The following is a 57,671-nucleotide window of genomic DNA, read 5'->3' on the forward strand; positions in this document are numbered from 1 at the left end:
ACCCGCGCCATGCAAGCGCGGCGACGCCGGGCAACTTCTATGGCATCAACGGCCATTGGGACGACCCCTATACCCCGGCTCAGATCGTCTCCATCTTGAAGGGTCTGGGTTGTTCGACCTTCCGCGTGGGCTGCAGCGATGATCCCACGCAACTTGCAGCAGTGACAAAACTGGCCGCGGCGTTCCAGGCCGCGGGCATGACGCTGTTCGTGCTGATCAACCAGGGCATGACCGACGCCTACGGCAATGTTTTCAGCAGCGAAAGTGCCGCCTATAGCCAAGGACATTGGATTGCTTCCACCGTGGCGGCCGCGCTCCAGCCGTATGGCGTGACCATGTACGAGTGCGGCAACGAATTGACGCGCCAGGTCTCCACCATCCTGGATTTCACGCAAGCGGGCACCAAGGCCGTCGACTTCAACAATACGAACTGGCCGGCCATGCGCGGTGTGATGCGCGGCATGATCGACGGTGTTAAATCGGTTCAGTCGAGCGCCAAGTGCGGCATCAACTTCTGCGTAGCGGACTATGGCGCAGCCGACGCGTTGTGGGAAGGCATGCAGCCCGACGGCACCCGTGGGTATCCGCTGGTACGCTGGGACATCACGACGTGGCACAACTACGAAGTGTATGGCGACATCTTCAATATCGGTTCCGACGGCGCAGGTCCTGGCTTCGATCTGCCCACGTACTGCAAGGCTCGCTACAACGTGCCTTTCATGATCACCGAGTGGAACACGGGTCCTGAGCAAACGGCGGCGTATCGCTCGAACTACATCACGACTCAACTGGGCAATTTCTATAACGCGAGAAAGACGCACAACATCCAGTCGGCGATGTATTACACGCTCGACAGCGGCAACGATACGTTCGGCCTGGTGATGAATGGCACACACTTGACTCCGTACTCCGCATTCGAGAGCTTCGCGGCATCGAACCCGGATACCTGAGCCGATTAGCGAATTAGCGCATTGTCCTGGCCGGGCACATTCATCATGTGTCCGGCCTTTTTTGGCGTCTCTTACAAGCAGGCGGTTATCATGGTTGAATTGCGTCGCTTAAACGAACCGTTGCATCATATGAGGAATACACGCAAGACCTTGATTATCACGGTGCTGCTCGCTGAGCTCGCCGTGGGCGCTTATCTCGTGTTCCACAAGGGCGACGAGGCGGGTCCCGAGACGCATGCCACGCAGGACGGCTCGCAGCAGGAAGAGGAGTCGGACCCCGCGTACAGCGACACGCATGTGACCGCCGGAAGCATTGCCGGAGCAGTGACGGCGGCTAGTGGCGCTGGCAGCATCGCCATCGCGCCCAGGCAGTCCGCCATCGATAATGCCGTGGCACCCGTACCGGCTCCGCCGTCAGTCGAAAACACCGTGCAAGCGCCGCAACCGGCTGTGAAGCCAGCCCCTGAACCCGCGCCAGCACAAGACGCGGCCATCACCCGCGACGATTCGACTTCGCCCAGGCGTGCTGCGCCGGTCGCGCGGAGCGATACAACCCATGAATTTGCACGTAGCCGCAATCCGAAATCTCCGGTTACATCGGCTATGACGGATCAGCTTGTCAGGGAATCAGCGCAGCTCGATCCGTCGTTACCTCCGCCGAACCCTGTAGTGACGGCGCCCGCGCCGGTCGTTCGCGCCGATCCGTCGCACCGCTCGAACCCCGTCGCCGCCGCAATGACGGACAGTCTGGTCAGGGACTCGGCACGGCTCGATCCTTCACTGCCGCCGCCGAAACCTCCTGGGACGCAGTAATCGTGTATCGAATCAGGTTCAGACTTTGAAGTAACTCGCCTTGTCGATATCGTCGATAAGGCCGGGTTGCGTCGGCTCCCAACCCAGCAGCTTGCGCGTCCGTTCGCTCGAAGCGGGAGCGTCCATGCCGGCGAACATCGCGAACCAGGTGAAATGGCTCGCAGCCTCCTCCAAAGTCTTGCTGAGGACAGGCAGGTCCAGACGCCGGCCGATCACGCCGGCAATATCCTTGAAGGGCACGCCTTCTTCGGCTACCGCGTGGTAACGCGTACCGGCCACACCATGCTCGAGCGCCAGCCGATAAACCCGCGCGGCATCCAGCCGATGCACCGCCGGCCAGCGATTCATCCCCTCGTTCACATAGACCGATGCGCCCTTCTCCCGGGCGATGCCCGCGAGTATCGGCACGAAACCGTGATCGCCATCGCCATGAACCGAGGGCGGAAGGCGCACGATCGACGCGCACACGCCGCGCGCCATGAGCGCGTCGGCGGCCGACTCCGACTTGCGCGGGAGCGGGTGCGCGGCGGAAAGCGTATCGTCCTCGGTTGCAACACGGCCCGGCGCAAGAAGGCCCAGCCCCGATGTAACGAGCAGCGGCCGTTTCGACCCTTCGAGCGCATCGCCGAGCGCTTCAATGGCGCGCCGGTCCAGCTCGCAGTTCTCCACGAACTTCGAGAAGTCGTGATTGAAAGCCGTGTGGATCACGCCATCTGCCGCCGCCGCGCCGCTGCGCAAGCTGTCAAGATCTTCGAGCGATCCGCGATGCGCTTGGGCGCCCGCCGCTTCGAGCGCCGCAACACCCGCATCCGATCGCGTCAAACCCAGCACCTGATGTCCTGCACCGATCAATTCCCGAACAACTGCGGAGCCGACAAAACCGGTCGCTCCAGTGACAAAGACTCGCATCGATACTTCTCCATTTGATTGAACGCCGAGGTCCCTTTCAGCGCGTCGTTCCGATCATAGGCGGGCAAACGAGAACGAGCTATGCTGTATCGTTCGTTTTATCTTCGCGTTCGTTCGGAAAAACCATGGACCCGCTCTCAGACGTACTCTCGCTGTTGAAGCTGCGCAATTACGTATCCGGTGGTTTCGAAGCGGGCGGTGACTGGTCGCTATCGTTCCGCAAGCATGAAGGCATCAAGTTTTATGCAGTCGTTTCCGGCGAGTGCTGGCTGTCGGTGGACGGCGTTCCCGAGCCCGTGTACCTGGCATCCGGCGACTGCTTCATGTTGCCAAGAGGACGCCCTTTTCGCCTTGCCAGCGATCTCAGGTTGATGTCGGTCGATTCAATGACGATTTTCGCCACCGCCAAAGCTGGCGGTATTACTCCGCTCAACGGCGGCGGGGATTTCCTGAGTGTCGGCGGCCATTTCGCGCTGACCGGCGATCACGCGGGCATCCTGTCGGGCGTGTTGCCACCCATCGTGCATATTCGCGACGAATCGGATAAAGCAGTGCTGCGCTGGTGCGTGGAACGGATGCGGCAGGAACTGCGTGAACCGCAGCCGGGCGGCTTTCTTGTGGCGCAGCAGCTCGCGACCATGATGCTCGTCCAGGGCTTGCGCCTGCATCTGACAGAAGCTGCGAAGGATGCGAAGGCAGGTGTCGGCTGGTTGTTTGCACTGGCCGACAAACGCATGGCGGCCGCGATCACGGCCATGCACGACGACCCTTCCCGCCGATGGACATTGCAGTCGCTCGCCGAGCGCGCCGGCATGTCACGCACGGTCTTCACACTCAAGTTCAAGAAGACAGTCGGCGTCTCGCCGATGGACTATCTGACGCGCTGGCGGATGCTGCTCGCCGGCGACCGGCTGACGAACTCGGGCGCGCCGGTTTCATCGATTGCGCAATCGCTTGGGTACGAATCCGAAAGCGCGTTCAGTACCGCGTTCAAACGCGTGATGGGTTGTTCACCCCGGCAGTACAGCCGTGGACACGGCGCGGTGGCAGCCTCGTATGGCGACCGCGAAACCACCGTCACTGCGTAGGGACTCACGTCTGCGTCACGCGCTTACTGATGCAAAGGCATCTCGGCACTTCCGAACTGCAACGCGGCAAGCTGCGCATAAAGCGGCGAGCTCAGAAGCAGGTCGGCGTGACGGCCCTGCGCAACAATGTGCCCGTGTTCCATCACGACGATACGATCCGCCTGTTGCACCGTTGCAAGCCGATGCGCGATGACGAGCGTTGTCCGGTTCTGTGCAGCGTTATCCAGTGCCTGTTGCACGAGGCGTTCGCTGGCTGCGTCGAGCGCGCTGGTTGCTTCGTCGAGCAACAGGATGGGCGGGTTCTTCAGGATCGCCCGCGCAATCGCAATGCGCTGCCGCTGTCCGCCGGACAAGCGCACGCCGCGCTCTCCGAGAAACGTCTCGTAGCCTTGCGGCAACGCTTCTATAAACCCCGCCGCCGCAGCCATGCCGGCCGCGCGCTGCACTTGTTCGAGCGTGGCGTCAGGCGCGCCGTAGCGGATGTTGTCGAGCACGCTGCCCGAAAAGATCACCGATTCCTGCAGTACGACGCCGATCTCCTTGCGCAGATCGGCGAGGGGCACATCGCGCGTTGGCACGCCGTTGATCAGGATGGCGCCGGTCTGCGGATCGTAGAAGCGCAGCAGCAACTGGAACAACGTGGTCTTGCCGGCGCCCGAAGGCCCGACCAGCGCAACATGTTCACCCGAGCGCACGTTCAGCGTGATACCCGAAAGCGCCGCTATGCCGGGACGCGACGGATACGAGAAACTCACGTTATCGAAGCGGATGCCCTCGCCTTGCGCGGGCAGCGGGATGGTCGTGCCGGCCTGCGTGACCGGCGAGCGCGATGACAGCAATTGCAAAAGCCGTTCGGTGGCGCCGGCGGCCCGTTGCAGATCGCCCCACACTTCGGCGAGCGCGCCGACGGCGCCGGCCGTGAACACCGCATAAAGGATGAACTGGGAAAGCTGGCCTGCAGTCATGCGCCCGGCCAGCACCGCTTGCGCGCCAAGCCACAGTACGAACACGATCGCGGTAAACACGAGCACGATCACGACCGCCGTCAACCACGCGCGCGCCCGAATCCGCGTGAGTGCCGTTTCAAAAGCAAGTTCCACCGCGCCGCCAAACCGCCGCGCCTCGAACGGCTCTTGCGCATACGACTGTACGGTCGGCATGGCGTTGAGCACCTCGCCCGCCAGCGCGCTTGCGTTCGCGATCTTCTCCTGGCTCGCACGCGAAAGGCGCCGCACACGCCGCCCGAAGATAAGGATCGGCGCTATCACTACGACCAGCGTGCCAATGATATAACCCGACAGCACGGGACTCGTCACCGCGAGCATCGCCACGCCGCCGGTCAGCAGGAAGAAGTTGCGCAGTCCCATGGAAAGGCTGGTTCCGACGACTGTCTGGATGAGCGTGGTGTCGGCCGTGAGCCGCGACAGGACCTCTCCGCTTTGCGTGGTTTCGAAGAACTGCGGACTCATGCCGAGCATGTGGTCGTAGACCGCGCGCCGAAGATCGGCGGTGACCCGCTCGCCCAGCCACGATACAAGATAAAAGCGCGCCGCCGTGGCGCCTGCCAGCACCAGCGACACCACAAACAGCGCGAGGAAATATCGATCGATATGCGCGCGGTCGCCCCCGGCGAAGCCCCGGTCGATCAGGTATTTGAACGCCACCGGCAACGCCAGCGTGGCGCCCGCCGAGGTGATCAGCGCGAGGAAAGAAAGCGCCCAACGTCCGGCGTAAGGACGCAGGAAGGGGAACAGCGCAAACAGCGGTTCGACGGCCCGCGAAGGCGGCGCAGACGTTGACGATGATGAAGGGACAGCGTGCGGCATGAGTTTTCCAAATGTTGCGATGTCCCTTGCATTGTGCCAGCGCAGCGTGACGACCCTACTCCGTCGCTGCCGGCATGCGGAAGTGTTCCGCGCGCAATGTGACGTGCGCGAACACGAAGGCGGTAATCGCCGACAGTGCAATGCAAACCACCATCGGCTTTGGCGCGCCGTTCGTGACCAGACCCGAGAGCGCCATCACGGCCGCGCCGACCACGAACTGCAACGCGCCCATCAATGCCGAAGCCGTCCCCGCGATCGCACCATGATGTTCGAGCGACAACACCGCGGAAGTGGGCATCACCAGCCCGAGGAACCCATAGCCGATAAACAGGAACAGCATCATCAGCGGCAGGTTATCGGCGCCGGCGAGGAACAGGACGGCGAGGATGCTCATGGAAAGCGCGAAGCCCGAGACCGAGACGCGAATCACGCGCGGCAGGCCGTACTTGGCGGTCAGCCGCGCGGTCAACTGGCTCACGCCGAAGAACGCCGCCGCATTGAGCGCGAAGCAAAGGCTGAACATGGTCGGCGTCAAACCATAGTGGTCGATGATCACGAACGACGCATTCGCCAGATAAACGAAAAACGACGACAGGCCGAACGCTCCGACCAGCGTCAGCCCCAGGAACGAAGGATCGGTCAGCAACTTTCGATAACCCGCAAACGCGCTGGCCCAGGAACTGTCGGCACGATGATGCGCCTCGCGCGTCTCTTCCAGTTGCGTGGCGGCGAGCACGAACGCAACACCGCCCGCGACCGTCAGCGCCCAGAACACGCCGCGCCACCCGAACGCCGCGATGATGATGCTGCCCGTCAACGGAGCGAGGATCGGCGATACGCTCACGACCAGCATCAGCAGCGACATCAGGCGCGTGGCGTCGTGTCCCGTATACAGATCACGTACGATGGCGCGCGGCACGACCATTCCCGCGCATGCACCGAGCGCCTGCAACACGCGAAAGCCCGTCAGCACGTGCACGTCCGGAGCGAACGCACAGCCCACGCTGCCCGCCGTGAAGATCGCGAGGCCCACGTAGATGGGCAACTTGCGGCCGAACATGTCGGCGAGCGGCCCGTAGACGAGCTGGCAGACCCCGAGCGTGACAAAGAACATCATCAGGCTCAACTGCACTTCGTTGGGGGTCGCGTGAAGCGCACCGCCTATTGAAGGAAGCGCGGGAAGATACATATCGATGGCGAACGGGCCAACGGCGGTGATGAGGCCCAGCACGATGGCAAGCTGCAGGAAACGTCGATTCATGGGTAACCGGATGCTCAATGGAAAATCCCGGGGCACTTGCGTGGCCCGGGGTTTAAAAATTCGAAGGTTTCGTGGCGCGAGCGTTGGCAGCTGGCTTCAATCTGCTTCAATCGCTCGCCCAAAGTTGCGACGTTACAGTGAAATTCGATTCCGCGCAGGACGTGCGGCGAAATCCACCAGGCTCCAACGTCACTGTTGCGCGTGTTTAGCTGCATCTTCTATAACAGCCGCGACCTGCTTCGGACGCGATTCGTAGACCGAGTGGCTCGCGCCCGGAATCACGGTCGTGTGGCTATGCGCACGTGCGTAATACCAGCGTTCGAGGTCCGGGTTGATGATCTTGTCCGCGCCCGCAACAATGCCCCAGCTCGGCTTCGTGGTCCATGCCGCGACTTTCATCGGCTCGGAGAATACCTTGGCGGCGGTCAGGATCTGCGAATGCGATTCGAATTCGGCTTGCTTGAGCGGCAGGTCGGCGGCGAAGTCCTTGGGGAAATCCGCGGGGTTCAGGTACGTGTAGCCGTCGTCGGTCTTCTTGATGGCGCCCGCCTGCTTCGATGTAAAACTCGGCATGCCCTTGCCCAGATCGCTTTCGTCCTCGCCGACTGCAGGCGCATGCGCTGCGACATACACCAGCCCCACCACCTTCGGATGCACGCCCGCTTCCGTGATGATCGAGCCGCCATAGCTGTGCGCCACGAGAATGGTCGGGCCGTTCTGCAAATCAAGCACGCGCTTGGTGGCGGCGACGTCATCGTCAAGCGAACTCAACGGTTCCTGCACCATGCTCACGTGATACCCGTCCTTCGTGAGAATGTCGTAGACAGGCTTCCAGCCGGAACCATCAACCCAGGCGCCATGAACAAGGACGATATTCCTGACCGGTGCATCCGTGGGTTTTGCATCTTGCGCAACGGCGCTTGTCGACATGAAGAGGCACGCGGATACCGACAACACCGAGGCAACGAAGGGCAACAGTTTCATTTGAGACTCCTTGAGAAATTAAAAGAAAGGGGGATACAGGCTCGGCTTACGTTAAATACTACTGATCAATACCGGTCAGGACATTACTAAAAAACGGTTGTATTACCCGGCTGCCACGCGGGCATTTGCAGCTTCGCGGCCAGCGTTTTTCCCCATCATCAGGACGCGCAGGCGTTCGCGTCCTCGCGATAGACGCGACATCACCGTGCCAACGGGAATATCCAGCGCAAACGCGGCATCTGTATAGCTCATTTCCTCGAGCCCGATCAACAGCACGACCTGACGCTGTTCAATGGAAAGCATTTGCAGCGCCGCATCGAGATCACGTACTTCAAGGCGATGAGTCTGATTCGCGGCAACCGCGAACTCGGTTTCCGGCACACCTTCGTCGTCGACACTCACATGGACCGCGTGCATGGATGCATGACGGCGCTGGTTCGCAAACAGGTTGTGCATGATCGTGAACAGCCAGGCGCGCAGGTCGGTATTGCGTTCGAACTGTTCAAGGCGCTGCAACGCGCGTTGCAATGTGTCCTGCACGAGGTCATCGGCGAGATCATGGTTTCTGATCAGAGCGCGTGCGTAGCGGCGCAACCTGGGTACGTGGTCCATGAGCTGGTTCCGTACGTCGATAGCAACGCCATCGTTCGCCGCGAATCTGATGTTCTGCATGATCGTGACCTCGGTCAGTGAGCTGAACGGCGCCGAAGAAAGGAAGCGGGTTGCGTTCAAGCGAGTGACCTCAATTTACGGCATGCCCTGCTACGCAACCAGCCCTACCAACGGATGCATCGATCACATGAACTGGTGGGCCTCTAACACCTTCGTATGATGCGAAGGTTTGGAATCGGAGGCGAAAGTTTTCGTTTGAACGGCCTTCCGGTAATAGAATGGCGACGGAGTAAAAAACCATGGGCATCCACCGTGGCAGGGACTTTTGCGGCGCCTCGCCGCTGTCAAGGAGGTGATCTTGGTACACGATCCGCGCACGCTCACCGGCACGGCTGAAGCACAATCGAATGCATCCGTGGTGTACGTGGTCGATGACGACGACTCCATGCGCTTTGCGGTGAGCAACCTGTTGCGCTCGGTCGGCCTGCAGGTCGAGGCGTTTGCGTCGGCCCAGGAGTTTCTTGACTGCCCGAAGCCGAATGTCCCGAGCTGCCTGATTCTCGATGTACGCCTGCGGCAGGAGAGCGGCCTGGCGCTTCAGGACGACATGGTGCGAGACGGCCTGCGCATCCCGGTCTTGTTCATGACGGGTCATGGCGACATTGAAATGTCGGTGCGGGCAATGAAAGCGGGCGCAGTGGATTTCCTGACGAAGCCCTTTCGCGACCAGGACATGCTCGACGCCGTCACGAGCGCCCTTGCGCGCGACAGCGAACGGCTCGCACACGAACAGTCCAGGGCGGACGTGACGCGCAGCTATGCGTCCCTGACTCCGCGCGAAAAGGAGGTCATGGGACATGTCGTGGCCGGGTTGATGAACAAGCAGATAGCCGCGGAGATGAACCTGAGCGAGATCACCGTCAAGATTCATCGTGGGCAACTGACAAAAAAGATGGGCTCGCGATCCGTTGCCGATCTGGTCCGGAAAGCCGAAGCGCTGGGCATCCGCCCGGACGCCGTTCACAAAACGAAATAGCGTGGCGTCAGGCGGCCTGCTCGACCGGCTTGAAAAGCGGCAACACAAAGCGCAATTCCGCGCCACCCTCCTCCGGCGAATGTGCCGAGATGCGGCCACCGTGGTTTTCGATTATCGAGCGGCAGATCGATAAACCCATTCCCATACCATCGGCTTTCGTGGTGAAGAACGGGCTGAACAGATGCGCCGAATCGGTATCGGCGATGCCCGTTCCCTGATCCTTCACCGTTGTCATCACCTGGCCTTCGTCGAGCAGGCGCGTGGTGATCGTGAGCCGCCTCGTGCCGCCGTTCAGGCTCGACATCGCCTGAACGGCGTTCATCATCAGGTTGATCACCACTTGCTGGATCTGCACCCGGTCCGCGCACACCTGCAGCGCCGCCGGATCGAACTGCGTCACCAGCGTGGCGCGATGGTTCTGTAGCTCGCGGCGCACGAGTTCTATCGATTCACCGACCAGCGCATTGAGATCGAGCACGCTCTGGCTCGGGCCTCGCTTTTTCGCCATTTCGCGCGTCTGGCGCACGACGTCGCCCGCGCGTTTGGCGTCCCGGATCATTTGCGTGATCGACTGTGCCGCCTCGCCCAGATCGGGCTGCGGCCGGTTCAGCCAGCGCAGCGCGGCGTCCCCGCACGTGACGATGGCAGCAATGGGCTGCGTCACCTCATGTGCAATCGATGACGCCAGTTCCCCAAGCGTCGTGACACGCGACACGTGCGCAAGCTCGGACATGGAACGCGCGAGCGCTTCATGCGTGCGCCTGGCTTCCGTAACGTCGATCAGCGCGCCCACGTACTCCTGCCGCTCATCCGGCGAACCGGCCTTGCATGCAAGCGCATGCGCCACGAAATGCACGTGCTTGATGCTGCCGTCCGGCATGCAAAGCCTGTGCTCCACATCGATATTCGGCTCACCCGCCAACGCGAGCCGCGAGACGCTCTGCACGATCGGCAGGTCCTCCGGCAATGTCCGCGCTTCGATCAATTCCACGGATGGCGTGCAGTCCAACGGGTAATCGTAGATCCGGCAGGCCTCTTCAGACCAGCTCATTTCCCCGCTGTCCACCCGCATCGCGATACTGCCTGTCTTGCTCAGTCGCTGCGCGTCGGACAACAGCGCCTCGCTGCGTTCGAGCGCCTCTTCCGCGCGCTTGCGCTCTTCAATGTCGGTGTTCACGCCGTACCAGCGCAGGACGTTTTCCTGTGCATCGCGCATGGGTTCGGCGCCAATATGCATCCAGCGGAATTCACCGCTGTTGCGCCGCACGCGCGCCGAATATTCGAACGATGTCCCTAATGCAATCGCGTCGCGCCACGCCTGCTCCATGCCTTGCAGGTCGTTGGGATGAACGATCTCCGACCATATATCGCGGTCTGGAGACGCACCCGTCTTGCTGCCGCCGATATCCGCCGCGAAGACGCCGACCTCCTGCCATCGCCGGTTCACGAATTCGAGCTTGCCGTCGTTCGACGACGTCCAGACCATGCCCGGTATCGCATCGATAGCTGCGCGCAGTTCGTCCTGCTTGCGCTGCAGTTCGGCTTCCATGCGCTTTTGCGCGGTGATGTCGTTGTTCGTTGCGAGCACGGCGCGCGGCCGTCCCAGGCGGTCACGCCATAAACGCAAGCGGCTCGATACCACCACGTGCGTACCGTCCTGACGCGTGCGTTCGACTTCGCCGTCCCACTGCCCGGTCGCGAGCAACTGCTGGCGAATATGCGCGAGCGGTATGGCCATTTGCGTGCGCGTCAGTTCATGCACGCGCTTGCCCACTGCTTCCGCCGATGTCCACCCGTACAGTTCTTCCGCGCCGTGATTCCAGAAACTGATGACATCGTCCATGTCGTACACGACGATCGCATCGTGCGTCATGTCGAGCAATTGCACCTGCTCTACCAGCCGCGCGGTGCTCGCGAGATTGCGCAGCGCCAGTACGGAAACAATCGCGATCGCGAGCAAGCTGACCGCACAGCGCGCAATGGATGCATCGGTATAGTCGGTATCGTGGGAAGACAGGAAGGCGCCCAGCGTCAGCAGCACGGAGCACCACGCAACGATCAACGTCGCCCGTCTGTTGCCGGTGACCGCGACCAGCATCACCGCCACGGCATAAAGGACGGCAATCGCGATATCCAGTGGCGTGAATGCATCGATCAGGAACACGCTCAGCGCAACCAGCGCCGCGAGTCCCCACAACAGCCGTGAGTCGGGACGTTTCAGGCCAATTACAGGGACGCAAACATTCATGCTTGATTGGCTTTCCGTTAGCAGGCGTTCTGTTGGGCGCTCGCGCCATTGCCGCGAAGCTGGTCGAGGCAAAGCGCGACCACCGAGCCATCCACCGGCTTGCTCAGGAAACACATGGCGCCCGCAGCCAGCGCTTGCCGGCTCGCAGCATCCGAGCGAAACGCGGAGATGAAGATGAACGGCATGGTATAGCCCTTCTCCGCAAGGCGCGACTGCAATTCGAGCCCGCTCATGCCGGGCATCTGGACGTCGGAGATGATGCAGCGGGTATCGGCAACCACGCCGGACCCGAGAAACGACTCCGCCGACGCATAGAGCCGAGCCTCCCAGCCAAGCGAACGCACCAGGCTGGAGGTTGCGGTCCGCACGGATTCGTCGTCATCGATAATGGAAACAATCAGGTCGCTTGGCAAGACAGTGGGTCCTCTGGCCGGTTCATCGGCTTTAGCAGTCGCCACATCCTGCGAACCACCGTATGAGTCCATCATATTCAGAAAGGCTGACGCGCACGATCATCCATGTGTATAGGGTGGGCGGGGACTGCCTTTCACATGGCTTTCGTCTGACCATTACCCGCTAGCGATCTGATTGGAATAGAACGGCCTGCTCCAGTGTTTGCCTTAACGAGACCCAGTGTCCACGGGTCAATCGCTCAAGGAAAACCGCACATGCTGCCACATCTGGTGTTCACACAAGAATCGCTGCGCTTCCTGTCGAAACACGCGCAGCACTATCGCCGTTCAGGAAGCCGCTTCGGTCTGGCATCGATTGATCTTGCGCTGCTCTTGCTGATCGCGACCCTGCCGCTCGTGCAATTGTCCACTCGATACGAAATGGCCGCGCTGCTTCTGGTCTACGGCCCGATGCAACTCCTGCGCAGCATTCCCTACGACATTCGCGTGTTCATCCTCACGCATAGCCGCGTGTCGTTTTCGATTTTGCACCTGACGACTCAACCGGCGTTGTCAGAAAGCCGCTGAACGGAGTCCAGGAAATGCGCGACAACAATCCAGTCGATACAACCCACACCTGCCGCAAAGTGCGGCCGGATTCGGCTCGCATCGGCAAGCAGCGACTGCTCTATGCAGAAGGCATATCGGCGCAAACGGTCGGGGCGAAGCATCTTCACATGCAGCTTGCGACGCTCCCACCGATGCTCCGCGCACGCGAGTACCGCGCTGGATGTCGGATATGAAAGCGCCACGCAGTTCAGCCGCGAATATGCGAGGGCGTTTGGCGCGCCGCCGGCTAAAGACGCAGCGCGAATCCTCGCGGAGACACGGGCGCGCGGAAGAGAGCGTCCACCCCGCGGGCAATCATCGGCAGATGCTGTACGGGCCCATGTCCACGTGAAAATGCGTCTTGTGCAAGGCGTTGTAGTCAGGACCGAGCGTGGTTCGAAACGCGTGGCAAGCGCCTTCATGCACGCGGTGCAGGAAAGCCCCGTCCCGCGAAGCATCGTCCCAACCGTCAAGCGTGATGCGCTTGCCATCGGCGAGCACGAAGCCCGTCAAATCGATGGCATTCGCACTTGCGTGCTGGCTGAGCGCCGTGTCCTGCTGATGATTGACGTTGCGGCATGCATAGCTGCCGACATGTTCCACGCGCGACACGCGCTCGCCGTAAAGCTCGGCGGCGGCGGGCTGTAAGTACTGATGCTCGAAGAAGGCGATTCCGACCGCGAGCGGACAAGTGGCCATGAACGGCGAGCTGAAACGCAGACTCTCCGATTGCGTGATGCGCACGACATCCTTCAATACACACCCGCCCGGCCCTGATGTATCAGCAACCGGCCGATACACAAGACCCGACTGTTCGAGTGCGGCCGCGCAGAGTGTTTCATCATGCGTAGTCCGCCACATCTTCAACGTTGTGAGCGGTCCCGGGGGTGCGTGAACATCGATTGGTGTGAACGGGTTGTATCGATCGGGCACGGCGACGCGCCCCACCTGCACCAGATAACCGAACGCCATCGCGGCAAAGAACGCAAGCAACAACACAACTGAAACGATCCGACTCGTCACCCTGCGCTCCGCATCCGGTCAAGGCCGGCAGAGGCAGCACAACGCATGCCTGTAAGAGGCTTAGCTGACTTCTTCGGTCTGGCGGATGCGGGGCAGCATGCGGTCGAACTCGCGCTTGACGATGCCGTAGCATTCGCACGCACGCTCCTCCAGTCCCGCACGATCAAGCACCTTGATACTGCCGCGGCTGTGATGGATCAGGCCGGCATCGTGGAGTTTCCCAGCCGCTTCGGTCACGCCTTCACGGCGCACGCCCAGCATGTCCGCGATCATTTGTTGCGTGACTTGCAGATTGTCAGTCGGCGTACGGTCGATCTCGATCAGCAACCAGCGGCACAACTGCTTGGAAAGCGAGTGATGACGGTTACACGCCGCGGTTTGCGCGACTTGCGTCAGGAGCGCTTGCATATAGAGAAGCATCAGGCGGCGCAGGAAGTCCGAGCGGCCGAACTGTTCCCGCAAGGCAGATGCGCTCATGCGATAAGCGAAGCCCGGGCACTGGACCTGGACGCGAGTGGGCATCGTGTCGCCGCCTGTCAGCACTGGAACACCCGTCATGCCTTCACGGCCGATGGCTGCGATCTCGACCGAACCGCCGTCTTCCATGGTGTGGAGAAGCGAGATGATGGCCGTCGTCGGAAAATACACATGCTGAATACGCTGTCCCGAATCGCAAAGCAACTGCTCCGTACGAAGCTGAACAAGCTCGAGGTGGGGCGTGAGCGCTTGCCATTCGTGCGCGGGAAGCGCACCCAACAGATGATTGCCGTGCAGGTCGGACTGAAGGGTCAGCATGATGATCTTCTCTTTATATTTTTGCGCGGTGCGCCGTTTTTTTATTCCGGCCGGTTTCGCGTTTCGTGATGCATCTGACGGCATCAATCTAAAACCCGATTACTGGCCAGCCCCGAAGCAGTTCGTGCCTGTCGTTTGTTTCTCTTTGTTTCAACATTAACGAGTGCTGCACCACATACTTAGCGAGGACCGTGCCAGAGAGCCTCAAACTCAATGCCAGCAAGGGCATAGCTGGGCTATGCAGCAGCGCACATTCAGGGCGTAAAGGTTTACGTTTCAGTTTTGAACAGATCGGGACGGTCGCGCGTTTATCCGTCGGATTAATTCCTGCTATCACTTTTGTCTGCCAAATGCCTTGCCGGAGGCCCTTCGCGGGCTCCGCAATGCATGGAAATCGAGGCTTTCCCGGTGCGAAGCCTTGATAGGGAAGGCATGCGCAGGGCGTTTTTGAAAATGATGCAAAACTGTTCCATCAATACCGCGGGCAGCGGGCAAAGCATGCCCAATCGCCTGCGAATGGGCCGCAGGCGCGTGTTGAGATGGATGGAAGCCCTGCGCGCTGTGGTTGCGAGCCGGGCCGGAGGGCGGCATCGCAATGATCGAAAAATGTTGCGTTGTTGTCGCAAAGGCCTCAGGCCCCGCTATTTCTCACTTCTTTTTCGCCGCCCTGCTTCGCGGTTTTGGGCCGAGTTCAATCCAGACTGGCGCGTGATCGCTTGCATGCGGCTGGTCGCGCACCCAGCGGTCGACGCCCGCGCCACGGAGCTTCGGCGCCAGATCCGCACTCAGAAGTACATGGTCGATCCGCAGGCCCGAATTCGTCTTCCAGTGTTCGCGAAAGTAGTCCCAGAACGTGTAGATGCGTTCGTCGGGATGCGTCGCGCGCAGCGAGTCCGTCCAGCCTTGCTCCAGCAGACGCGCATAGCATTCGCGGCTCTCGGGCTGCAGCAACGCGTCTTTCTTCCACGACCGTGTGTTGTAGATGTCTTCGTCGGTGGGAATGACGTTGAAGTCGCCTGCCAGCACCACCGGATGGCCGCTCGCATAAAGCGTCGCCGCATATTCGATCAGCCGCTCGAACCAGGCAAGCTTGTAGTCGAACTTCGGTCCCGGCTGCGGATTGCCGTTGGGCAGATAAAGACAACCGATCAACATGCCGTCGACCGCTGCCTCTATATAGCGGCTATGGGTATCGTCCTCGCCGCCCGGCAAGCCACGGCGGCTTTCAAGCGGATCGGCGCCCTTCGCGAGGATCGCCACCCCGTTCCACGATTGCTGACCATGCCAGATCGCGCCATAACCGGCTGCGCGGATTTCGTCGATGGGAAACGCCGCGTCCTGCGCCTTGAGCTCCTGCAGGCAAACCACATCCGGCGCTTCGCGCTCCAGCCATTCGAGCAACGCGGGCAACCGCGACCGGATGCCATTGATGTTGAACGTTGCAATCTTCACGCTGGCGCCTCCCGTGTGGGTTATCTGATTTCACGACCCTACGCAATCTTCAGGCCTTCCATCATCGCCATTCACGACGAACACGCAAGCGCTGTCCCCGTGGACCTGCGTCACACGTTCTGAGGCATCGCGCGCCCAAGGCCTTCGAATTCGAGGGCGGGCATCGGGCGTCCGAGCAGGAATCCCTGTAAGGAGTCGCACCCAAGGCGCGTCAGCAGATCCTGCTGCGCGTCGGTCTCGACGCCCTCCGCCACGATCTTCAGATTGAGCGTCTGTCCGAGCGCGATGATCGCCGCTACGATCGCTGCGTCCTCACCGCCGGCGACGAGTTCGCTCACGAACCCGCGATCGATTTTCAGCTCGCTCGCCGGCAGGCGCTTGAGATAAAGCAGGCTCGAATAGCCGGTGCCGAAATCATCGATGGAAATGCGCACGCCAAGCGCACGCAGACGTTCGAGAATCTCGAGGCTGGTATCGACGTCACGCATGGCCGTCGATTCCGTGATCTCCAGTGTCAGCGCGTCGCCTTCGAGCTGATACCTTTCCAGCGCGCTCTTCACGGCCGGCACGAGCCGCGCGTTGCCGAACTGCAGGGCCGAGATGTTGACGGCCATCGTAAGCGTGGGACGCCCCGCGCGACGCCATTGCGACACCTGCCGGCACGCTTCGTCGATAACCCATTCCCCTATCTGCACGATCAGACCGGTCCGCTCCGCGATCGGAATGAACGTGTCAGGTGGAATGAGGCCGCGTGTCGGATGATTCCAGCGCAGCAACGCTTCGACGCCCGTGATCGGTCCGCTCGGGGCGACGAATTTCGGCTGGTAGTGCAGGACGAACTGACGCCGTTTGCGCGCGAGCCGCAGGTCTTGCAAAAGCGCAAGGTGATCTTCCGTGTGCGTATTCATTGCACCTTCGAAGAAGCAAGCCTGATTGCGGCCAACGGATTTCGCGTGATACATCGCGACGTCCGCGTTCTTGAGCAAGACCTCGACTTCCTCGCCGTCACCCGGATACAACGCAATGCCGATGCTCACCGAGACCCGCAGATCATGTCCCGCGACATTGAAGGGATCGGCGATAGCCGAGACCAGCTTGTCCGCGATGATCGATGCATCGGCCGGTTCGCGCACGCTCGCGATCAGCACGAATTCATCGCCTCCTACCCGCGCGCAGGTGTCCTGCAAACGGACGTTGGCGCGGATGCGGTCGGCTGTCTGCATGAGCAGCAGGTCGCCGATGGCATGTCCGAAGGTATCGTTCACGCTCTTGAAACCGTCGAGGTCGAGGAACATCACCGCGAAGCACTGCTGCGTGGAATCAGCCAGTTTGGCGGAATCGATCGCGAACTTCAGGCGTTCTTCGAGCAGCACGCGGTTCGGCAACTTGGTCAGGTTGTCGTGCAGGACCAGATACGACAACTCCTCGTTCGCTTCTTCCAGCGACGCCGAGAGCGCCGCGGTCTGCATCTCCAGCCGCAGGTCGAGCACCGACGTGATCAGCACGACGGCAAGCACGGCGATCGTCACGACGATGATCGGCAGCGCGAGCGTATCGTTATGCAATCCGCCACGCGCGGCGCTGCAAATCGAACCCAACGGAAAACGCGCCGCCGCCATGCCGGTGTAGTGCATTGCTACGACGGCCCCGCCCATCACGAGCGCGGCGCCGACCCGGTAGCTGCGCACGCGCGAGCTATAGGCGCGCAGCCGGAACGCGATCCACAATGCCGCGCCGGCGGCCGTAACGGCGATTGCAACGGAAGCGGCGACCAGCGCCGGGATATAGACAATGCCCGGTTCCATCTGCAACGCGGCCATGCCGGTGTAGTGCATCGCGGCAATGCCACCGCCCAGCAGCAACGCGCCGAGGACGAGGTGCTTGCCCGGAAGATTGTCCCGGCTGGCGATCCACAACGCGAGCAACGATGACGCAACCGCGATCAGAAGCGATACCACGGTCAGGCCGAAATCGAACCCGAGCTTGATCGGCAGATGAAAGGCGAGCATGCCGACGAAGTGCATCGACCAGACGCCGAGACCCATTGCAAGCGCGCCGCCGCACAGCCACCAGCGGGCGGACACGCGCCCGGCGCTCGAGATCCGGCCGACGAGGTCGAGCGCCGTGTACGACGCCAATACTGCGACAATAAAAGAGAACAGCACCAGCAGGCTGTCGAAACTCCCCACTAACATTGACATGCTCCGGATCGACGACGTAAATCCCGACGCGAGAAAGTCAGGTATGCGTTCGTTTAACGTCTGAAAAGGCCCGGACTTTATGGCGAATTACATTTGCCTTCAAAGATTGGCGAAAAATACCTGCATATCGAGCTTATGTCCATGTGGAACGACCAAGGATGCCAGTGCTCGGATGTGTTTCGACATGGATCAGGCGCGGCTGCCGTACTTCGTCTCGATGACCTTCACGAGCGCGTGCAGCACGCGATTGGCCGGCGTGGCGATGCCATGCGTTTCCCCCAGCCGCACGATCAACCCGTTCAGATGATCGATCTCGCTGGGCTTCGAACGCGCGACGTCCTGTGCCGTCGATGAATATTGCGTCGGCATCTTCTCTGCGATCATGCGCACGGACGCATCGACATCGCCGGGAATGGTGACGTTTTCCGCCTTCGCGACTGCGAGGCATTCCCCGACGATATCGCGCATGCACGCCTGGATGCTTGCGTTCCCGGCGAGGGGTCCGTAGGGCAGTTGCGCGATCGCGGAGAGCGCGTTGTACGCGCAGTTCAGGATCAGCTTGGCCCAGAGCGCGCCGCGAACGTCGGGGGAGATTTCGGTGGGGATCTGCGCATCGATCAGCTCGCGGGCGACCGCTTCACTTTTACTCGATGGCTCGATCACCAGGTCGCCGCGCCCGTGATGCCGCACGTGACCGGGACCTTCCATGCCGGCCGCCACATAGACAACGGCCGCAGCCACTTCCTGCGCTACGACCGTGCGCACGCGGTCGGCGTTATCGACACCGTTTTGCAGGACGAGCACCAATGCATCCTTGGCGAGATGCGGTTTGATTTCGGCGGCAGCGCTTTCGGTATCGGTGGATTTAACGCAGAACAGCACGAGCGATGCACCTTCGACCGCACTCGCCTCGCTGCTCGCGGTCACGCGCACGTGTTCGTCGAAGGTCAGGGTCTGCATGCGCAAGCCGTCACGCGTGATCGCCTCGACGTGATTCGGGCGGCCGATCAGCGTCACCTCATGTCCCGCTCGCGCCAGCATGCCGCCGTAATAACAGCCGACTGCGCCTGCACCCATCACTGCTATTTTCATCGTCGTAATCCGTCTGTCGAAAGTGATGCGGGATTTTCCCACAGTTGCGATGACGGGATCCGAGAGCCCTTGCTAAGGCGCCGCCGATGCGCTCGCCGGGTCGATGGTCGGCGCCAGGTCCGGAACCAGCCCGGCAAAACCTTCGTCGCGTATGTCGCTGGGCTCGGAGTGCGGCGACTGCAGGATGGGTGGCTGCGGGGCTGATGAAGATGCCGGAGCCTTGGCCACGACCGGAGGCGCGGTCCGGCGCGGCGGATTGCGCTTCACTGGCGCGGCCTTCTGCTCGGGCTTCGGCGCGAACACGCGTTGATACCAGTCGTGCAAGCGGTCGCGCATCGACTCGAAGAAGCCGGTTTGCGGTTCCATCACGAAACGCTCGCGCGGATCGATCATCCGGTTTCTCAACGAGCGCTGGAAGAAGTCACCGACGATAGGCAACGCACTATGCGCGCCCTGCCCCCAGTAGTCGCTGCGCAGCGTCACGCGGCTGTCGTTGAAACCGACCCACGCACCCGCAACGAGTTGCGGATGCATCAGGATGAACCAGCCATCGGCGTTGTCCTGCGTCGTGCCGGTCTTGCCTGCAACATCGGCGCGGATGCCGAAGCGGTTCCGGATGGCCGTGCCCGTCCCGCGATTCACCACGTCCCGCATCACGTCGAGCAGTTCATGATCTGCGGCTGGCGAGAGCGCCTGCTCGGGTTTGTTCGGCGCAAATTGCGCAAGCACCTCGCCCTTGCGGTTTTCGATACGCGTCACAAGCATCGGTTCGATACGCGCGCCGCCATTGGCGATCGTGCCGTAAGACGCGACCATCTCCTTGAGCGTGACGGGGCTCGTGCCGAGCGCAAGCGACGGCACCGCGTCGAGCGGGCTGTCGCGCACGCCCATCGCACGCGCGAGTCTCGCGACCTTGTACGGGCCGACGTTTTGCACCAGTTGTGCGGTAATGCGGTTGCGTGAGTAAGCAAGCCCGTCGCGCAACGTCACGGGCCGTCCGCTTGGCGGCGTTTCGTCGTTCGGACGCCAGATTTCCCCGCCGGCAAGCGGGATCTCGACGGCCTGGTCGACAAGGGTATCGTCCGGTTTCGAGCCCTGCGCAAAGGCCGCGCCGTACACGAAAGGCTTGAACGTGGAACCCGGCTGGCGGCGCGCCTGCTGGACGTGATCGAACGGATCCGTGCTGAAGTCGCGACTGCCGACCCACGCCTTCACTTGCCCGTTACGTGGATCAATGGCGAGAAACGCCGCCTGCACACGCGTTTTGTTGTCGCACAGCGCCTGCATGAAGGGGCGATCGGCGTTGAGATGCTTGAGGATATCGGCGTCGGTTTGTCCGGCATCTTTCGCCGCGCGATACTGCGGCGTCTCGCGCACGAACGCGCGGATCACGTCGGCATTGCCGCCATTGCAGCCGCTGCGCGCGCCCCATGCGGCATTGGCGATCGCCTGAAGCTGGTTGCCTTGCCAGATGACCGCTTGCGTCGCCATGGCCTGCAGGCGTGAATCGATGGTCGTACGCACTACCAGTCCATCCGAATAGATGTTGTAGTCGTTGCTGTCGGCCCAGTCGATCAGCCACCTGCGCAACTGCTGCGCAAAATGCGGCGCGCGGCCGGGCGCCTCGACCTGCCGTTCAAAGTCGATACGCAATGGCCGGCGCCTGAGCGTTTCATAAGCGGCCGGCGACAGATGCCCGAATTTGACCATCTGCGCAAGCACGGTATTGCGGCGCTGCACGGCGCGCTCCGGATTGATCACCGGGTTGTAGTAGCTATTGCCCTTGAGCATCCCGATCAGCGTGGCGCTTTCGAGCAGATCCAGATGGCCGGCGGATTTATCGAAGTAAGTACGCGCCGCCATTTCGATGCCATACGCGTTGTACAGGAACGGCACCGTGTTCAGATAGGTTTCGAGGATCTCGCTCTTGGTATAAAGCGCTTCGATCTTGAGCGCGGTGATCGCTTCCTTGAGCTTGCGTGTGAGCGTCTGCGAACGGCCGATCTCATCGGGATAAAGATTGCGCGCGAGTTGCTGAGTGATCGTCGAGCCGCCCTGGCGGCTGCCGGAAAACGTATGCAGCGCAGCGGACCCGGTGCGGCGCCAGTCGAGGCCGTGGTGCGTATAAAAGCGATGATCCTCGGTAGCGATCAGCGCATCGATCACGTTCGGCGAGATATCCGCAAGGTGCACCCATTCACGGTTGGTCGGGCGGAACTCGGCGAGCAGCTTGCCATCGGCAGAATGGATTTGGGCAGGTTGCTCGATCTTGGCACGACGCAGATCCCCGATGCCCGGCGTAAGGGGGATCAGCAACAGCACATAGAGCAGCGCGACTGCGGGAATGGCCACGAGCGTGCGAACCACGCCGCGACGCGTGGGATGGCGCAAGTGCGCAATGCACATAGCGGCATACGGCTTGATCCAGACCGCCAGCTTTGAACCGGAATGTCGAAGAACAGAGAGGTCTAAACGCTTCACACTGGCTTACCAACAGCTGACGAAGGCTGAATGCTATCAAAATGCCGGCGCCGTCCCGCATAAGCCACGAGCGGGTTAATCGGATTAGCATAGGCCTGCGTTCAAAAATGGAGACAAACGCAATGAGCCAATATCACTCGATGTCCTGCCCATGCTGCGCAATTGAAGAGCGCGGTCTTGATCGACGAGGGTTTATCCGGCTGGCGGGTGGCGCCGCCGCGGCGCTGGCGCTCATGCCGCTTTCGGCCCGCGCACAGGAACAGACAGTCCCGAGCATTGCTTTCGATTCCATTCCGAACCCCGTGCATCTTCCCCGCGATGTTTTCTTCGGTGAATGTTCCGGCGTCGCGCTGAATTCGCATGGCCACATCTTCGTGCTGTCGCGCGGCAATACCACGGGACCCGCTTACGCCGCAGCGGCCGCGCAACTGCTCGAATTCGCGCCGAACGGAAAGTTCATCCGCGAGATCGGCCATAACCTCTATGCGTGGTCGTTCGCCCATAGCGTGAAGGTCGACAGACAGGACAACATCTGGGTGACCGACAAAGGCTCGGACATGGTCATCAAGTTCACGCCGGAAGGCCGTGTTGCGATGGTGTTCGGGCGCAAGCAGGAAGCCGCCGACGAAGAAACCGGTCCGCTCAAGCATCCGAACCCGCCGCTGCCGTCAGAGCCGGGCCGCTTTCGCCAGGTTACCGATGTCGCCTGGGACGACGCCGGCAACACCTATATCAGCGATGGCTATATCAACTCGCGCGTCGCCAAGGTCGATCGCGATGGCAACTGGCTCAAGTCGTGGGGCGAACGCGGTACGGGTCCGGGCCAGTTCCACACGCCGCACAGCATCGCGCTCGATGCCGAAGGCCTCGTGTACGTTGCGGATCGCAGCAACCGCCGCATTCAGGTCTTCGATGGCGAAGGCAATTTCCAGCGGCAATTCACCATCGATGTCCCCGTCCCGCCTGGCGCCCGTGCGGCGATAGGCTATGCGCCGGATGAAGCGGCCATTGCGGCCGGGACGTTTGCGCCGGGCTCGCCGTGGGCGATTTGCATATCGCCGGGACCGAATCAGGTTTTATACAGCGCGGACGCTTTCCCGGGGCGCATCTACAAGATGACACTCGAAGGCAAATTGCTCGGCGTGCTCGGCGAGTCCGGCAAGCAGCTCAAACAGTTTGGATGGATTCACCAGATGGCGTGTCCGTCGGAGAACACGCTCTTTGTGGCCGAGCTGTTGAACTGGCGCGTGCAGAAACTGGTTTTGCATGCGTGATGAATAGCCAGGAATAGCCAGTGATCGAGCCGGGGCGAAAGGCGCAAGGTCACCGCCCTGACTTAAAAATCGGATTATCGATATACCGATTCTCCCTTATATCGCACTCGGGATTTGACCGGGTCAGCGGATTAATTACCGCGTTAATCTGCATCGAGAAGTAATTATTATCCATTCACCGCGGAAAAAACGTAAGTATTCTGTATTAAATTTCGATTTTCATAAAAATTTGTATGATTAAATTTTATTACCTATTCTTTTCGTAAATTATAACTATTGACCCAATCAAACCGGGGCTTTGTAACCGAACTTGAAGGCAGGCTACTTGGCATGCGTATTGATCTTTCCGCGATTCCGTTATTCGAAAACCCTTCAAATCTCAATCTAAAAGAGCTACATGTCTTGTCTACCGGGGCGCTTCCGCGGGTATCCGCTACATGGCTTGCGGTATTGGCCAACATCGCGCTGCTGCCGTTGCCGGTCTTTGCAAATTGCACCGCATCAGGAACGGCTACGAGCTGTGACACCAGCGCGCCTTCGCCGTGGCAGACCACGATCGGCACAGGCCCCACTGCCGCCACCGGTTCGTCAGTCCTGGTCGGGCCGAATGCGCAGGTCATTCTCGGAGACGCAACAGCAATTGCGCTCGCCGACAATGCGAACATAACCGTGCAATCAGGTGCGCTGGTGCAAAACAGCGCGCGGACCTCCGGCGGCACTTATGGAACGGGCGGCAACACAATCGATTTCCGCAACAACGGCACGTTGACCGTTCAGCAAGGCGGGTCGGTTATATCGGCGGGTACACAGGGATCGGCTGAGGCGGTGAATCCAGAAGGCGCCGGCAATACGATCGTCAATAACGGGACAATACGCGGGATCAATTCGGCCGCTATCTGGTTTCAGAATACCAGCGGGCTGAATACGGTAATCAATAACGCCACCGGGGTAATCCAGGCCCCGAGTAACGTGATAGGCAGTTCCGGCAATGGCGCGGTCGATTTCACAAATCGCGGCCAGGTGATCGGCAACCTGATTTTCGCAGGCGGCAACGACACATTGCGCCTTTACACGGGTTCCAGTATCAGCGGCAACTTCAATGGCGGCGGCGGCAACAACACAATTTTCCTGAGCGGCGAAGGGACCGCGACCTTACCTGGCAACATGGTGAACTTCTCTTCGCTGATCAAGAACGACACCGGATTCTGGACGCTGAGCGGCACGGTGACGGGCGTGACGATCGCGGATGTCCAGCAAGGCACGCTTGCACTCACCGGCAACAACACGAACTACACGGGGAAAGTGCTGGTCGAACCGGCCGGCATTCTGCAGGCTCGCGCGCAGAGCTTGCCACCAGGCGTGACGGACAACGGGCTCGTCCGTTTCGCCCAACCCGACGACGGCACGTATGCCGGCAGTCTGAGCGGCACCGGCGCCGTCGAGAAGACGGGGGCCGGCGTGTTGACCCTTGCGCCAGTTGCGGCGGGCGGAAACACCTACTCCGGGGGCACTACGATCACTCAGGGCACCGTTGCCATCGGGGCGGACAATGCGCTCGGTGCCGCCAACGGCGGCATCACCTTCAACGGCGGCACGCTGCGGTTCAACCAAAGCGTGGACCTTGCGGGAACGCGGCCGGTCTCGATCAATGCGCCGGGTGGAACTATCGATACGCAGGGATTTTCATCGACAGTCGCGCAAGGCATTTCAGGACCGGGGCGTTGACCAAGGCCGGGAGCGGCACGCTCGCAATGACCGGTGCGAACACCTATGCCGGAGGAACGACGATCGCGGCCGGGACGCTCCAACTCGGGGCTGGGGGGACTAGCGGGAGCATCGAGGGTGATGTGATTGACAACGGATCGCTCGTCTTCAACCGCTCCGATGCCGCTACGTTTTCCGGCGCGATCTCCGGTACAGGGTCGGTCGGGCAGGCAGGCGCCGGCGCTACGACGCTAACTGCGAACAACACGTACACGGGCGGCACGACCATCGCTGCAGGCACGCTTCAACTCGGCGATGGCGGAACATCGGGGAGCATTGTCGGCAATGTGAACAACAACGGATCGCTCGTCTTCAATCGCTCCGATGCCACGACGTTTGCCGGTGCGGTCTCCGGTGCAGGTTCGGTCACACAGGCAGGCGCGGGCACCACAACGCTTACGTCGAGCAACACTTATACCGGTGGCACGACCATCGCTGCAGGCACGCTTCAACTTGGCGATGGCGGTACATCGGGGAGCATTGTCGGCGATGTGAATGACAACGGAACGCTCGTCTTCAATCGCTCCGATGCCACGACATTTTCCGGCGCAGTCTCCGGCACCGGTTCGCTCGCGCAAGCAGGCACGGGCACAACGACGCTTACGGCAAACAATACGTACACGGGCGGAACGACCATCGCTGCAGGCACGCTTCAACTCGGCGATGGCGGCACGTCGGGAAGCATTCTCGGCGATGTGAATGACAACGGATCGCTCGTCTTCAATCGCTCCGATGCCATGACGTTTCCCGGCGCCATCTCTGGCACAGGTTCGATCACACAAGCAGGCGCGGGCACAACAACGCTCACCGCGAACAACACGTACACGGGTGGTACGGCCATCGCCGCAGGCACGCTACAACTGGGCGATGGCGGCACATCAGGCGGCATCGTAGGCGATGTAGCCAACAACGGATCACTCGTCTTAAACCGCTCCGATGCAGTTGCATTTGCGGGCACGATCTCGGGCACGGGTTCGGTCACGCAGGCCGGCCCCGGCACCACCCTGTTCACCGCCGACAATCCGTACAGCGGCGGCACCACGGTCGCGGCGGGAACGCTTGCCGTCGGTGACGCGCACCACCCTGGCGCAGCGCTTTCCGGCGATGGCAGCGTGAACGTGGCGAGCGCGGGCACGCTCGGAGGCTACGGCAGCGTCACGGGCAATGTGACGAACAACGGTACGATCGCCGTGGCCGATGCACTCCCCGCTTTCGCCAGCTCAGGCAACGGCGCATTCACCATTAACGGAACCTTCACCAACGCAGGGCTGGCCGCCGTGGGCGGCGCGGCCGTCGGCAACCGGTTGAACGTGACGGGCAACTACATTGGGGCGAACGGCACGATTGCGCTGAACACGGTGGTGGCGGGCGACAATGCCGCATCCGACAGACTGGTGATCAGCGGACCGGCATCGACTGCGACGGGAACATCGGCGCTCAAGATCAACAACGCTGGAGGCGCTGGCGCGGTGACACTCGCCAACGGCATCCAGGTAATCGAAGCAAACAACGGAGCCACCACTGACCTGAGCGCGTTTCACCTTGCCAGTCCGGTGAAAGCGGGCGCGTATTCGTACTACCTTGCGAAAGGTGGCGTCTCGGACGGCACCGCGCAAAACTGGTATCTGCGTAATACGATTGCGCCCGCTCCGGTAGCGCCTGCGCCCCCCACCACACCCGCGCCCCCGGCACCCCCGCACCACCTTCCACTGCGCCGTTGCCGGTGAATCCGTCGCTGCCAGTATCCGCCGCCAACCCGCTTGCGCCCGCCGATACCCCCATCGCCGCGCCCGGGACTCCGCCAACGCTGCTCGCGGCGCTCAGTCAGGCAGCAGCGACGCCGGCCACCGCCGCAGCCCCGGCTGCGCCGGTGTACAGGCCTGAAGCGCCGGTGTATGCGGCGATTCCCATGGTCGCGCGGCAGATCGGCATAGAACAGATCGGTACCTTCCACGATCGTCAGGGCGAACAGTCCCTGCTCGACGAGAGCGGCACATTGCCGGCGGCGTGGGGCCGCGTGTGGGGTGGTCACACGACGCAAAGCCAGGACGGCGCATTGAATCCGGAGTTTTCCGGGTCCATTTATGGCGCGCAAGCCGGACACGATATCTACGCAGATTCGACGCCGGGCGGGCATCGCAATCACTACGGGTTTTTCGTCGGCTTCACGCGCGCAACGGGCGATGTCAACGGTTACGCACTCGCGACACCCAACCTCGATGTCGGCCATCTTGCGGTCAACGGTTACAGCCTTGGCGGGTACTGGACGCATATCGGACCCGGCGGCTGGTACACCGACGCGGTGTTGATGGGCACATCGCTCACCATCGATCCGATGTCCCACGATGGCGTCGGTGTGAGCACGCATGGCCACGCGCTCAGCGGTTCACTGGAAGCCGGTTTGCCGATTCCGATTGCGTACGGTCTGGAAGTCGAGCCGCAGGCACAGATCATCTGGCAGAACCTCTCCATCAACGATCTGAACGACGGCGTCTCGACGGTCTCGTTCAAGCACGGCAACACGTTTCTCGGGCGGCTCGGCGTACGGCTGCAAGGGACTTACACCGACGCCATTGCCACGTGGCAACCGTATTTGCGTGTATCGGTATTGCGGAATTTTGGTGCAGGAGACGATGTGACCTTCGCCGGCACGACGACGTTGCCAGGATCCGTGGGGCAGACTGCAGGTCAGGTTGGTGCAGGACTGGTCACGAAGGTGAGCAAGTCTGCCAGCGCTTACGCGACGCTCAGTTACCTGACCAACCTCGGCGGTTCGCATCAACGCACGATCGAGGGTAATGCCGGCGTTCGCTGGTCCTGGTAAGGTGTGGCGGGCTCCCCGCCGGGGCATGGGCTTCGGCGGGTATCGGGCATTTCAGGCCTGCGTCGCGAGGTGTAGGGGCACGGCTCGATCGAAGAAGTCGCGGCACTGCTTATTTCGCCCTGCTTTGTCGCTCACTTGCCGCCAGTGACATCGAGGAACGTGCCGGTGATGAAGGAAGCCTCTGCGCTTGCCAGCCACAGGATCGCGCGCGCGACCTCTTCCGGCTGACCGCCTCTTCCCATCGGGATCGACTCCTTGACACGATCCACCCGTCCCGGCTCGCCGCCGCTGGCATGCATTTCGGTGTAGATGTGCCCGGGGCGAACGCAGTTGACGCGTATCCCGTCGCGTGCGACTTCCTTCGCAAATCCGATAGTGAATGTCTCGACGGCGCCCTTCGATGCAGCGTAGTCGACATATTCATTTGGGCTACCGAGCCGGGCCGATGCCGACGAGATGTTGATCACGGAGCCCCCCCGTCCGTTGTGACGATAGGACATGCGCTTCACCGCTTGCTGGGCACAGAGAATCGGGCCGATCGAGTTGACTGCGAAGACCCGCTGCATCCGCTCGAAACCGAGGTCCTCCAGGCGGGATTGCTGCGCGATGATGGCGGCGTTGTTCACCAGTACATCCATCCGGCCGAACTCCCGGTCGATCGCGGCGAATAGCCGAACGACCTGCTCCGGGTCGGCACTGTCCGTGCGCACGGGCAACGCCCGTCGTCCCAGCGCTTCCACGTCGGCCGCCACCCCAAGGGCCGCAGACTCGTTGGAGACGAAACTTATCGCTACATCGTAGCCTTGTGCGGCAGCAAGACGCGCAGTCGCCGCGCCTACGCCACGGCCTCCGCCCGTTATCAGTATCAGCGGTGCCTGCGAGACTGTATCCATCTGGTGAACCTTCATGGTGGCGGGAATGATCACGGGCCGGAAACGGTGGCGCATCGGCGGCGGCGGCCGGCCCACTTCGAAACTGGCAAGGACAAGAATAACGATGGCGTGACGCGATGACAAAGCAGATTAAGTCCCGGCCCGGGTTAGAAAAACTCTTTCGATGGAAGGCACATGGCCTTCATAGCCGGACGTTTCCAAACGGGTTACTGTCGCCTTCTAAATCCAATTCGTAACAAAACGCGATGTTCCGGTAACCAGATTGGCGCCATCGATTGATACGATCTGGAAATGCGCGAAACTCGGTCAATGGTCTTCCGCATGCCTTTAGTAATTACTTCGTAATGCATATTGTATTGCCGTTGTAATTTTATGATCCGGTGATAGCTGCACCCGAGGCCTGTGCCAAGCCGCCATGAGTCGAAGCCCGTAATCTCGATTCAATCGGTGCGTAATATTTTTGAGATGTTGCCAAGGTCTTTATGACGCCATCCGAACAAAGTATTGAATCCCCGAAGCCAGGCAAGCGCCCGCGTTTGCTGCGAATAGTCATCGTAGTTGTAATCATTGCGCTGATCGCGGTCGTTGTCGTGCACTTGCTCCGCGCGAAGAAAGCCCCTCGTCCTACGCCGCCGCAAGTGGTCAGCGTGGCCACCGCAAGCACGGGTTCGATGCCTGAAGTCCTCAGTGAACTCGGCACGGTGACGCCTACCGCGACGGTCACGGTGCTGCCGCAACTGAGCGGCTACCTGACCGCTGTCGGATATCACGAAGGCCAGGACGTGCAGAAAGGCCAGTTCCTCGCGCAGATCGATCCGCGCCAGTATGAAATCGACAAACAACAAGCCGAGGCGACGCTGGCCAAAGACCGCGCCGCCCTGGCGCAGGCACGCGCCGACCTCGTCCGCTTCACGCAGCTCAACGAACGCAAGTCGATTGCCGAGCAGACTTTTGCCGACCAGCAGTTCCTCGTGCAGCAGGACGAAGCGGCGGTCAAGGTCGACCTTGCCAACATCGCGCAATTCGATCTCGATCTGGCGTATTGCCACATCACCGCACCGGTCTCCGGGCGCGTCGGCCTGCGTCTGGTCGATCCGGGGAATTACGTCACGGCGTCATCGTCGCCGGGGATCGTCGTGATCACCACCATGAAACCCACCACGGTTCAGTTCACAGTGCCGCAGGATTCCCTCGCGAACGTGCTGCAACGCATGAACGGCGGCGCACGCCTGCCGGTCACCGCCTACAGCAGCGACAACTCGCGGGAGATCGCAACCGGAACCCTGTATGCGGTCAGCAACCAGATGGCGACGAGTACGGGCACCGTGACGTTGAGAGCGACTTTCCCCAATGACGACGAAGCGCTGTTCCCAAGCGAGTTCGTCAACGTCAAATTGCTGGTCGATACACTGCAGAACGCCGTGCTGGTGCCCACGCCGGCAGTGCAAAGCGGCGCGCCGGGCGACTACGTGTATCTGGTCAACGCCAACAACACGGTGTCGGTTCACAAGGTCGCGCTCGGGCCGAGCGACGGCAAGAACACGGTAATCACGTCAGGTCTTGCAGCGGGCAATATCGTGGTGACGGACGGCACTGATCGTCTGAGCGATGGCGCGAAGATTCAGGCGGCTGCGGCAAAGCCTGCTTCGGGCGTCGCGGCCAGTGAGCCCCCTGCAACCGGCACGCAAGCTCAGCATAGACACGCGCGTGCCGGCGCGTCTGGCGCGGCCGCTGCCTCCGCGCAAGCTGCTTCGTAGTATCGGACCCATGCGCCGATGAACATTTCCCGCCTGTTTATTCTCCGACCGGTAGCCACGCTGCTGCTGATGATCGCCCTCGTGCTGGTGGGCCTCATCGCCGTGCGCGTCCTGCCGGTTTCGTCGCTACCCAACGTCGACTATCCGACCATCCAGGTGCAGACGTTTTATCCGGGGGCCAGTCCGGATGTGATGGCAACCACCGTCACGGCGCCGCTCGAAGTGCAACTGGGCGAGATTCCCGGCCTGCAGCAGATGACGTCATACAGCTCGGACGGCGCGTCGGTCATCACGTTGCAGTTCGACTTGTCGCTGAATCTCGATATCGCGCAGCAGAATGTCCAGCAGGCCATCAACGCGGCCAACAGTTTCCTGCCGACCGGCCTGCCGGCGCCGCCGACCTACGCCAAGGTCAATCCGGCGGACCAGCCGATCCTGACGCTCGCGGTCACCTCCCCGTCGATGTCGCTCACGCAACTGGAGGACGCCACCAACAATCGCCTCGGCACCAAGATTTCGGAAGTATCGGGCGTGGGCGTGGTCACCACGAGCGGCGGCAACGTGCCGGCCATCCGCGTGGAAGCGGACCCGCAAAAGCTCGCCGCCTACGGCCTCAACATAGACGACCTGCGCACGTTGCTGAGCTACGTCAACGTGAGCCAGCCAAAGGGCAATTTCGATGGCCCCGACCTCGACTACACCATCAACGGCAACGACCAGATCTCCGATCCGAAGGACTACCTGAACACGGTCGTCGCGTATCAGAACGGCGCGCCGGTGTTCATGCGCGACGTCGCGAAGGTGACCCAGGCGCCGCAGGACGTCGAGCGCGGCGCCTGGTACAACGGCACGCCGGCGATCATCTTGAACGTGCAGCGCCAGCCGGGTGCGAACGTGATCGCGACCGTCAACCAGATCACGAAGCAGTTGCCGCAGCTCGAATCCACGCTGCCGGCGGGCATGAAGGTCACGGTTGTATCGGACACGACGGGCGTGATCCGTTCATCGGTATCCGACGCCGCGTTCGAACTCCTGCTCGCCATCGTGCTCGTGGTGGCCGTGATCTTCGTGTTCCTGCGCAACGTGCCGGCCACGATCATTCCGAGCATCTCGGTGCCGGTATCGCTGATCGGCACGCTGGCCGTGATGTACCAGTTGAACTATTCCATCGATAACCTCTCGCTGATGGCGTTGATCATCGCGACCGGCTTCGTGGTCGATGACTCGATCGTGATGATCGAGAATATCGTGCGGTACCTGGAGGAAGGCAGGACGCCGCTCGAAGCGGCGCTCGAAGGCGCCGGTCAGATCGGCTTCACGATTCTCTCGCTGACCATCTCGCTGATCGCGGTGCTGATTCCGCTGCTCTTCATGGGCGGCGTGATCGGGCGCCTGTTCAGCGAATTCGCGGTGACGCTCGCGGTGACCATCGTGCTGTCGGCAGTGGTTTCACTGACAGTCGTGCCCATGCTTTGCGCGCGGCTTCTGCGCGCCCAGGCGCAACGTCATCCGAGCCGTTTCGAGCGCATCAGCGAAGGGCTCTTCGATAAAACCCTCGCCGGCTACGAACGCGGTTTGCGCTGGGTGCTCGACCACCAGATGCTCACGCTGATGGTCGCGATCGGCACGGTCGTGCTGACCGGCGTGCTGTATGTGGTGATCCCGAAGGGTCTTTTCCCGACGCAGGATATCGGCGTGATCGAGGGGATCAGCGTGGCCGACAACTCGGTGTCGTACAAGGCGATGGTTACGCGTCAGCGCGCACTCGCGGACGCCATCCTGAAAGACCCCGATGTCACGTCGCTGACCTCTTATGTCGGCATCGACGGCACGAATTCCACGCTGAACAACGGGCGTTTCCTGATCAACCTGCGCGATCGCGACAAGCGTTCGGACACGGCGCAAGAAATTGCGCGGCGGTTGCAGCAGGAGGTCGCCAATGTGTCGGGAATCAAGCTTTACATGCAGCCTGAGCAGGATCTCACGCTCGACACCACGGTCTCGCCGAACCAGTACAGCTTCGTGCTGCGCGGACCGAGCCAGCAGGCGTTCCAGAAGTACGTGCCGGAACTCGTCGACCGGCTGAAGCAGATTCCGTCGCTGGCCGACGTGCAAAGCGACATGAACACTGACGGCCTGAGTGTGAATGTGGAAGTGAACCGGCAACTGGCGGCGCGCTTCGGCATCACACCGGCGACCATCGACAACGCGCTGTACGACGCGCTCGGCCAGCGGATCGTCTCGACGATCTTCCAGCAATCGGATCAGTACCGCGTGATCCTCGTTGCGAGACCTGAGTCGCTGCCCAATGTCGCATCCATAGGCAACCTGTACCTGCCAAGCCAGACGAGCAGCACGGGACAAGTGCCGCTCTCTGCAATTGCCAAGATCGAGATCGTCAAGTCGCCGCTCGTGATCAGCCATCTCGCGCAGTTCCCGGCCGTCACGATCTCGTTCAATCTCGCGCCGGGCGCGTCGCTGAGCACGGCGGTCGCGCGCATTCACGAGGTGGAACAGGCGGTCAAGCTGCCGCCATCCATTACGTCGTCGCTGCAGGGCGCGGCGCAGGCGTTCCAGGACTCGTTGTCGAGCGAGGTGTATTTGCTGATCGCCGCGCTGGTGGCGGTGTATATCGTGCTGGGGGTGCTTTATGAGAGCTTCATCCATCCGGTGACGATTCTTTCCACGTTGCCATCGGCGGGTATCGGCGCGTTGCTCGCGTTGATGATCGCGGGCAGCGACCTGGATGTGATCGGCATTATCGGCATTGTGTTGCTGATCGGCATTGTGAAAAAGAACGCGATCATGATGGTCGACTTCGCGCTCGACGCCGAACGCAATCACGGCAAATCACCGCGCGATGCGATCTTCGAGGCGTCGCTGCTGCGCTTCCGGCCAATCCTGATGACGACGCTCGCCGCCATGCTCGGCGCATTGCCCATGTTGCTCGGCAGCGGCACGGGGTCGGAGCTGCGCCGGCCGCTCGGGCTTGCGATCATCGGCGGGTTGACGGTGAGCCAGATGCTGACGCTTTTTACCACGCCGGTCATCTACCTGTTCTTCGACAGGATCGCCGAGCGCGTCAGGAACCGGCGCAAGCGCAACCTGCCTGAAGCGCCCGCGGAGCAGGCGCCGTGAACATCTCGGCGTTATTCATCCGGCGCCCGGTCGCGACCACGCTTCTGGCGATCGCAATCCTGATCTCCGGCGCGCTTTCGTACTTCCGGCTTCCGGTCGCGCCGTTGCCGAACATCGCGTTTCCGGTGATCGTGGTGCAGGCGAACATGGCCGGCGCGAGCCCGAACATCATGGCCTCTACCGTGGCCGAACCGCTCGAACGGCGGCTCGGCACGATTGCGGGCGTGGAAGAACTGACGTCGATCAGCTACGTGGGTTCATCGATGATCGTGGTCGAGTTCGCGCTGAACCGCGACATCAACGGCGCCGCTCGCGATGTCGAGGCGGCCATCCAGGCCGCGCGCGCCGACTTGCCGTCGACCTTGCGCGCCAACCCGACGTATCGGCAATACAACCCGGCGGACTCGCCGATCATGGTACTTGCGCTGACGTCCGATACGCTCACCAAGGCGCAGCTTTACGATTCAGCGGATTCGGTGATCCAGCAGCAACTTTCGCAAGTGAACGGCGTGGGCCAGATCACGCTGGGCGGCGGCGCGTTGCCTTCGGTGCGGGTCGAGTTGCAGCCGGGCAAGCTGAGCAGCTACGGGATCGGTCTCGAAGATGTACGCGCGGCAATCTCGGCGGCCAACGCCAACAGCGCCAAGGGCCATCTCGACCAGGGCGACCAGCGTTACGTGGTTGTATCGAATGACCAGATCACGAAGGCGGCGCCCTATCGTCAGCTTGTGATCGCTTACCGGAACGGCGCGCCGGTGCTCCTGAGCGATGTTGCCCAGGTGCGCGACTCCAACGAGAACATCCGCAACGCCGGGCTCTTCAACTCGAAGTCGGCGGTGCTCGTCATTGTCTACCCGATGCCCGGCAGCAACATCGTGAGTACGGTCAGGCAGATCAGGAACGTGCTGCCTTCAATCGAGGCGACGCTGCCGAGCAGCGTGCATGTCAACGTCGCGATCGACCGGTCGGAATCGGTACGCTCGTCAGTGGGAGATACTGAGCGGACCCTGTTCATCGCCGTGCTGCTGGTGGTCGGCGTGGTGTTCGTGTTCCTGCAGTCGCCGCGCGCCACGCTCATCCCGGCAGTGGCGTTGCCCATATCGATCGTCGGCACGTTCGGGCCGATGTACCTGCTTGGCTACAGCATCGACAATCTGTCGCTGATGGCGCTGACCATCGGCACGGGCTTCGTGGTCGATGACGCCGTCGTAGTGCTGGAAAACATCGTGCGCCACCTGGAACTCGGTCTCAGTCCAATAGAAGCCGCGCTGAAAGGCAGCGCCGAAGTGGGCTTCACGGTGATATCGATGAGCTTGTCGCTCATCGCCGTGTTCCTGCCGATCCTGCTGATGCCGGGCATCGTGGGATTGCTGTTCCATGAGTTCGCCGTCGTGCTTTCGATTGCGATCCTGATCTCGCTCGTGATCTCGCTCACCGTCACGCCGGCCATGTGCGCATACGTGCTGAGCCGCGAGAACGCGGGGCATGCCAAGGCGCGATGGGCGGGCTGGGTCGAGCGGCAGTTCGACCGCTTCAAGAACGCCTATGCGCGTTCGCTCACGGCCGTGCTCGATCATTCGCTGCTGGTGATCCTGTTGCTGATCGGCTTGCTGGTCGCCAACGTGTTCCTGTTCAAACTCGTGCCGGCCACGTTCTTCCCCGAACAGGACACGGGCATCCTGATCGGGCAGATCATCGCGGACCAGAGCATCTCCTTCCCCGCGATGGAAAAGAAGCTCGCGCAGTTGCAGCAGATCGTGCAAAAGGACCCGGCGGTTCAGTCGGTGGCCGGGTTCACTGGCGGCCGCGCGCTGAATACGGCGAATGTGTTCATTGAACTGAAGCCGCTTGGGCAGCGCCATGTGACGGCGACCGAAGTGGTCAATCGCCTGCGGCCGAAGCTCAACCAGGTCTCCGGTGCGCGGCTCTTTGTCCAGGCCCAGCAGGATCTGCGGATCGGCGGACGGCAGTCGGCGGCTGAATACCAGTACACGCTGACAAGCGATGACTCCGCCGCACTGTTTGCCTGGACGCCGAAGCTCGTGACCGCGCTCAACAAGGACCGCAGCGCCCTGCTCGATGTCAACTCCGACCTCCAGCAAAACGGCCTGCAGACCTACGTCAACTTCGATCGCGCGACCGCCGCGCGCTACGGCTTCGCGCCCAACCAGATCGATAACGTCCTGTACGATGCGTTCGGCCAGCGCACGGTATCGACTATCTATAACGCGCTGAACCAGTACTTCGTGGTGATGGAAGTCGCGCCGCAATACTGGCAATACCCGGAGACGCTCAAGCAGATTTTCCTGAGCACGGCGGCGGGCAATCCGACCGGCAGCCAGCAGACGCAGATGCCGGGCGCAACGGTCAAGGGCGTGACAGCGGCGAGCGCGGTCGGCGCGGCATCGAGCACGTCGAGCACCAACTCGCTGAACTCGAACGCGCAAGCCAACGCGACCACGAACAGCATTTCCAACAGCAAGGGCGGCAGTTCGAGCGGCAGCGCGGACAGTACAACGGCTGAAACCATGGTGCCGCTGCCTGCGCTCTCCAGCTACGTGAGCAACCATACGTCGACTCAGGTCAATCACCAGAGCGGACTGGTCGCCGCGACGATCTCGTTCAACCTGCCGCCGGGCGGATCGTTGAGCCAGGCCCAGGAGGCGTTGCAAAATGCAGCACGCGAGATCGGCATGCCGGCGAGCATCCATGGCGCGTTCGCGGGCGCGGCGCAAGCCTACGCGCAGTCGATGGGCACCGTTCCCCTCCTGATCATCGCCGCGCTGGGGGTGGTGTATATCGTGCTCGGCGTGCTTTATGAAAGCTCGATCCACCCGCTGACGATTCTTTCGACACTGCCATCGGCGGGAATAGGCGCCACCCTCGCGCTGCTGATCTTCGGCACGCCGTTCTCGGTGATCGCGCTGATCGGCATTATCTTGTTGATCGGTATTGTGAAGAAGAACGGGATCATGATGGTCGATGTCGCCATCCAGTTGCAGCGCCACGAAGGCATGCCGGCGCGCGATGCGATTCACGCCGCCGCGGTGGTTCGTCTGCGCCCGATCATGATGACCACCTTCGCCGCCGTGCTCGGCGCAGTGCCGCTCGCGATCGGGATTGGCCAGGGGGCGTCGCTGCGCCAGCCGCTCGGTATTACCGTGATGGGCGGTTTGATCGTGAGCCAGGTCTTCACGCTTTACACCACGCCGGTGATCTACCTGTACCTGGACCGGTTGCGTTTCAAGCTCGTCAAATGGTCGTCCGGTCTGCCGTGGAACCGGCAGGAAGGGCAAGCGGACAGCCTCGGGCAATCAGATACAAAGGCATGACGATGAAGATATCCTCCAAACCACTCGCCGCCGCAGCGGCCCTGCTGCTGGGCGGCTGCATGGTCGGCCCGGATTACCATCGGCCGCAAGTCAGCGTGCCGGCGACCTTCCGTGAATTGCCCGGCTGGACCCAGGCTCAACCGGACGCCGATGGTCCCAAGGGCGCATGGTGGACCGGCTTCAACGATCCGCTGCTCAATCAGCTCGAACCGCTCGTGGCGGTATCGAACCAGACCGTGCGGCAGGACTATGCCAATTATCAGGAAGCGCTCGCCGAAGTGAAGGTGGCTCGCTCCGCCCTGTTTCCAACCATAGGCGTGACCGGCTCGGGCACGCGCCAGCGCAGCGGGACGGGGACCTCGAGCGCGAGTTTGAGCCGCGGTATCGGCAATATTCAGACGGTGAGCAATTCCGGTTCGCTCGAAGGCAATGTGAGCTGGGCGCCTGACTTGTGGGGTTCGGTGCGGCGCACGATCGAACAGAATGCCGCCACCGCGCAGGCGAGCGAGGCGACGCTCGCGAACGCGACGCTCTCCGAACAGATCGCGCTTGCGACGGCCGTAATTCAATTGCGTACCAGCGACGCCAACATCGATTTGCTGCAGCAAACGGTCAAGGCGTATCAGCATTATCTGGACGTGGTTGCCGACCAGGACAAGTTCGGTATCGTTCCGCCTTCCGACGTACTGACTGCCCGCACCCAGCTCGAAAACGCGCAGTCGAGCCTGATCGCGCTTGGCGTGGCGCGCGCCCAGAATGCGCATGCAATTGCCGTGCTGGTGGGCAAGAACCCGGAAGACCTCGACATCCCGCACAGCACGACGATGCCAAGCCTGCCCAATATTCCCGTTGGCGTTCCGTCGACGTTGTTGCAGCGCCGCCCCGACATCGCGACGGCGGAGCGCCAGATGGCGTCGCAGAATGCGGCGATCGGCGTGGCGGTGGCGGCGTATTACCCGACTGTATCGTTGTCGGCGCTGGACGGCTTCACGCAGTCGCCGTTGGGCGGCTTGCTGCACGTGGCCAACTACGTCTGGTCGCTTGGCGGCAGCGCGACCGAAACGCTGTTCGATGGCGGCGAGCGCAGCGGCGAAGTCGCGGCGGCCAAGGCGGCGTATCAAGCGGCGGTGGCCAACTATCGCGGCACGGTGCTGACCGCCTTCGAGGACGTGGAAAACGACCTCTCCGGCCTGCGCATCCTGGCCGAGCAGTCCGACACGCTCGATTCCGCCGTGCGCGACGCAAGCCGAGCCGCCGAGATTGCGTTCAACGAGTATCAGGCGGGAACCGTTGACTACACGACAGTCGCGACCGCCCAGGCAACGCAGTTGAGCAGCCAGCAAACGGCGCTGAACGTGCAGCAGTCGCGTTTGCTCGATGCAGCGTCGCTGATAGGCGATCTCGGCGGCGGCTGGTCGGACAGCCTGCTGCACGATGCGCGCACTGCGACCGCCCCTTGACCGATAGCGGACAACCCCTTGCAGTAGCTATCGTTTCAAACCTGGGCCCCCTATCTCAAATTCCGCTTGACATCGGCTTTATGACGAATTTCAATACGAAAGCGGTTTAGTAAAGCGCTTTCGTAGGGGTCGAGGTGGCAAAAACTAAGTTGGGAGCAAGCCTGAGCGATGTCGCGTCGGCCGCCGGTGTTTCGCCGTCGACCGTGTCGCGTTACCTCAACGCGGGCATCAAGTTGCCCGCATCGACCTCCGAACGGATCGATGCAGCAATCAAGACCTTGCGTTATGTGCCCAATCCTCTCGCCCGAAGCCTGGGGCGGGGCCGGTCGGACACGGTGGGGCTCGTCATTCCCGACATTGCCAATCCGTTTTTCGCGTCGCTCGCGTCCGCGGTCGAGCAAGCAGCGGAGGAGCATGGCCAAGGGGTTCTGTTGAGCGCAACGTCGAACAGTGCGGCACGTGAAGTGGAATACGTGTCCCGCATGCTGCGCAACCGCGTGAGCGGCCTTTTGTTCGTAAGCGGACATCACAACTCGAGTGACCTCGCCGAAACCCTGGCTGCTGCGTCGGGCCTGATCCTGATCGATGAAGACGTACCGGGTATCGATTGTTCGAAGGTCTTTTGCGATAACGAGAACGGCGGCCGGCTGGCCGGGCAATACCTGGCGTCCGTCGGGCACAAGCGGATTGCGTTCATTGGCGGCCCCGAGAAGCTGCGCAGCACGACTGAACGGCTGACCGGCTTGCGCGAAGCCGCGGAAGAAAACGGCGCAAAAGTCGTCATGACGTGCTTCGGCAACTATTCGCCGGAGTTCGGCCGGCAGGCGGCGGCGCAGGTCCTGCAGTCGAGCGAAGAGCCAACAGCGGTTTTTGTTTCAAGCGGAGAGATAGCGTTTGGTTTGCTCGAGGCGCTGCAGGCGGCGGATATTGCCATTCCGGAGCGCCTGTCTCTCATCGTTTTCGACGATGCCGGGCCGTTGCATCTGTTTAATCCCGCATTGACCGCAATACGGCAGCCCATCAGGGAGATGGGAAGAAAGGCAGTGGAGCTCGCGTTGGCGGAGCCGGACGAGAACGCTGCGTTCGTCGAGTTCTTGCTGCCTGTTGAACTGATTGTCCGTGCTTCGGTCACGGCACCCAAAGCAACCTGAATATCCAACCTTAAAGGCTAGAAAATGCTGAACCAACTTCGTGGGAAAGTGCTTCGCAAGATAACCTTAGGATTACTACTGACGGCATCCTTGCCTGCGCTCGCGGCTCAGACGTACAGTCTCATTCTCATCAACCAGCAAGCCACCTACTTCAATCAGATGCGCGAGGGCGCACAGAAGCAGGCCGACAAGCTCGGTGCAAAGCTGATTGTCTTCAATGCCAACGACGTTCCAAGCGCACAGAACAATGCGCTGGATGACTACATCCAGCAGAAGGTCGACGGAATCGCGGTCGATGCAATCGACGTGAATGGTCTGCGATCCTCGGTCAAGGCAGCGGCGGCGGCTGGAATAACGGTCGTGGGCATCGACGCCGTGCTGCCGCCGGGACCGCAGAAAGCGCAAGTGGGCGTGGACAACGCCGTAGGCGGAAAGCTGATCGCCGACTATCTCGCCAAGTACGTCCAGGCGAATCTCGGCGGAAAGGCCCGGGTCGGCGTGGTCGGCGCCCTGAGTTCCACGATCCAGAATTCCCGCCAAAAAGCATCTATCGATGAACTGGCGAAGTCGCCCGGAATTTCCATCGCCGGGATTGTGGATGGACGCAACAGCCAGGATGTCGCGCTTTCTGCGGCGGAGAATCTCATTACGGCGAACCCGGATATCAATGTCATCTATGCAACCGGCGAGCCAGCAATGCTTGGCGCCATCGCGGCGATCAATGCACAAGGCATGAACAAGAAGATCAAGGTCGTCGGATGGGACCTTGCGTCGGAAGTCATCCGGGGAATTGACAACGGGGTCGTGCTGGGTGTCGTGCAACAGGACCCCGCTGCCATGGGCCGCGCCGCGATTCAGGCACTCAATGATGTCCACGAAGGGAAGACCGTTCAGACCACGATCTCAGTGCCGCTCGCTGTCGTCACGAAGGCGAACGTCGATCCTTATCGTGCTGCCTTCAAAAAGTGACCGGATATGGAACAGCTTGAAACTCAGGAACGCGCGGACCAGGCGCTTGGCCAGCCCGTACTTTCATTGCGCGACATCAAGATTTCGTTTGGCTCGTTCCAGGCACTGCGCGGCGTCGACCTCGACTTGTACCCCGGCGAATGTCTCGGCCTGATTGGAGACAACGCAGCGGGAAAGTCGACGCTCACGAAGATCATGGCCGGGACCTACATTCCGGACAGCGGAGACATATTGGTGGGAGGGGAGCCCGTCAAGCTGACCAGCCCCGCCGATGCGCGTGCGCGTCACATCGAAATGGTCTATCAGGACCTGAGCTTGTGCGACGCTATCGATGTCGCCGGCAATCTTTTTCTCGGACGCGAGCTTTGCAACAAGGGCTTTCTGAAACGAAGCGCAATGCTCCACGAGGGGAAACGGCTCTTGTCGAATCTCAAGATCCGCATTCCTGACCTGAACGCGAACGTCGAGCAGCTTTCGGGCGGTCAGCGCCAGGCGATTGCGATTGCGCGAGCGGCATCGTTCGAACCGCGCGTGTTGATCATGGACGAGCCCACCTCGGCGCTTGCCGTTGCCGAAGTCGAGGCCGTGCTCGCGTTGATCAATCGCGTAAAGGCGCAAGGTGTGTCCGTCGTGCTGATCACTCACCGGCTTCAGGATCTCTTTCGCGTATGCGACCGGATCGCCGTCATGTACGAGGGCACGAAGGTCGCCGAGCGCCGGGTGAAAGATACGACGCTGGAAGAGCTGGTTCAATTGATCGTTGGGGAGCAACACCGATGAGCACCTCCATTTATACCGAGCGGGAAAAAGGCTCGAAGTACAGGGACATGCTTCTTGCACATGCGCAGGTTGCATCGATTGCGGTGTTCTTTATTGCATGCTGCATCCTGTTCAGTGCCGCAACGCCCACCTTCCTGACCACTGCCAACCTGCTGAACATTCTCAGGCAGCTTGCGCCCATGCTGGTGGTCGCGATTGCAATGACGTTTGTCATTGCCACGGGAGGAATCGACCTGTCCGTGGGCTCGGTTGTCGCATTGACGAATTCGCTCGCTGCGATCCTGATGCAAGCCGGTCTCTCGTGGCCTGTCGCAATTCTTGTGACGATACTGCTGGGCGCAGTCATTGGTCTCGTGCAGGGCTGGTTTTCTGCGAGCCAGGCGATCCCGTCATTCATCGTCACGCTTGCCGGGCTTTCCACGTTGCGCGGCATCGCGCTGTATTCCACTCAGGGATTCTCGATACCCATTGAATCAGGAACGGGCTTCGACTTCTTCGGAGCCGGCACGGTCGCGGGCATTCCGGTGCCGGCCATCATCGCAATTGTTGCGGCCTTGATTGGCTACGTCACGATCAACCGCACGCGGTACGGCCGCCAGGTCATTGCCGTCGGTTCGAACGCCGAGGCGGCACGCCGCTCCGGCATGCCGGCGCTGCGCATCAAGGCATCGGTATTCGTGATCTCCGGCGCTGCGTCCGCTATAGCGGGGCTGATGCTCGCGTCGCGTTTGGGATCGGGCTCCTCGAATGCGGCATCCGGATTCGAACTCGATGTCATCGCGGCGGTGGTGCTGGGCGGCACTTCGCTGATGGGCGGACGCGCGACGGTGGTCGGCACGGTCCTCGGCGCACTGACAATCGCAACGCTTGGAAACGGACTGATCCTCTTGCATGTATCGCCCTTCTTTACCCAGATCGTGACAGGGGTGATCATCCTTCTTGCAATCTGGTCGAACACGCGCGTCTTCAGCAAACTGCGCACGGCAAAAAAAGGAAAGAAATGATGGAGCTTCAATCCCATTCAGACCAGTTGCGAGCAAAGAATCTGGCCCTTTGGAACGAGATGCAGGCGCATGCGTTCGTCGAAGACATCAAGAACGATTCGCTTGCAAAAAACGTGTTTCACAACTACCTTCGATACGAACATTTGTTTGTCGAAACCGCCATCACGATCTTCGGCTACGCGCTCGTCAAGGCGCCGGATCTAGGCAGGAAGCGTTGGCTTTCGGGCGTGCTGCACGCTTTATCGACTGAGCAGATTCCTTATTTCGAAGCCGTGTTCGACGCACTGGATGTGCGTCCTGTTTCGGACCTCGATACCCTGCCCGCCCGCGTTGTTGCATTCAACTCCGGCATGCTCGAGATCGCGGCAAACGGGTCTTACCACGACGTCGTCGTCGCGATGATGTGCGCCGAGTGGATGTACGCCGAGTGGTGCCAAGCGGCGGCGCGCACTCACATCGCGGATCCAAACGTCAGGGCCTGGGTCCTGCTGCACACCGACATCGCCTTCCTCAATCAAGCCGCGTGGCTCAAGAACGAGATCGATACACTCCCTGCGGCCGAGTTCGATTTCGGGCGTGCTAACGAGATCTTCTCCAAAGCCCTTTCGCTTGAAATCGGCTTTCACAGCGCCGCGTACGAATAGTCGTCAACCAGGGATACATGTATGTCGCACAAGCTCGTTTTGAATGAAAAACCCAATGCCATCGCCACGCTGTTCGGCCGCAAGAAAGCGGTCATCGGCATGCTTCATTGTCTTCCGCTGCCCGGCTCCGCGCGCTACGACGGAGAGCGGATGGAGGACATCATCGCCTTCTCATGCAACGAAGCGCGTCTGCTCGTGGAAGGTGGCGTCGACGGACTGATGGTCGAGAACCACGGCGATATTCCGTTCAGCAAGCCTGACAGTATCGGCCCGGAAACGGTTGCGGCAATGACCATGATTACCGAAGCCGTCAAACGCACGGTGAAATGCCCTGTCGGCATCAACGTGCTCGCGAACGGCGCAATCCAGGCGCTTGCAATTGCCAAGGCGGCGTCGGCGTCGTTCATTCGTGTGAACCAGTGGGCGAACGCATATGTGGCCAATGAGGGCATTGTCGAGGGTCCCGCCGCGCAGGCGACACGTTACCGCTCGTGGCTGCATGCAAGGGACATCAAGATCTTCGCCGACGTCCACGTGAAGCACGGCGCGCACGCCATCACGGGCGACCGGTCGATCCCCGAACTTGCTCGCGACGTGGAATTCTTCGATGCCGACGCAGCCGTGGCGACGGGCCAGCGAACGGGCGACTCCGCGCAACTCGATGAACTCGCGGCTATCGGCAAGGGAACGTCGCTGCCCGTGGTCGTTGGATCGGGCGTCACGCCGGCGAACATTGGCGACATGTTTTCCATTGCCGATGCCGTCATCGTTGCGAGCTTCCTCAAGAAAGACGGGCTGTGGTGGAACGACGTCGATCGAGATCGCGTGCATGAATTCATGGCCGCTGCAAACAAGGCCCGTTCATGACACGTGTGTTCGTGGTGGGCAATGCAGTGTCGGATGTGACGCTCAATGTCCGGCGCGCACCGCGCCCGGGCGAGTCGATTCTGGCGCAATCGATCGCTCGCGCACCCGGTGGAAAGGGGCTGAATCAGGCGGTGGCGGCGCAGCGTTCGGGCGCGAAGGTCGTGTTCGTCTCGGCAATAGGCGGCGATGCTGCCGGCATCGAGATCGAGAACGCGCTGCTTCGAGAAGCGTTCGACGATCTACGTCTGATCAGATTGTCTTGCGATACGGATGTCTCGATCCTCACGGTGACCGCCGACGGCGAGAACTCGATCATCACCACGATCGGTTGCACGCAGGCGAGCAGCGCGGAACGTCTCACGGCGTCTCTGTCAGACGTTCAAGCGGGAGACTACGTGCTGATGCAAGGCAACCTGTCTCTTGCCAGCACCAACGCGGTCGCCGATCTGGCTTGCGCGCGCAGCGCGAAAGTCGTGATCAACGCCGCGCCGTGGCACTGGGACAGCACCGAAGCGCTTGAGAAGTGCGACGGTGTCATCGCGAACGAGGGCGAAATCCTGGACATCGCAAAAGGTGTCGACGTAAAGGATTCGGCGGCGTGGCTGCAGGCGAAGGGGCCGGCTTGGGTGATCGTGACCCTGGGCGCTGAAGGCTGCCTGCTTTCAACGCACGAAGGCGCGTCGAACTTCGCGGCACGGCCGGTAAAAGCCTCCGATACATCCGGTGCGGGCGACGTTTTCTCAGGGGTGCTTGTCGGCTCGCTTGCGCGAGGCGCCTCGCTCGACGACGCCATCCAGGCAGGGCAGCGCGCCGCCGCGCTGACGGTCGAGCGGACCGGGACGTTCAGCGCGATTCCCTCAGTGGAAGAAATGCAGGACATCGTTCGATAGCGGGAATTTACGGTAATCTGAAAGGACCGCTGCGCGTTGGCAAAGGGCCGGCAAACGCGAGTAACATGCAGCTTTATCTACTCAGTCACATGCCTGTTGCGCGCCGGCCGGGCCGGCGAATGCGGTCCGTAAAGTCAGGCACCCTCCTATGCCAGAAAACCCACAAAAACCTGACATCGATACCGCCAGACGACAAAAGCGCTGGCAGCCATCCCAGGCCGTGCGCCATATCCTGATGGTGATCGCGGGCTTCGTCGCCCTCGTTGCAGTCTCCAGCGTCGTGCTATATCACACGGTCTTGTACGGCGATGCGATCGAGAATTTCGGCATCGTCATGATGCTGACCGTGCCCGTGATCGCCGCCGTCGCGTTTCGCGTGGCGCTGGATAGCTGGCTTGATCGGGAATGAAGCGTTGGTTTCGCGGCGCTAGTACGGCGAGCCATGACCGTCCAGCGCCGGCTGGCTAAGCGGCGGCGGCCCGAAGCTCACTTGATTGTTCGCCAGCAATACGATCAGTTCGGTCCGGCGCCGTACGTTGAAGTGAGCCAGCAACTGGCTCACGTATTTTCGGACCGTAATATCCTCCAGACCCATGCGCACCGCGATCGCTTTCGACGGCAAGCCTTGCGCCAGCCAGCCAAGCGTCTCGAATAGTCTCGGTGATAAACCCAGGTGGTCGGTTTCAATCACGGTTTTAAGCTCGAAAGGCGCCTGATCCCCAGCAAGCGTCTGGACAATCGAAACTGGAAGAAATACGCCGCCCGCCAGCGCCGAATGCAGCGCAGCCTGAAGCACTTCAGGCGGCTGCGACTTCGGCACGAATCCCATCGCGTTGAACCCGAGCGCCTGAACGATTGTTCCGACGCGCTCATCCGCCGACATGATCACGACTGGAAGCGACGGCCGTTGGTGCTTCAACATTTCGAGCGCATCGAGACCATTCCCATCTGGCAATTCCAGATCGAGAAACACCAGATTCAACGCCTGGTTGAGCGCAATTTCAACACCATCGCGCAACGTGCTCGCCTGCAAGATTTCGATGCCGGGCATCGCTTCCCGAAGCAAGAGCATCACACCAGCTCTGAATAACGCGTGGTCATCGATCAGGAGGACTTTCATTGCGTACGCCCGAGAGGAGATGACAAGACTAACAGTTCACCAGCCCGCAGCCACCTACACATGTAGCACCGCACGCATGTGCGTAGCGGCCGCGTCTCTCGCTGACCAGAATGAAGTCAACAGCATCGCCGACTGCGCTGCTGCTAGACGACTGGATCTCATCGGTCGTCATTCAAACCGTCAAAGGAGAACGCTCATGAATAGCAATCGGTTATGCGCAAGCTTGTTTGGTGTTGTCGTGGCTGTTGCCGCACAGCAATGCATGGCACAGTCGGACACGAGCCAAAGCAGTTCAGTTGCCGAAGACTCTTCCACCCGTGCGTCCGATACGGGTACGGCACCCCGGCAACCATCGGCAGTCGCCGGCGCAAGAACCCGTGATGAGGTGACGCGCGAACTCGCGGGCTTCCGGGGAAGCGAGCAGGAGGCAAACATGCGTGAGCTCTACAGAGGTAATTGAGCGGGAACGCTGCGCCCGTCCGCCAGGGGCACCGGTTTGCCCGGTTCCCCGGCCATATTGGAGTCGTCATCCGATGTCCCCTGGGTAGCGACGAGCCTGCCAACCTCCAACAGAATCGACTGCGGCGAAGCCGACTTTTGCAGCAGAATGAACGGCCGTTGAAAATCCCGGAGAATGTTTGGCGAAAGAAGTTCCCCCGTCACGAATGCGACGGGAATGACACTGGCCCAGGAAAAATGCTGCCTGACCTGGCGAGCGACGTCGGCGCCGGTCGCGCTGTCGCCGAGCCGCAGGTCAGTGACGACAACGTCAGGTGATCGCGCGCCCTGCAAGAGTGTTGCGACTTCCGCTATCGAGCCGACGGCGTCAACCAGCAGCCCTGCTCCGCTGAACAACCGGCGAAGTCCTTCGAGCACCGCGGGGTCGTCGTCGCAAAGGATCGCGTATTTTCCCTCAAGGGTGGACAAGTCTTCGGGTGCGTGACTTTGAGCGGACCTGGGAACGGTGGCCCGAATCGACGCGGGCACGTAGACAGAAAAGCGTGAACCCCGCCCTTCAATAGACCGTAACTGAAGGACGTGGTCCGGCAGGATGGCGAGCACGCGTCGCACGATGGAAAGACCGAGTCCAAGCCCCTTGGATGGATCACGGCCGGGGTTGCAAAGCTGAAAGTACTCGGAAAAGATGGCGTTGCGATGTTGTGCAGCAATGCCCACGCCCGTATCCCGGACATCGACACGAATCCGATCGCGCAGATTCACCCAGCCGATCACCACGCCGCCTTCGTGCGTATTTCTGATCGCGTTTGAAACGAGATTGGAAAGCACGCGCTTGAGCATTGGACGGTCGCTGAGGACCCATGGTCGTTCGCATCGCCCTCGCCTGTCCGCGATCCGAAACACAATCGCCTTCGATGCGGCAACGCCCCCGTATTGATCCGCGAGTTCATCGATGACCTGAGTCAGGTCGACAGGCGCGATCTGTGGATCGTACGTGCCAAGCTGACTGTATTCCTGGATTCCCTTGAACATGTCGAGGATATCGCGCGCCGTGTTGGCGACGACCTCCAGATCGTGACTGGCATCGCGTCCCTGTTTCAGCTTGTTGCGCGCGCTCCAGACGAACAGGTTGATCGCGGCAAGTGGCTGCTGAATGTCGTGATAAGCAGACGAAAAGAAGCGCTCCTTGTCATTGGCGAGCTCTTTCATGGCCGCGTTCTGACGGGAGATAGCCTGGTTGGCGGCGTCGGCGCGGCCCTTTGCGGCGAGTTGAGATCGCCGGGCTACAAAATCGCGGCGAGCAGCGAGTTCAAGCTGGGCGGAGATGCCAAAACCGACCAAGTAGTAAATCAGTGAATAGATGGACGCAGAGACCCACGCAAGTGCAAATTGTTGCTGTTGCATAGGGACCTGCGTTCGCACATAGCCAACGAGCTCCGTCAGGTTGAATATCAGCAGGCAGGCGCATCCCGCCCAAGCCGCAACCACTGCTCGCAGCCTGAACAAAGTAAATACCATTAAAAAAATCAACAACAGGCCAGGGTAGTACTCCCTGAATGCAATATCGAGAGGTACGACCAACATGATCCCCAGGATTCCTAGCCACGCCGCGGCCGTGCCCGCCACTATAATCCGCGTCGCTGCGCGCTCATCGTAAAACCGGGGCCTCCACGCAAGCCATACGGCGCTATACATTCCGATTCCACCCACGACCCGGAACGCGCCTACCTTCCAAATGATCGGACTTGCCAATGCGTGCACGATCCACCAGTCGCGCAACATAAACCCGGCCCAGATGAATGCGCTCGCGGTACCCGCCAGTCTGCGTTGCGCCACAAATCGTCGTGCGTAATCAACTATGAACGCGCGTTCCTGAACGGCCGAACCAAACTTGTGGACGACGAAATTCGACGCATTCATGGAGCACTCCATTAGTGAGCGAGTAAGCGGCCTGACGTTTTACGTCAAGAATAGGACGAGAAACGCCGCGCCGCTTTTCATGAATTCCTTCGAGTGTTGCAGCAAGAAACGAGACGCTGGTGCATGCCTGCATCGATAGTCTTCAGGCAAGGAGAGGCGAACGTGCTTCTCTTTCCCGAGCACATTCAATGAGGAATCACCATGTCCAGGCAAGATGACAACAAGGCTATCGTCGGCCGCTGGTTCACCCGTTTTTGGGGCGGACCTGCGACCTCGGTATCGTCGATGAACTCGCTGCACCCGACATGCTCCTGCAGTATTCGCTGCACGAGTCGCGCCGTGGCCGCGAGGACATCAAGTCGTTCATGACCGGTTTTCGCGCCGCATTCCCAAATCTCAACTTTTGGGGCACGGCCGATCTGATCGCGGAAGGCGATTACGTGGTCGGCCGCTGGGAAGGCGGTGGCACGCACACCGGTCAGGCGTTCGATGACTTTCTCATCGGCGCACTGCCTGCCGCGACCGGCCGGACAATGCGCTTCACGGGGACGACCGTGCTCCGGCTGCAAGGCGGCATGATCGTTGAAGAGACCGGTCTCGACGATGGCGTGACTGCACTGCAGCAGCTAGGGCTGATCAAGGCGGCGTGATCGTTTTCATGGAACGGGCCGGGCATCCTCCAGCCCGCTTTCAAGCGTCGCCATTGACCTCCTTGAGCACATCGATAAAAGCCCGCAATCCGGCCGGCACGTGCCGATGTCCGGGATAGTACAAACACAAGCCCGGAATGAACGGGCACCACTCTTGCAGAACGAGCACCAGCCGGCCATCGTCCAGCCAGTCACGTGCGGCTGCTTCCGGCACGTAGGCCAGGCCCAGTCCAGCGGACGCGGCTTCGACCATCAGCCCGTTGTTATCCAGCGTGAGCGCGCCGGGAACATCGACCAGCACTTCCTCGCCGCGCCTCGCAAATTCCCATCGGTACCGCTTGCCACTCGGCAAGCGCTGCCGGATACAGGCGTGCTCGCGAAGGTCATCGGGTGTGATGAGCGGCTTTCGTCCCTCAAGATACGAGGGCGCCGCGACCACGACAAAACGCAAGTCGCCGCCAATGCGTACCGCCACCATGTCACGCGGCACTGACTCCTCGAGCCGCACGCCGGCATCGAAACCCTGTTCCACGATGTCCACGAGCCGGCCCTCCACCACCAGATCCAGCGCCATGCCGGGAAAGCGTTCCAGAAAGCGCGGCACCGCGGCTTTCAGCAGGATCCTCGCAGCGCCCTCGTTGGCGTTGATCCGCAGCATGCCGCTCGGATTGCCGCGAGCATCGGCGACTGCGTCCAGCGCTTCATCGAGATTGCGCAGCACGGGCCCGATGCGCACCAACAGCGCTTCACCGGCCTCCGTGGGCGCCACGCTGCGCGTGGTGCGATTGAGCAGGCGCACGCCCAACTGGCGCTCCAACGCAAGCATGGTGTGACTCAGCGATGACCGCGACACGCCGAGCGCATCCGCGGCGCGGCGGAAACTCCGGTGCGCCGCGACGGCGGAAAAGGCAGTGAGATCGGCAAGCGTGGGTTTGGTCATTGGTGTCGATTTTTCACGGGGGCATGCACACTATAGCGGCTTCTCTCACCAATCATCGGCACCTAGAATGGGTCTCAGGCAATCCGATCCGACGACTTTTGGGAGACACCATGACAAAGACCTGGCTTATCACCGGCACGTCCTCCGGCCTCGGCCGGCTGCTCGCCGAACGCCTCCTCGCGCGAGGCGACACGGTCTTCGCGACGTTGCGCCGCGACGGCGCGCTCGATGACCTCAAGGAGCAGTACACCGACCGCCTTCACGTGCTGACGCTCGATGTCACCGATACCCGGGCGACCCGGACGTGCATTGCCGGGGCGTTCGAAGCCGCGGGCCGTATCGATGTCGTTGTGAGCAATGCGGGTTATGGTCTGTTCGGCGCAGGCGAAGAGGTGACCGACGAGCAGATCGACCGGCAAATCGCGACCAATCTCACCGGCTCGATTCAGGTCATCCGCGCGGCGCTGCCGCATCTTCGCGCCCAGGGCGGCGGCCGGATCGTCCAGGTTTCATCGGAGGGCGGACAGATCGCGTATCCGAACTTCAGCCTCTATCACACGACGAAATGGGGTATTGAAGGCTTCGTGGAGTCGGTGGCGAAGGAGGTGGCGCCGTTTGGCATCGACTTCGTGATCGTGGAGCCGGGACCGACGAGCACGCAGTTCGGCGCCGGGCTGGACCACGCCAAGCCCATGCCTGAGTACGAACACACGCCGGCGGGCGATGTCCGGCGAGCGATCGCGACCAACAGCTTCGCGATTCGCGGCGACGCCGGAAAGACCGTCGACGCGATGATCGCCGCCGCCGACTCGGCGCACCCGCCCTTGCGCCTGACGCTGGGTGGCACCGCCTACGAATCGATCCGCGCGGCGCTGACGGAACGGCTGAAGGCGCTTGAAGCGCAAAAGGACATCGCCTACTCTGCAGACTCGTGAAGCTGGTCGATCATCACTCGATGGTCGGCGTCGATCCGGTGAAATGCTCCGCACGCAGGAAATCGAAATCGACGCCCTTGTCCGCCTGCGTCACCGTTTCCAGGAAGAGCTTCCGGTAGCCGCGCCCGGCTGTCGGCACGACGACGGGTTCATCGAGCGCGCGTTGCGCCAGTTCTTCCTCCGGGACGAGCAGCGATATCTCGCGATTCACCACGCTCAGCCGGATCTGGTCGCCGTCGTGCACATGGGCAAGCGGCCCGCCGATCGCGGCCTCGGGCGTCACGTGCAACACGATCGTGCCGAACGCGGTGCCGCTCATGCGGCCATCGGAGATCCGGACGATGTCCTTCACCCCCGCCTTCGCCAGCTTTTTCGGAATCGGAATATAGCCCGCCTCCGGCATGCCCGGCGCGCCCTTCGGTCCGATGTTCTTGAGCACCAGGATGTCGTCGGCGGTGACATCGAGATCGTCGGAATCGATGCGCAGCGCCATGTCGTCGGCGTTCTCGAAGACGACCGCGCGGCCGGTGTGTTCCATCAGGTCCGGATGCGCCGCCGACTGCTTGATGATCGCGCCGCCCGGCGCAAGATTTCCTTCGAGCACGGCAATGCCGCCCTGCGGATAAATCGGCCGTTCGCGCGTCTTCACGACGTCTTGCGCAAAGCCCGGTCCGCTGAGTTCGATTTCCTCGCCAAGCGTGCGGCCCGTGACGGTCAGCGCATCCAGCTTGAGCAGCGGCTTCAATTCGCGCAGCAGCGTGGCCATGCCGCCGGCATGATGGAAGTCTTCCATGTAATGCTGCCCGGACGGCTTCAGGTCCACCAGGACGGGGGTATCGCGGCCCATCCGGTCGAGCGCCTTCAGGTCGACTTCGAGCCCGCAACGCCCGGCGATCGCCGTCAGATGGATGATGCCGTTCGTCGATCCGCCGATTGCAAGCAACACGCGCATTGCGTTATGAAATGCATCGGGCGTCAGGATCTTGTCGATGGTCAGCCGTTCATGCGCCATCTTCACGGCCTGCGCGCCACTCAGTTCCGCCACGCGCATGCGGTCGGCGGTAACGGCGGGCGGCGATGCACCGCCAGGCACGGTCATGCCCAAGGCCTCGGCAATGCACGCCATCGTGCTTGCGGTGCCCATCACCGAACAGGTCCCCACGCTCGCGACGAGCTGGTTGTTGACATCGGCGATCTCCTGCTCGTCGATCTCTTCCGCGCGGAACTTGCCCCAATAACGGCGGCAATCCGTGCACGCGCCCACACGTTCGGAACGATGCGAACCCGTCAGCATGGATCCGGTGATCAGTTGAATGGCCGGGAGACCCGCCGATGCCGCGCCCATCAGTTGCGCCGGCACCGTCTTGTCGCAGCCGCCGATCATCACGACGGCGTCCATGGGTTGCGCGCGCAGCATTTCCTCGGTGTCCATCGACATGAGGTTGCGCAGGTACATGCTCGTCGGCGATGAAAAGCTTTCGTGGATGCTGATGGTCGGGAAGTCCATCGGCAGGCCGCCGGCCAGCATCACGCCGCGCTTGACCGCCTCGATCAGTTGCGGCGCGTTGCCATGGCACGGGTTGTACGCGCTGCCCGTATTGACGATGCCGACCACGGGGCGATCGAGCGCGCTGTCGGTGTAGCCGGCGCCTTTGATGAACGCCTTGCGCAGGAAGAGCGAGAAGCCGCTGTCGCCGTAGCTGGTCAGGCCTTTGCGAAGACCCGTGGGGGATTTTTCTGACATGGTTTTAGTGGTTAGCGAAGCCGTATTAGGATGTCGGGGATAGCCTTATTGCGTTTGCGCGCCGGCGCCGGCGGCAAAACGTGTAGCGACGGGTTTTGCATCGGGACCATAACGCTTCCACTCCGCCGTCATGTCACCGCGATACAGGAAGAGGTGCGTCGCCTTGTCCTGCTCGACATACGCCGGACCGAACACTTCGGCCAGTTGACCCATGCCCCGGCGGCGCCAGAGGTCGATCTGAAACAGGCGATCGCGCGCCGCGTTGAAGCCCTGTACAAAGAACCCATCTTGCTCGCTCGCGGCGAAGATATGCGGAACGCCCCAGCGATCGATCAGGATATCGGCCGGCTTTGCGAGCCCTTCGAGCGTGATGGTTTGCTGCGGGGTTTCATCGGCTTGTGCGAGTTGAAATGCCAAAGCCACCGCGATCATTCCAGCCGATGCCGCGAGTTTGCGTGCTGCCGCTGCCACCATGTCTCCTCCTTGTTTTTACAACCTGGGTGCACCGCGTATCCTACGCCTGACTTCTTGGGCATGCGCCCCTAATGCGACGAGACAAAGATTGAAGACGGCAGCGGGTCGGGCATCGCGAAGTTCTGCTTCATGCGCGCGACCTCCTCATGCGGACTGCTCCCGAACAGCCGCTTGAATTCCCGGCTGAACTGCGATGCACTTTCGTAACCCACGCTCGCCGCCGCAGCCGCCGCCGTCATGCCATTGCGCGCCATCAGCAAGCGCGCCTGATGCAACCGTGTCGACTTGATGTACTGGATCGGCGATGAATCCGTGACGCTCTTGAAGTGCGCGTGAAACGTCGCGATACTCATGTTCGCTTCCCCCGCAAGATCCTCGACGGTCAGCGCCTGAGCAAACGAAGCGTGAATCTTGCGGATTGCCCGCGAGATCTTGCCGAAGTGTCCCTGACGGCTCAGCGCGGCGCGCATGGAACCTCCCTGCTGTCCGATAAACACGCGAAAATAAAGCTCTCGCACAATCGACGGTCCGATCACTTGCGCCTCAAGCGGATCGCGCATGGCATGCAAAAGACGCAGGACGGTACGCGCCAACGGAAGATCGAGTGGCGTGGTCGCCATGCCGGCCGGTTCGGACGACGACACCGCGTCGAGCTCTTCAAGTTGCAGCATCAGTTCGGCCGCAAGGCTGAAATCGAGACGCAAATAAATAGCGAGCAGCGGCTCTTCTGCGCTCGCTTCGGTTTCCATTGAAAACGGCAAGGGAACGGAGACGACCAGATACTGATTCGCGTCGTACAGGTAAACGTCGTCGCCGAGATAACCCCGTTTGCGCCCCTGGCACACGATCACGATGCCGGGATCGTAAAGCACCGGCGTGCGCGTCAACGGCCGGTTCGACCTGAGAAAGCGCACGTCGGGCAGCGCGCACAGGCTATAGCCTTCGACCGGCGCGAGTTCGAGCAAGAGCGCATTGGTCTCGCGACGCAATGCGTCCATGGGATCAGTGGAATCTGATAAGTCGGTCATGGCGTCGTATTTGGGATCGAGCGAAGCCTCATCTTGCACCGGCCGATGTGTCGAGTCCAGAGGATCATAGGATCAGGCAAGCCTTTCAGACTATCGAACATAGCTTGCGGTGAGCATGGAAACTACTATTTGATCGTTCCTTCGACACATCACAACCCTGGATACGACCATGACTGAAACCACCAAGAAAATCTTCCTGATCACCGGAGTCAGTTCGGGCTTCGGACTGGCGTTCGCACGCGCGGCGCTCGATGCCGGCCACACCGTTGTCGGCACCGTGAGGGACAGCGTCGCGGCCAACGCCTTCAAACGGATGGCTCAGGACCGCGCGCACCCCCTGCTGCTCGACGTCACCGATTTCGCAGCAATCGAACCCGCCGTGCGATCGGTCGAGACAGACATTGGTCCTGTCGATGTCCTTATCAATAACGCAGGTTACGGTCACGAAGGCACGCTCGAAGAATCGCCGCTCGAGGACATGTGCCGTCAGTTCGACGTCAACGTGTTTGGCGCCGTAGCGATGATCAAGGCGATCGTACCGTCCATGCGCAAACGCAGGGCGGGCCACATCATCAACGTCACGTCGATGGGCGGTTTCATCACCATGCCCGGCATTTCGTACTACTGCGGCAGCAAGTTCGCGCTCGAAGGAATTTCGGAAACGTTGTCCAAGGAGTTGAAGGGCTTTGGCATTCACGTCACCGCCGTGGCGCCCGGATCGTTTCGCACCGACTGGGCAGGACGTTCGATGGTGCGCGCGGGCCGCAGTATCGACGATTACGATGCGTTGTTCGAACCCATCCGCCGCGCCCGCGAGGAAAAAAGCGGCAAGCAGGCGGGGGACCCGGCCAAGGCTGCGCAGGCGCTGCTGAAGGTCATTGCTTCGCCGAATCCGCCGGTCCATCTGCTGCTCGGCAACGACGCGTTGAAGTTCGTCAGAGAAAAGTTGTCTTCCCTCGCCGATGAAATCAGCGAGTGGGAAGCGGTGTCGAGCTCAACCGACTACGCGGATTAGTCCATCCGCGAGAGCGGCGGCGCAAGGCCGTCGCCCTACTAGAAACGATTCGCCCGGATCAGAGTATCAGGCAAGACCTCTTGGCAACCGCATCGCCTTTCTGAGTGCTTGCAACGCTATCCCTCTTCCCCACGAAGCCACCGGAAGCTGTCACCATACGGCTCAACTTCGTCGTCCCATGCGTCACGAAGGAATTCAGAGGACAAGTCGATCCGCAGGCAAATCACTTTGGAGGAGAACAATGAGTCATTCCCGCGATACGCACAAAGGTGTATCGGCTGGCCGCCGTGCCTGGCTCAAGCAGGCCGGCACGATTGCAGTTGCATCGAATCTCGGCGGACTGGCCTGGAGCGCGAACGCCCAGGCCGCGACGCACGATGGCAAGACGTTGTATGCCTTTGTCGGCACCTATACGCCGAATGGCCTCGGTATTCATCGCTTCAAGGTCGATACACAAAACGGCAAGCTCGAAGCACTCGAACCGCTTCGCGGTCCTCAGAACCCGAGTGCGTTTGTTCTCGATCACGCCCAACGCGTGCTGTTCGCGGTCAGTGAAATCAAGGACTACAACGGCACCAAAGATGGTTCGGTTTCGGCCTACGCCATAGAACCCGGGACGGGTGCGCTCCGCCTGATCAACACGGTGGATTCGCAGGGCGCGGGACCTGTGTATCTGAGCCTGCATCCGAACGGCCGCTTTCTGATGGTCGCGAATTACAACAGCGGCAGCATCGCGGTGTTCCCCGTGGGCCGCGACGGCACGCTCAACGATGCCTGCAGCGTGCAACGGCCAGAGGCGCCGCCGGGCGCGCAGCATGCAGCCGAAGGTGCGCCGGGAAGCTTTGCGGTCAGTGACCACGACGGTTCGCATGCCCATACGATCGTGCCGTCGCCGGATGGCCGGTACGTGATCTCGACTGACCTGGGTGTGGATAGAACCTATGTCTGGAAGTTCGATGATGCAACCGGCGCGCTGTCACCCAACGATCCGCCTTTCGTTGCGGCGTCGGCGGGCGCGGGGTCGCGGCACGTCGTGTTTCATCCGAGTGGGAAGTACATGTATGAGGTTACCGAGGAAGCATCGACGCTCGTCAGCTACGCTTACGACGCCGAGCGCGGAACGCTGACGCAATTCCAGTCGGTATCGACTTTGCCCGATGCGTATCAGGGCACGAGCTTTGCGTCGGAGATCATAATTTCCGGCGACGGACGCTTTATCTACGTTGCGAACCGCCTGCATGACACGATCGTCCAGTTCCGCGTTGGAGCGAATGGCCGGCTGACGCGCATTGGCGAGATCCCAACGGAAGGCGACTACACGCGCGTGATCAGATTCGATCCGTCGGGACGGTTCCTCTATTCGCTCAATCAACGCAGCGATCACATCGCGATTTTTGCCGTCGACAAACCCAGCGGCAAGCTTCGCTTCACCGGGACTTATGTTGCAGTGGGCAGTCCGGCCGACATTGCGTTCGCGCCGGCTTAGGCCGGCTTTGGCGCGCCGTTCGGACAACGGTTGGTGGTGACGCCTGCACGGCACGCAAAGATGCCGCGAACGCAATACACTGGCACCTTCTTCAACGTCGCCCAGACCATGCCTGCAGAAGACCCCGCTGAAAAGCCACGGCAAAACGCGGCGCCTTTCAAACGCGAGCCGGTTCCCGACCTGCCCCGCAAACTGCCGACGGGGTCCAGTGGCATGGAACCGGCCGTCGCGACCGGGTTCTGCGGACTGATGCTCGATGCCGGCGCCTGGGCGTTCATGCGCGACAAAAGCGGCGACTTCTTCCCTGCGCTCACACCCATCTGCATGGTTGCGGGCGCCATACTGACCACTATCAGCGTCGTGTTGTTCGGCTTGGTCTGGCTCAGGCACCGGCAAGCCTGATCCGAAGAGTGAGTCAGGTTACACGTCGCTCATCCCATACTGCTCTCATCAAGCCTGAACACGGCGACCGTCGATTTCAGATGCGCGGCCTGATCCGCCATCGCACTGGCCGCCGCAGCAGCTTGTTCAACGAGCGCCGCGTTTTGTTGCGTGACCCGGTCCATTTGCGCGACCGCGAGGTTGACCTGCTCGATACCCGTGCTCTGCTCGTTCGACGCAGCCGAGATCTCGCTCATCATGCTCGTCACGCGCTGAACGGAATGCATCACTTCAGCCATCGTCTCGCCGGCACGCTCGGCGATCTGCGCGCCGCTGTTGACACGCGCCGTCGAACTGTCGATCAGCTCCTTGATCTCTTTCGCCGACAACGCGCTGCGCTGCGCCAGTGAACGAACTTCGCCGGCCACCACGGCGAAACCCCGCCCTTCCTCGCCGGCACGCGCCGCTTCCACGGCCGCATTCAGTGCAAGAATATTCGTCTGGAATGCAATGCCCTCGATCACAGCGATGATGTCCATCATCCGCTTCGAACCCGCGGCGAGATCGCGCATGGTTTCGACTACACCATCGACCAGTTCGCCCCCCTTCGCCGATACTTCCGATGCAGTGCGCGCAAGCCCGCTTGCCTGCTGCGCGTTTTCGGCATTCTGACGCACGGTCGACGTCAGCTCTTCCATGCTCGACGCCGTTTCCTGCAGCGACGCTGCCTGCTCTTCCGTGCGTTGAGAGAGGTCTGTATTGCCCTGCGCGATCTCACGCGAGGCAAGCAAGATCGATTCGCTCGATGTCCGAATCCCGCCAACTATGTCCGCCAGCTTGCCGCTCATGTTTGCGAGGCTATGAAGCATGCTGTCGTTGTCGCCCGGGCGAATCGACACGCTGCCGGCGAGATCGCCCGCCGCAATACGGTTTGCAACTTCGACTGCGTAGCCCGGCTCGCCGCCGAGCTGCGCTGCAAGACGCCGTGCGATCACGACCG

Annotated in this window: 46 protein-coding genes and 3 pseudogenes (2 of these 49 cut by a window edge); 28 read left to right on the top strand and 21 right to left on the bottom strand. The window is 61.4% G+C overall.

What is annotated here, in order from left to right; genetic code table 11:
* A protein-coding gene (locus AX768_RS22480; RefSeq protein WP_062002186.1) for a hypothetical protein crosses the window boundary here: on the top strand, positions 1-950 show its 3' portion. It extends 382 nt beyond the left edge of the window; the window shows 950 of its 1,332 coding nt (coding positions 383-1,332); the start codon falls outside the window, past its left edge; the stop codon is at positions 948-950.
* A gap of 129 nt (positions 951-1,079) precedes the next feature.
* On the top strand, positions 1,080-1,763 hold the full coding sequence (locus tag AX768_RS22485; RefSeq protein ID WP_155524303.1) for a hypothetical protein: 684 nt from the start codon (positions 1,080-1,082) through the stop codon (positions 1,761-1,763).
* Positions 1,764-1,781: 18 nt separating this feature from the next.
* Here the strand turns inward: AX768_RS22485 and AX768_RS22490 are convergent, their stop codons facing one another.
* Positions 1,782-2,672 carry an SDR family oxidoreductase gene (locus AX768_RS22490; RefSeq protein ID WP_062002188.1) on the bottom strand — a complete coding sequence of 297 codons (891 nt, stop codon included), beginning with the start codon at positions 2,670-2,672 and terminating at the stop codon, positions 1,782-1,784.
* A 125-nt stretch (positions 2,673-2,797) separates the two neighbouring features.
* Here AX768_RS22490 and AX768_RS22495 point away from each other — a divergent pair, with 125 nt between their 5' ends.
* Positions 2,798-3,760 (top strand): AraC family transcriptional regulator, encoded by a 963-nt coding sequence (locus AX768_RS22495; RefSeq protein WP_062002189.1) that lies wholly within the window; start codon positions 2,798-2,800, stop codon positions 3,758-3,760.
* Positions 3,761-3,783: 23 nt separating this feature from the next.
* Here the strand turns inward: AX768_RS22495 and AX768_RS22500 are convergent, their stop codons facing one another.
* The 4 genes from AX768_RS22500 to AX768_RS22515 form a co-directional block, all read right to left on the bottom strand.
* Entirely contained in the window at positions 3,784-5,586 is a 1,803-nt protein-coding gene (locus AX768_RS22500) for an ABC transporter transmembrane domain-containing protein (protein ID WP_062002190.1), read from the bottom strand.
* A gap of 55 nt (positions 5,587-5,641) precedes the next feature.
* Positions 5,642-6,847, bottom strand: coding sequence for a multidrug effflux MFS transporter (locus tag AX768_RS22505; protein WP_062002191.1), 1,206 nt, complete (start codon positions 6,845-6,847; stop codon positions 5,642-5,644).
* Positions 6,848-7,036: 189 nt separating this feature from the next.
* On the bottom strand, positions 7,037-7,831 hold the full coding sequence (locus tag AX768_RS22510) for an alpha/beta hydrolase (RefSeq protein WP_062002192.1): 795 nt from the start codon (positions 7,829-7,831) through the stop codon (positions 7,037-7,039).
* A 102-nt stretch (positions 7,832-7,933) separates the two neighbouring features.
* Complete coding sequence (locus AX768_RS22515; RefSeq protein WP_062002433.1) at positions 7,934-8,464, bottom strand: RNA polymerase sigma factor; 531 nt, start codon at positions 8,462-8,464, stop codon at positions 7,934-7,936.
* Positions 8,465-8,801: 337 nt separating this feature from the next.
* On the opposite strand from AX768_RS22515, the gene AX768_RS22520 reads away from it, so the two are divergent.
* Complete coding sequence (locus AX768_RS22520) at positions 8,802-9,479, top strand: response regulator transcription factor (RefSeq protein ID WP_062002434.1); 678 nt, start codon at positions 8,802-8,804, stop codon at positions 9,477-9,479.
* Positions 9,480-9,486: 7 nt separating this feature from the next.
* On the opposite strand, the gene AX768_RS22525 is transcribed toward AX768_RS22520, so the two are convergent.
* Positions 9,487-11,727 carry a PAS domain S-box protein gene (locus AX768_RS22525; RefSeq protein WP_062002193.1) on the bottom strand — a complete coding sequence of 747 codons (2,241 nt, stop codon included), beginning with the start codon at positions 11,725-11,727 and terminating at the stop codon, positions 9,487-9,489.
* 17 nt (positions 11,728-11,744) lie between these two features.
* The gene (locus AX768_RS22530; protein WP_062002435.1) at positions 11,745-12,140 is read right to left on the bottom strand and encodes a response regulator transcription factor; all 396 of its coding nucleotides are present in this window, start codon (positions 12,138-12,140) and stop codon (positions 11,745-11,747) included.
* Positions 12,141-12,395: 255 nt separating this feature from the next.
* Here AX768_RS22530 and AX768_RS22535 point away from each other — a divergent pair, with 255 nt between their 5' ends.
* Together AX768_RS22535 and AX768_RS34505 are read left to right on the top strand one after the other, a co-directional pair.
* Positions 12,396-12,707, top strand: a complete 312-nt coding sequence (locus AX768_RS22535; RefSeq protein WP_062002194.1) for a hypothetical protein — start codon at positions 12,396-12,398, stop codon at positions 12,705-12,707.
* Positions 12,708-12,911: 204 nt separating this feature from the next.
* A pseudogene (locus AX768_RS34505) lies at positions 12,912-13,002 on the top strand (AraC family transcriptional regulator); the annotation flags it as partial.
* A 41-nt stretch (positions 13,003-13,043) separates the two neighbouring features.
* On the opposite strand, the gene AX768_RS22545 reads toward AX768_RS34505, so the two are convergent.
* The 6 genes from AX768_RS22545 to AX768_RS22570 all read right to left on the bottom strand — a co-directional run bounded on the left by AX768_RS22545 (position 13,044) and on the right by AX768_RS22570 (position 21,772).
* Complete coding sequence (locus AX768_RS22545; protein ID WP_231941468.1) at positions 13,044-13,751, bottom strand: extensin-like domain-containing protein; 708 nt, start codon at positions 13,749-13,751, stop codon at positions 13,044-13,046.
* A 60-nt stretch (positions 13,752-13,811) separates the two neighbouring features.
* Positions 13,812-14,546 carry a Crp/Fnr family transcriptional regulator gene (locus AX768_RS22550; protein WP_062002437.1) on the bottom strand — a complete coding sequence of 245 codons (735 nt, stop codon included), beginning with the start codon at positions 14,544-14,546 and terminating at the stop codon, positions 13,812-13,814.
* 648 nt (positions 14,547-15,194) lie between these two features.
* Positions 15,195-15,998, bottom strand: coding sequence for an exodeoxyribonuclease III (gene xth, locus AX768_RS22555; protein WP_086383419.1), 804 nt, complete (start codon positions 15,996-15,998; stop codon positions 15,195-15,197).
* A gap of 110 nt (positions 15,999-16,108) precedes the next feature.
* On the bottom strand, positions 16,109-18,193 hold the full coding sequence (locus AX768_RS22560; protein ID WP_062002197.1) for a putative bifunctional diguanylate cyclase/phosphodiesterase: 2,085 nt from the start codon (positions 18,191-18,193) through the stop codon (positions 16,109-16,111).
* 195 nt (positions 18,194-18,388) lie between these two features.
* Complete coding sequence (locus AX768_RS22565) at positions 18,389-19,291, bottom strand: ketopantoate reductase family protein (protein WP_062002198.1); 903 nt, start codon at positions 19,289-19,291, stop codon at positions 18,389-18,391.
* Positions 19,292-19,363: 72 nt separating this feature from the next.
* Positions 19,364-21,772 carry a penicillin-binding protein 1A gene (locus AX768_RS22570; RefSeq protein ID WP_442857261.1) on the bottom strand — a complete coding sequence of 803 codons (2,409 nt, stop codon included), beginning with the start codon at positions 21,770-21,772 and terminating at the stop codon, positions 19,364-19,366.
* A gap of 122 nt (positions 21,773-21,894) precedes the next feature.
* On the opposite strand from AX768_RS22570, the gene AX768_RS22575 reads away from it, so the two are divergent.
* The 4 genes from AX768_RS22575 (at position 21,895) to AX768_RS22590 (ending at position 27,634) form a co-directional block, all read left to right on the top strand.
* Entirely contained in the window at positions 21,895-23,046 is a 1,152-nt protein-coding gene (locus AX768_RS22575; RefSeq protein WP_062002438.1) for a peptidyl-alpha-hydroxyglycine alpha-amidating lyase family protein, read from the top strand.
* A gap of 402 nt (positions 23,047-23,448) precedes the next feature.
* Positions 23,449-24,771, top strand: coding sequence for an autotransporter-associated beta strand repeat-containing protein (locus AX768_RS22580; RefSeq protein WP_231941469.1), 1,323 nt, complete (start codon positions 23,449-23,451; stop codon positions 24,769-24,771).
* Positions 24,768-26,537, top strand: a complete 1,770-nt coding sequence (locus AX768_RS22585) for an autotransporter-associated beta strand repeat-containing protein (protein ID WP_062002200.1) — start codon at positions 24,768-24,770, stop codon at positions 26,535-26,537. Before AX768_RS22580 ends, AX768_RS22585 begins: the two co-directional genes overlap by 4 nt.
* The gene (locus AX768_RS22590; protein ID WP_062002201.1) at positions 26,534-27,634 is read left to right on the top strand and encodes an autotransporter family protein; all 1,101 of its coding nucleotides are present in this window, start codon (positions 26,534-26,536) and stop codon (positions 27,632-27,634) included. The genes AX768_RS22585 and AX768_RS22590 overlap by 4 nt, the downstream gene beginning before the upstream one ends.
* A 131-nt stretch (positions 27,635-27,765) precedes the next feature.
* Here the strand turns inward: AX768_RS22590 and AX768_RS22595 are convergent, their stop codons facing one another.
* Positions 27,766-28,527: an SDR family oxidoreductase gene (locus AX768_RS22595; RefSeq protein ID WP_062002439.1), complete on the bottom strand. Its 762-nt coding sequence runs from the start codon at positions 28,525-28,527 to the stop codon at positions 27,766-27,768.
* A gap of 482 nt (positions 28,528-29,009) precedes the next feature.
* Here AX768_RS22595 and AX768_RS22600 point away from each other — a divergent pair, with 482 nt between their 5' ends.
* From AX768_RS22600 to AX768_RS22655, 12 genes are all read left to right on the top strand, one after another.
* Entirely contained in the window at positions 29,010-30,284 is a 1,275-nt protein-coding gene (locus AX768_RS22600) for an efflux RND transporter periplasmic adaptor subunit (RefSeq protein ID WP_062002202.1), read from the top strand.
* An 18-nt stretch (positions 30,285-30,302) separates the two neighbouring features.
* Complete coding sequence (locus AX768_RS22605; protein ID WP_062002203.1) at positions 30,303-33,422, top strand: efflux RND transporter permease subunit; 3,120 nt, start codon at positions 30,303-30,305, stop codon at positions 33,420-33,422.
* Positions 33,419-36,754: an efflux RND transporter permease subunit gene (locus AX768_RS22610; RefSeq protein ID WP_062002204.1), complete on the top strand. Its 3,336-nt coding sequence runs from the start codon at positions 33,419-33,421 to the stop codon at positions 36,752-36,754. The genes AX768_RS22605 and AX768_RS22610 overlap by 4 nt, the downstream gene beginning before the upstream one ends.
* Positions 36,751-38,214, top strand: a complete 1,464-nt coding sequence (locus AX768_RS22615) for an efflux transporter outer membrane subunit (protein ID WP_062002205.1) — start codon at positions 36,751-36,753, stop codon at positions 38,212-38,214. Before AX768_RS22610 ends, AX768_RS22615 begins: the two co-directional genes overlap by 4 nt.
* Positions 38,215-38,348: 134 nt before the next feature.
* A complete protein-coding gene (locus tag AX768_RS22620) occupies positions 38,349-39,365 on the top strand; it encodes a LacI family DNA-binding transcriptional regulator (protein ID WP_062002206.1) in 1,017 nt (338 codons plus the stop codon).
* 24 nt (positions 39,366-39,389) lie between these two features.
* Positions 39,390-40,334 carry an ABC transporter substrate-binding protein gene (locus tag AX768_RS22625; RefSeq protein ID WP_062002207.1) on the top strand — a complete coding sequence of 315 codons (945 nt, stop codon included), beginning with the start codon at positions 39,390-39,392 and terminating at the stop codon, positions 40,332-40,334.
* A gap of 6 nt (positions 40,335-40,340) precedes the next feature.
* Positions 40,341-41,114, top strand: coding sequence for an ATP-binding cassette domain-containing protein (locus tag AX768_RS22630; RefSeq protein WP_062002208.1), 774 nt, complete (start codon positions 40,341-40,343; stop codon positions 41,112-41,114).
* Positions 41,111-42,118, top strand: a complete 1,008-nt coding sequence (locus tag AX768_RS22635) for an ABC transporter permease (protein ID WP_062002209.1) — start codon at positions 41,111-41,113, stop codon at positions 42,116-42,118. Before AX768_RS22630 ends, AX768_RS22635 begins: the two co-directional genes overlap by 4 nt.
* On the top strand, positions 42,115-42,762 hold the full coding sequence (locus AX768_RS22640) for a TenA family protein (protein WP_086383426.1): 648 nt from the start codon (positions 42,115-42,117) through the stop codon (positions 42,760-42,762). The genes AX768_RS22635 and AX768_RS22640 overlap by 4 nt, the downstream gene beginning before the upstream one ends.
* A gap of 21 nt (positions 42,763-42,783) precedes the next feature.
* A complete protein-coding gene (locus AX768_RS22645) occupies positions 42,784-43,629 on the top strand; it encodes a BtpA/SgcQ family protein (protein ID WP_062002211.1) in 846 nt (281 codons plus the stop codon).
* Positions 43,626-44,519: a ribokinase gene (locus AX768_RS22650; RefSeq protein WP_062002212.1), complete on the top strand. Its 894-nt coding sequence runs from the start codon at positions 43,626-43,628 to the stop codon at positions 44,517-44,519. Before AX768_RS22645 ends, AX768_RS22650 begins: the two co-directional genes overlap by 4 nt.
* 148 nt (positions 44,520-44,667) lie before the next feature.
* Entirely contained in the window at positions 44,668-44,928 is a 261-nt protein-coding gene (locus AX768_RS22655; protein WP_062002213.1) for a hypothetical protein, read from the top strand.
* A gap of 18 nt (positions 44,929-44,946) precedes the next feature.
* Here AX768_RS22655 and AX768_RS22660 read toward each other — a convergent pair whose 3' ends face one another.
* Entirely contained in the window at positions 44,947-45,639 is a 693-nt protein-coding gene (locus AX768_RS22660; RefSeq protein ID WP_082778996.1) for a response regulator, read from the bottom strand.
* Positions 45,640-45,835: 196 nt separating this feature from the next.
* On the opposite strand from AX768_RS22660, the gene AX768_RS32900 reads away from it, so the two are divergent.
* Positions 45,836-46,099, top strand: coding sequence for a hypothetical protein (locus AX768_RS32900; RefSeq protein WP_144022292.1), 264 nt, complete (start codon positions 45,836-45,838; stop codon positions 46,097-46,099).
* On the opposite strand, the gene AX768_RS22665 is transcribed toward AX768_RS32900, so the two are convergent.
* Complete coding sequence (locus tag AX768_RS22665; protein WP_172812000.1) at positions 46,084-47,502, bottom strand: hybrid sensor histidine kinase/response regulator; 1,419 nt, start codon at positions 47,500-47,502, stop codon at positions 46,084-46,086. The two genes, AX768_RS32900 and AX768_RS22665, sit on opposite strands and share 16 nt — an antisense overlap.
* A gap of 717 nt (positions 47,503-48,219) precedes the next feature.
* On the opposite strand from AX768_RS22665, the pseudogene AX768_RS22670 reads away from it, so the two are divergent.
* Positions 48,220-48,668: pseudogene (locus AX768_RS22670) on the top strand (ester cyclase).
* Positions 48,669-48,708: 40 nt separating this feature from the next.
* Here AX768_RS22670 and AX768_RS22675 read toward each other — a convergent pair.
* A complete protein-coding gene (locus tag AX768_RS22675; RefSeq protein ID WP_062002216.1) occupies positions 48,709-49,608 on the bottom strand; it encodes a LysR family transcriptional regulator in 900 nt (299 codons plus the stop codon).
* 110 nt (positions 49,609-49,718) lie between these two features.
* On the opposite strand from AX768_RS22675, the gene AX768_RS22680 reads away from it, so the two are divergent.
* Positions 49,719-50,543 carry an SDR family oxidoreductase gene (locus AX768_RS22680; RefSeq protein WP_062002217.1) on the top strand — a complete coding sequence of 275 codons (825 nt, stop codon included), beginning with the start codon at positions 49,719-49,721 and terminating at the stop codon, positions 50,541-50,543.
* A 13-nt stretch (positions 50,544-50,556) separates the two neighbouring features.
* Here the strand turns inward: AX768_RS22680 and AX768_RS22685 are convergent, their stop codons facing one another.
* From AX768_RS22685 to AX768_RS22695, 3 genes and pseudogenes are all read right to left on the bottom strand, one after another.
* A complete protein-coding gene (locus tag AX768_RS22685; protein ID WP_062002218.1) occupies positions 50,557-52,287 on the bottom strand; it encodes an IlvD/Edd family dehydratase in 1,731 nt (576 codons plus the stop codon).
* A 57-nt stretch (positions 52,288-52,344) separates the two neighbouring features.
* Positions 52,345-52,761: pseudogene (locus AX768_RS22690) on the bottom strand (penicillin acylase family protein); the annotation flags it as partial.
* Positions 52,762-52,829: 68 nt separating this feature from the next.
* Positions 52,830-53,789: an AraC family transcriptional regulator gene (locus AX768_RS22695; RefSeq protein ID WP_231941473.1), complete on the bottom strand. Its 960-nt coding sequence runs from the start codon at positions 53,787-53,789 to the stop codon at positions 52,830-52,832.
* 169 nt (positions 53,790-53,958) lie between these two features.
* Here AX768_RS22695 and AX768_RS22700 point away from each other — a divergent pair, with 169 nt between their 5' ends.
* The 3 genes from AX768_RS22700 (at position 53,959) to AX768_RS22710 (ending at position 56,692) form a co-directional block, all read left to right on the top strand.
* Positions 53,959-54,804: an oxidoreductase gene (locus AX768_RS22700; RefSeq protein WP_062002221.1), complete on the top strand. Its 846-nt coding sequence runs from the start codon at positions 53,959-53,961 to the stop codon at positions 54,802-54,804.
* A 241-nt stretch (positions 54,805-55,045) separates the two neighbouring features.
* Positions 55,046-56,290: a lactonase family protein gene (locus AX768_RS22705; protein ID WP_082778997.1), complete on the top strand. Its 1,245-nt coding sequence runs from the start codon at positions 55,046-55,048 to the stop codon at positions 56,288-56,290.
* A 60-nt stretch (positions 56,291-56,350) separates the two neighbouring features.
* Positions 56,351-56,692, top strand: coding sequence for a hypothetical protein (locus AX768_RS22710; RefSeq protein ID WP_155524304.1), 342 nt, complete (start codon positions 56,351-56,353; stop codon positions 56,690-56,692).
* 29 nt (positions 56,693-56,721) lie between these two features.
* Here the strand turns inward: AX768_RS22710 and AX768_RS22715 are convergent, their stop codons facing one another.
* Positions 56,722-57,671, bottom strand: the 3' portion of a protein-coding gene (locus AX768_RS22715) for a methyl-accepting chemotaxis protein (RefSeq protein ID WP_062002223.1). Its footprint extends 616 nt past the window's final position; 950 of the gene's 1,566 nt are visible here — the last part of the coding sequence; its start codon lies beyond the right edge, outside the window — the gene reads right to left on this strand; it ends in the stop codon at positions 56,722-56,724.

The organism is Burkholderia sp. PAMC 28687, assembly GCF_001577465.1.
Classification (GTDB): domain Bacteria; phylum Pseudomonadota; class Gammaproteobacteria; order Burkholderiales; family Burkholderiaceae; genus Caballeronia.

Coding starts and splice junctions, on each gene's coding strand:
- AX768_RS22650 (WP_062002212.1), top strand. CDS start 43,626: ATGACACGTGTGTTCGTGGTGGGCAATGCAGTGTCGGATGTGACGCTC.
- AX768_RS22635 (WP_062002209.1), top strand. CDS start 41,111: ATGAGCACCTCCATTTATACCGAGCGGGAAAAAGGCTCGAAGTACAGG.
- AX768_RS22495 (WP_062002189.1), top strand. CDS start 2,798: ATGGACCCGCTCTCAGACGTACTCTCGCTGTTGAAGCTGCGCAATTAC.
- AX768_RS22640 (WP_086383426.1), top strand. CDS start 42,115: ATGATGGAGCTTCAATCCCATTCAGACCAGTTGCGAGCAAAGAATCTG.
- AX768_RS22535 (WP_062002194.1), top strand. CDS start 12,396: ATGCTGCCACATCTGGTGTTCACACAAGAATCGCTGCGCTTCCTGTCG.
- AX768_RS22630 (WP_062002208.1), top strand. CDS start 40,341: ATGGAACAGCTTGAAACTCAGGAACGCGCGGACCAGGCGCTTGGCCAG.
- AX768_RS22710 (WP_155524304.1), top strand. CDS start 56,351: ATGCCGCGAACGCAATACACTGGCACCTTCTTCAACGTCGCCCAGACC.
- AX768_RS22575 (WP_062002438.1), top strand. CDS start 21,895: ATGAGCCAATATCACTCGATGTCCTGCCCATGCTGCGCAATTGAAGAG.
- AX768_RS22560 (WP_062002197.1), bottom strand. CDS start 18,193: ATGTTAGTGGGGAGTTTCGACAGCCTGCTGGTGCTGTTCTCTTTTATT.
- AX768_RS22510 (WP_062002192.1), bottom strand. CDS start 7,831: ATGAAACTGTTGCCCTTCGTTGCCTCGGTGTTGTCGGTATCCGCGTGC.
- AX768_RS22655 (WP_062002213.1), top strand. CDS start 44,668: ATGCCAGAAAACCCACAAAAACCTGACATCGATACCGCCAGACGACAA.
- AX768_RS32900 (WP_144022292.1), top strand. CDS start 45,836: ATGAATAGCAATCGGTTATGCGCAAGCTTGTTTGGTGTTGTCGTGGCT.
- AX768_RS22500 (WP_062002190.1), bottom strand. CDS start 5,586: ATGCCGCACGCTGTCCCTTCATCATCGTCAACGTCTGCGCCGCCTTCG.
- AX768_RS22625 (WP_062002207.1), top strand. CDS start 39,390: ATGCTGAACCAACTTCGTGGGAAAGTGCTTCGCAAGATAACCTTAGGA.
- AX768_RS22705 (WP_082778997.1), top strand. CDS start 55,046: ATGAGTCATTCCCGCGATACGCACAAAGGTGTATCGGCTGGCCGCCGT.
- AX768_RS22675 (WP_062002216.1), bottom strand. CDS start 49,608: ATGACCAAACCCACGCTTGCCGATCTCACTGCCTTTTCCGCCGTCGCG.
- AX768_RS22615 (WP_062002205.1), top strand. CDS start 36,751: ATGACGATGAAGATATCCTCCAAACCACTCGCCGCCGCAGCGGCCCTG.
- AX768_RS22660 (WP_082778996.1), bottom strand. CDS start 45,639: ATGAAAGTCCTCCTGATCGATGACCACGCGTTATTCAGAGCTGGTGTG.
- AX768_RS22600 (WP_062002202.1), top strand. CDS start 29,010: ATGACGCCATCCGAACAAAGTATTGAATCCCCGAAGCCAGGCAAGCGC.
- AX768_RS22505 (WP_062002191.1), bottom strand. CDS start 6,847: ATGAATCGACGTTTCCTGCAGCTTGCCATCGTGCTGGGCCTCATCACC.
- AX768_RS22680 (WP_062002217.1), top strand. CDS start 49,719: ATGACAAAGACCTGGCTTATCACCGGCACGTCCTCCGGCCTCGGCCGG.
- AX768_RS22665 (WP_172812000.1), bottom strand. CDS start 47,502: ATGCAACAGCAACAATTTGCACTTGCGTGGGTCTCTGCGTCCATCTAT.
- AX768_RS22700 (WP_062002221.1), top strand. CDS start 53,959: ATGACTGAAACCACCAAGAAAATCTTCCTGATCACCGGAGTCAGTTCG.
- AX768_RS22595 (WP_062002439.1), bottom strand. CDS start 28,527: ATGGATACAGTCTCGCAGGCACCGCTGATACTGATAACGGGCGGAGGC.
- AX768_RS22645 (WP_062002211.1), top strand. CDS start 42,784: ATGTCGCACAAGCTCGTTTTGAATGAAAAACCCAATGCCATCGCCACG.
- AX768_RS22605 (WP_062002203.1), top strand. CDS start 30,303: ATGAACATTTCCCGCCTGTTTATTCTCCGACCGGTAGCCACGCTGCTG.
- AX768_RS22695 (WP_231941473.1), bottom strand. CDS start 53,789: ATGACCGACTTATCAGATTCCACTGATCCCATGGACGCATTGCGTCGC.
- AX768_RS22490 (WP_062002188.1), bottom strand. CDS start 2,672: ATGCGAGTCTTTGTCACTGGAGCGACCGGTTTTGTCGGCTCCGCAGTT.
- AX768_RS22485 (WP_155524303.1), top strand. CDS start 1,080: ATGAGGAATACACGCAAGACCTTGATTATCACGGTGCTGCTCGCTGAG.
- AX768_RS22550 (WP_062002437.1), bottom strand. CDS start 14,546: ATGCTGACCCTTCAGTCCGACCTGCACGGCAATCATCTGTTGGGTGCG.
- AX768_RS22525 (WP_062002193.1), bottom strand. CDS start 11,727: ATGAATGTTTGCGTCCCTGTAATTGGCCTGAAACGTCCCGACTCACGG.
- AX768_RS22685 (WP_062002218.1), bottom strand. CDS start 52,287: ATGTCAGAAAAATCCCCCACGGGTCTTCGCAAAGGCCTGACCAGCTAC.
- AX768_RS22565 (WP_062002198.1), bottom strand. CDS start 19,291: ATGAAAATAGCAGTGATGGGTGCAGGCGCAGTCGGCTGTTATTACGGC.